This is a genomic window from Arthrobacter sp. NPDC090010, from assembly GCF_044748305.1.
In the GTDB taxonomy this organism is placed as follows: Bacteria; Actinomycetota; Actinomycetes; order Actinomycetales; family Micrococcaceae; genus Arthrobacter_E.
In genome coordinates this window covers 1-47,450 of sequence record NZ_JBIVFT010000015.1, presented here as the reverse complement: position 1 = coordinate 47,450, position 47,450 = coordinate 1, and the positions used below count along the sequence as shown (strand labels likewise).

Here is a 47,450-nt window from a genome sequence, read left to right as displayed (position 1 = left end):
TTTGTGTTTTTGGGCGGCGGGTGGGGCGCGGTTCGGGCCCGCCCCCCCCCCCCCCCCCCCCCCCCGCCCCCCGGGGCGGGGGGGGGGGGGGGGGGCCCCCCCCCCCCCCCCCCCCACCACACCAACAAGGGCGCATTTTTCGTGGAGCTTGAGTTGTCCACATAAACACACCGAACGCTCGGGACCACGCCGGATTCCACCAGACTCGTGCCATGACAGTCGCCTCCGCCCGACTGATCCGGGCACGGGACTCCGCCGTTCACGGACTCGGTCCCGATGAACTCTCCCGACGGGCCCGGTCAGGGGCACTGGTCCGGCTCCGTCGCGGAAGCTATGTGGAGACCTCCACCTGGGTCGCGCTTTCCCCACGGGCCAGACAGGAATTGATGTTCCAGGTCGCAGCCGAGGCATACGGCATGCGGCTGCCACTCTGGGGCCGCAGCAGTGCTCTCCTTCACGGGCTCCCGCTGAAGAACACTCCAGGACAGGACTGGAACGATCCCACCCATCTTCTCGGATCGGCTGCCTCGGGCGGCAGGTCCAAGAATGGGATAGTCCATCACCGGCCTGACGGACGGGTCCGGCAGATCGTGGGGATCAATGGATTGCCCTGCAGCGACGTGGTGAACACCGCCATCGATCTCGCCGTGGATCAGGAGTTCGCCTGGGCCGTGGCCGCGATGGACCGCTTGCTCAACCCGCGAGTGCTTTCCGGCATGGCGGGGACCGGTTCCTGGGACGTCAGCGAATCCGCCCAGACAGGACCTGTACCTTCCGCCCGACCTTCGCAAGGATGGGCACTGCCGGAGGAGACCAGCGAGCCGATCACGACGACGGAGGCCCCGACCCAGCCACGGGACCGGGATGCGGCGTACAGACTCATCGCGCAGATCGGCAACGCCACGCGACGACGGAAACTTCAGGCAGTCCTCGACTTCGCCGACCCCGGTGGATACCTTCCCGGTGAATCGCTCAGCAGGGTGGCGATGCACCGGTACGGCTTCCCGCAGCCAGAGCTGCAAGCAAGGTTCAGTGATCGTGCCGGATTGATCGGGTACACCGACTTCCATTGGAGATCACTGGGGGTGGTCGGAGAATTCGACGGGCGTGAAAAGTATGTGAAGCCCGAGTACCTGAAAGGAAGAAGCCCCTCCGAGGTGGTGGTTGCGGAAAAACTCAGGGAAGACCGGCTCCGGCGCCTCGGGCTGACGGTCGTCCGATGGGTCTGGGCCGATCTGGAGCACCCTGTGCGGCTGGAGGGCCTGCTGCGTCAGGCCGGTCTACCTCAGACAGCCCGAGCAGAGTGGAATCTTCCTCGCACATAGAACTGCGCCCTTGTTGGCGTGGGGGGGCCCCCCGGGGGGGGGGGGCCCCCCCCCCCCCGGGGGGGGGGGGGGGGGGGGGCCGCCCCCCCGCGGGGGGGGGGGGGTTTTGACGGCGGGCGCGGGCCCGGCGCCCCCCGCGGCGCCCAACCCCCCGCCCGGCCCTATTCCGGCCCGCGCCCCCCCCCCCCCCGGGGGCCCCCCCCCCCCCCCCCCGGGGGGGGGGCCCCCCCGGGGGGGGCCCCCCCCCCCCGGGGGGCCCCCCCACGCCAACAAGGGCGCAGAAATCGCGAGACGATCTGAATCAGGCCAGGCGCTTGGGGCCGTACTCGGCCAGGAATTCGCCCGGGCCGGGATTGTCCGCAGCGGAGGCGCCGCCCAGGTGATTCACCACGCCCCACACGGCGTTCAGGCCCGTGGTCACGGCGCCCTCGGCCCAGCCGGCGGTCCAGGACACGTCGTCGCCGGCCAGGAAGATGCCGCGGTGCGCCTCGTCCAGCGCAGACTGCTCGAAGTGCGTGTAGAGCCGTTCCTGGTACCGGTAGTGGCCCGGCAGGTTCGCCTTGAACGCACCCATGAAGTTGGGATCGGACTCCCACGACACCGTGATCGGCGAGCCCACGATGTGGCTCCGGATGTCCACCCCGGGGTAGATCTGCTCGAGGGAGTGGATCATCAGGTCCGCACGCTGCTCAGCATCCAGGCTCAGCCACTTCAGGGCGTCATCGTTCCACGTGTAGGAAAGCAGGATGACTGCGGGCTGGTCCGGGCCGTTGTCCAGCAGGTAAGTACCGCGGGTCAGGCGGTCGGTGAGGGTCATCGACATGACCTCCTCCCCGGTCTCCGGGTTGCGGTCCTTCCAGAACGGCCGGTCCACCATCACGAAGGTCTTGGAGGACTGCATGTAATGCGAGCGCTCGATCGCGGTCCACATCTCGGCCGGGAACAGCGCCTCCTCGGTGTGGATCCGGGTGGACAGCAGCCAGGACTGGCAGGTGGTCACGACGGCGGCGTACTCACGCTCACGGCCCCAGCGCTCGGTGACGGCGATGCGCGACGTCGGCTCGCCGTCGTCGTTCTTCACGCGCGCGATCTTCGCCACGGCGCCGCGCGGGGCACCCTGGTGCAGGCTCGCCAGCGAGGTCCCGGCCGCCCAGTGCTTGAGATTCTCCGGTGCGTGGTTCCACAGCGCATGCGGAATGCGGGCCGCGCCACCGACCACACCGCGGTGGTGATCGTCGGCATCGGTGTAGACCACGCGCAGGATTTCGAGGATGGAGTTCGGGAAGTCGGTGTCCCAGCCGCCCGTGCCGAAACCGACCTGGCCGAACGCCTCACGGTGCGCGTAGCCCGCCTCCTTGAAGGCGCGGCTGTTCGCAATGAATCCGTAGAAGGTCTCCTCGTCGAGTTCCTCCAGCAGCTCGTCCCAGATCTCTTTGATCTTCGCCGTGTCGCGGGCTTTGAGGGCGTTCTGCATCTCCGTGAAGCGCGCGTCCTCTTCCATGCAGGTCTTCCATGCGGCGGCCACCTCATGGAAGAACTCCGGGAGGTCTTCAGACTTCTCCGCATAGAATTTCTGGCCCTTGAGCTCGATCACCGTGCTGGAGGTGACGGGGGCCATCGGATTGGGGAAGTCCGCGGTGTCCAAGCCCAGCAGATCGATGTAGTGGTACAGCGCCTTGCTGGACACCGGGAAACGCATGCCGCCCAGATCGGCCACCACGCCCGGGGCGCTCGGGAAGCTCGCGGTGCGCAGGCGTCCGCCGATCTGATCGGCCTCGTACACGACGGGCTTCAGGCCGAGCTTCATCAGCTCGTAAGCCGTCACCAGGCCGGACAGGCCTGCACCGACGACCGCGACCTCAGTGCCGTGCAGTTCCTCGGGGACGCTGCCGAGGCCCGCTGGATTCTGCACGTAGAGGTCATAGCTGAAGGGGAAATCCGGGTTCAGCATGGTGATGGGGGCGGACGGGTTGCTCTCCGTCCCGGCGACGGGGGCGACGGTGGGTTCCATGGTTCCTTGCCTAAAGTCGTGAACTGCTAGTGCGGTGAAGAGTGGGCCAGGCTCAGTCGTCCTGGTGGCTCAGTCGTCCTGGTGGCTCAGGGCGTAGTCTTGGTCGCTGAGCCCGCCGACGCGGGAGTTCCGTCGTCCATAGCTGAAGTAGACCACCACGCCCACCGCCATCCAAGCGGCGAAGACCAGCCAGGTCACGCCGTCGAGATTGGCCATGAGGAAGAGGCAGGCCAGGGCACCGAGGACCGGGACCACGGGGTACAGCGGCACCCTGAAGCTGCGGGTCTTGCCCGGCTTGGTGACACGCAGGTAGATGACGGCGACGTTGACCAGGGCGAAGGCGAAGAGCGTACCGATGCTGGTGGCGTCCGCGAGCGCGCCGAGCGGGATGAATGCCGCGGTGAGGGCCACCACGATGCCCACGATCCAGGTGCCCTTCACGGGGGTGTGAGTGCGGGGCGAGACCTCGCCGAAGATCTTGGGAACCAGGCCGTCCCGGGCCATGGTGAGCAGGATGCGGGTCTGCCCGTAGAGCACGGTGAGGACCACGGAGCAGATGGCCAGCACGGAGCTGACGGCGAAGACCAGGGCGATCCACGGCTGGTGCGTGACTTCGTTGATGATCTGGACCAGAGGGGCGTCCACGCCGTCGAACCACTGCCAGTTGCGGGCGCCGATGGCGGCGACGGAGACCAGGACGTACACCGTCGTGACGATCAGCATGGAGAGCAGGATCGCCCGGGGCAGGTCGCGCTTGGGGTTGCGGGCTTCCTCGCCGGCGGTGGACGCGGCGTCGAAGCCGATGTAGGAGAAGAACACCTTGGAGGCCGCGGCGCTCATCCCGGCGGCGCCCATCGGCAGCAGAGGCTCGAAGTTCCCTGCGTTGAAGGCCGTGAAGGCGACGACGCAGAAGAACGCGAGGATGCCGACCTTGATGAAGACGATGACGGTGTTGACGACGGCGCTTTCCTTGGCACCGCGCACCAACAGCAGGGTCGCGAGCAGAACCACGATCAGTGCAGGCAGATTGACCATCCCGCCGCCGCCCGGAGGCTGAGAGATCGCATCGGGCAGCTGGATGCCGAATACGGCGATGCTCTCGTTGACGTACTGGCCGGCCCCCACCGCCACAGCCGCCACGGAGACCGCGTACTCCAGAACCAGGCACCAGCCGCAGATCCAGGCCATGCCCTCGCCCATGGTGGCGTAGGAGTAGGAGTAACTCGATCCGGCCACCGGCACCATGCCCGCCATCTCCGCGTAGGAGACGGCGGAGAGCAGTGCGGCGAAGCCGGCCACCACGAAGGAAAGCCAGACGGCCGGGCCCGCGATCGGCACGGCATCGCCGAGAATGACCAGGATGCCGGTGCCGAGCGTGGCGCCGACACTGATCATGGTCAGTTGCAGGACTCCGAACCCGCGCTTGAGGGAGCCGTGCCCGGCATTGTCCTGGGCATCGCGTTCCATGAGCGCAATCGACTTGCGGCGCACCAGCTGCCGGCCGAGGCTGGGCGCGGCGCCCGGCAGGGTCTTGGGGGATGTGGTCATGGGGAGGTCCTTGAGGTTCGGGGAATGCTGGCCGGCGTCGTTGCCGGCGGGAAGAGGCCTAGTCCAAGGCTAGGGCTGTGAGCCAGCTCTCACGATGGTGCAATACGGACTAAACTCTGCCCCTATGGGACAAAGTGCACATTCCATCCATGGTGCCCCTCCGGACGGTGAGGCACAACTCGGCCTCCCTCCCGGCCTGACCACGCATCGGTTTCTGGCTCAATTGCCGTCCACTGTGCAGGTGCTGCACGACGCCGGAGACACTCCACTGCGCTGGGTGGAGACGAGTGAGCTCACCGATCCCACCCCCTACCTCATGGACCATGAGCTGCTGCTGACCGCCGGCCTGCCTTTCCTCGGCGATGGCGCCGCTGGCGAGGCGGTCGACGGCTTCGTCCAGCGGCTCTCGGAGGCCCGGGTCTCAGCACTGGCTTTCGGACTTGAGCCGCACTTCCGCGAAGTGCCACCCGCGCTGCTCGACGCGTGCCGCCGGCACGGATTGACCCTCTGGCAGCTCCCGGACACGCTGCCGTTCGCCGCCGTGGGGGTGACGTTCTCCCGGCTCCTGGAATCGGTCAGCGCGAGCGTCCTGCGCCAGGTGGCCGACGCGAACCGGCAGCTCATGCGGGCGGTCCGGGGCGAGTACGGCGAGGAGGAACTGCTCCGGAACCTCGTCCAGCGCATCCCCGGTTCCGTCTACCTCTACGGGGTCCAGGGCGAATTGCGCCTTCAGTCGGGCCGTTCAGGAACAGCGCACGCGGAGGACCAGGCGGGCGCGTTGGCCCTGGAGCTGTTGTCCGGAAGCGGACCCAGAGTCGAACTGCGCGAGAGCCCGGACGGTTTCCTGCAGGCACTCCCCCTCCGCGGAGCGTCCCGCACCAAACCGGCCTCCGCGCCGACATCACAGACGCCCACGGCGCGACGCCTGCAACGCCCCGAGCCGACGCTGGGCGCATTGGTCCTGCTCACGAAGCAGCGCCTGACCGCACCGGAGAACAGCATCCTCTCGACCGCCGTCGGACTCCTGGAACTGCTCGCCCGGCAGCGCGCCGCCGGTTCGCTCTCCCCCGGTCAGCTCGCGACGCTCCTGCTGCTCGGCGGCGATTCGGGAACCGACGACGGCGTACTCTCGCGCCTGCTGGCGGACAGCACGCCGGGCAGCGGCACAGCACTGAGGGTCGTCGCCGCCCGCTCACATGCGGAGGAGCCGTCCGAGGCTCCCGCCGAGATTCTGGCCTGGCGCCGGCTCTGGGACACGAAGCTGGTGGCTCATGACGGCGGGCTGGTCCTCGCCGTGACCCGGCAGGAGCCCAGCCCGTCCCGGCTGGCGCGGGTGGAAGCGGAGGGATACGCCTGCGCGGTGTCCCGTCCGGCACCTGGACCGGCGACTGTGCACACACTGGCTTCCCAGGCCCGGCGTGAGATCCCTTCCTTGCGCCATGAAGTCCTGGCCCTTCTGCCGAGGGTGGACGAGGAGCACCGCAGCCTCCTGGCCGAGCAGGAGCCCAGGACTTTTGCGAGACTGCTGCCACGTGGGGCGGGCGCGGGTCTCGCCCGGGAGCTTCTGGGACCTCTTCTGGAGCTCGAGGCCGCGCGCAGGGACTTGCTGTTGCGCGTGTTGAGAGCCTGGCTCGCGGCTCACGGCTCCTGGGACGGGGCCTCGAATGCGCTCGGCATCCACCGGAACAGCGTGCGACGGCATATCTCCGCTGTCGGTGAGGTCCTCGGCAAGGAGCTGGCGGATCCCTCCGTGCGCACCGAGCTGTGGCTGGCCCTGCAATTCCTGGAGCCGGAGAACGTCCGGACGTCCTCCGAGCAAGGCCGCGAAGCATCTGCCGGGCCGACTCAGCCCAGCCTGCGGAAGTGAAGACTCAACTCAGCCAACGGCGGTAGAGATCCGGGCGGCGTTCCGGGAGATAGGGTACGTCCGCCCGGGCGGCGGCGAGCCTCTCAGGGTCCAGATCCACGATGAGCAGTTCGGGACCGGGGCCGGCTTCAGCGATGAGCTCACCGAACGGGTCCGCGACGACGCTGCCTCCGCTGAGTGCGAATCCGTCCTCCACCCCTGCGTGATTGACGTAGGCGAGGTAGAGATGGTTCTCCAGCGCCCTGGTGGGGATGACCCGCTGAGGCACCTGCTGATAGCCGACCCCCAGCGCCGTGGGGACCATGAGGAAGTCCACTCCGCGCAACGCCGCCGCCCGGACCGTCTCAGGGAACTCGACGTCGTAGCAGACCACCGTGCCGAGCGTCAGACCGCGGAACTCGACGACGGCGGCCGGCTCCGCCCCGGGTGTGAAGACTTCCTGCTCTTCGGCGCCGAAGAGGTGCACCTTGCGATAGTGCGAGAGTTCCTCGCCATCGGGGCCGAGCAGGGTGGCTGAGATGTGCCACTGAGCCTCCGAGTCCGTCTCTTCGACGTCGGGCAGGCTGTAGAGCAGCGCAATGCCGCATTCCCTGGCGATGTCCGCCAGGGACGCGCGGAGGCCGGGCAGCGCAGCGGGGTCGAACTGCTCGCGCAGCTTCCGGGGCGCGTAGCCGACCGGGAAGAGCTCCGGGCTCAGCAACAGCTCGGCCCCGGCCTCACGGGCGCGCCGGGCGGATTCCCGCAGGGAGACCAGGTTCGACTCGACGTCGAGTACCGCCGACTCCCCCTGCATGATGGCCAGACGCACCAGAGCCCTCTTTTCTTTGCCGGATTTTATCGACGGCCGCTTCCGGCCGTCCCGGGAGGAGCCCCGGTCCTGTGTCCAGGGTAGGCGGTCGCCACACTGAACGGGAGAGGATCTTTTGCACCATGTCCCGTAGCTTCAGGTACTTCGTGCACCGCCGGATCCAGCGGGCGGGAGCCGATGTGCAGCGCGCTTGCCAACCTCGGCCGAATCAGAGCATCCGGGAGATTGCGTTAACTTCTTGACCGCAATGAGCCTCTTGAGGAATGCTTGCATGCATGTCCAGCCGCCCGGGAAGCACCCCGTCAAGCCGCCGCAACCCCGGCTCACAGTCCGCCCTCCGGCTTCTGAACCAGGAGCGTGTTCTCACCGCCCTGGCCGCCGGCCCGGCCACGCAGGCCGAACTCGCCCGGGCCACAGGGCTGTCGACGGCAACGGTCTCCAACATCGTCAAGGAGCTGGAACGCGACGGCGCAGTCCACACCGAACCAACCACGTCATCCGGCCGACGCGCCCTCCAGGTCAGACTGACCCCGGACAACAATGTCGCGGTGGGCATCGACTTCGGACGCCGCCACGTGCGCGTGGTGCTCGCCACCCGGGACTTCAGGGTGGTCGCCGAGGACGCGGCCGCCCTGGAGCTCGGGCACCAGGCGGAGCACGGGATCCTCACGGCACGGGGCCTCATGGAGCATCTGCTGACGGAGCAGGGGCTGAGCCACGGCGATGTGATCGGCGTCGGGGTCGGCATCCCCGGACCGCTGGATCACCGGAGCCATACCGTGGCCCACGGAGCGGTCCTCCCCGAGTGGGTGGGCATCGAGACCGACACGCGGCTGCACGAGGCCCTCGGCCTCCCCGTCCATGTCGACAACGACGCCAATCTGGGAGCCCTCGCGGAAGCCACCTGGGGCCCGCACGGCGGGGCCCAGAACCTGGTGTTCGTCAAAATCGGTTCGGGTATCGGCGCCGGGCTGATCGTCAACGGGGGCCCCGTCTACGGCCACCTTGGCATCACGGGCGAGATCGGGCACTCCGCCATCGACGACCGCGGCGCCGTCTGCCGCTGCGGCAGCCGAGGCTGCTTGGAGACCGTCGCCTCGACCACCACCATGATCGAACAGCTGAGCCGCAATGAGCCCGGCACCGTGACCACGCGAAGCATCGTCACTTCGGCGCGGGACGGCCATCCGCCCACGCTGCGAGTGCTCGACGACGCCGGGCTGGCCATCGGCCATGCGCTCGGCACGGTCGCCAATCTCCTCAACCCTGAGGTGATCGTGGTGGGCGGGCCCCTGGCCGAACTCGGCGAGCTGCTGCTGGCCCCGATCCGGCGCGGGATCCTTCGTCACACCATCCCGATGGTGGGCGCTTCCACCGCTCTCACCGTCTCCTCGCTGGGCGAGCGGGCCGAGGCGCTGGGCGCGGCCGCGCTGGTGTTCCGGCGCCCGGTCACCGCCAAGTCGTAACGATTTGGCACTGCGTCTGCGTTAAAGTGTTGACGGCAAGCTCGAATCTCGAGTTTACTTGTCCGTCAGGAGGGTGATGCGAGCCACAGGCCGCACTCCTGCTCAGTGGGCTTGGCGCCCACACCGTACGACTTCGAGGCAAGCTTCAAGGCAGGACGAATGATGTCTGAGACCACCACCTCCGCGACCATCCTGGAAATGCGTTCCATCACCAAGGAGTTCCCGGGGGTGAAGGCCCTTTCCGAAGTGAACCTCACAGTGAAAGTGGGAGAGGTTCACGCCATCTGCGGCGAGAACGGAGCCGGCAAATCCACCTTGATGAAGGTGCTTTCCGGCGTCTATCCCTACGGGAGCTATGACGGGGACATCGTTTACCAGAACGAAGTCCAGCAGTTCAGAGACATCCGTGCCAGCGAAGCCGCCGGCATCGTGATCATCCACCAGGAACTGGCCCTGATCCCGGAGCTCTCCATCATGGAGAACATCTTCCTGGGAAATGAACCGACCCGTTTCGGCATGATCGACTGGAGCGAGGCGCGACGCCGGGCCATCGATCTCCTCGCCAGGGTGGGCCTCTCGGACGACCCGGATACTCCCGTCAAGGAGATCGGCGTGGGCAAACAACAGCTCGTGGAGATCGCCAAGGCACTGAACAAGTCGGTGAAACTGCTCATCCTCGATGAGCCGACCGCCGCGCTCAACGAGAGCGACTCCCAGCATCTCCTGGATCTGCTGCTGGGCCTCAAGGGCAAGGGCATCACCTCGATCATGATTTCCCACAAGCTCAACGAGATCGAGCAGATCGCGGACTCCATCACGATCATCCGGGACGGGAAGTCCATCGAGACCCTCGACGTCAAGGGCGACGGCGTGGACGAGGACCGCATCATCCGGGGCATGGTGGGCCGCAGCCTGGAGTCCCGCTTCCCGGATCACACGCCTCAGATCGGGGAGACCTTCTTCGAGGTCAAGGACTGGACCGTGGGCCACCCGCAGATCCCGGACCGCCTGGTCTGCAAGGGTTCCAATTTCTTCGTCCGGCGCGGTGAGATCGTCGGCTTCGCCGGACTCATGGGCGCCGGACGCACCGAGCTCGCCCGGTCTCTCTTCGGTCGCTCGTATGGCCGGTTCATCTCGGGGCAGATCATCAAGGATGGCAAGGAGATCACGCTCAAGACCGTCCGTCAGGCCATCGACCATGGTCTGGGCTACGTCACCGAAGACCGCAAGGACCTCGGGCTGAACCTTCTCGACGACATCAAGACCACCACCGTGGCCGCGAATCTCAAGGGCGTCAGCAAGTACTCGGTGGTGAACGAGGACAAGGAGTTCCAGGTCGCCGAAGAGTACCGGAAGTCATTGCGCACCAAGACTCCCAGCGTGGAGGAAGGAGTGGCCAAGCTCTCCGGTGGCAACCAGCAGAAGGTCGTCCTGGCGAAATGGATGTTCACCGATCCTGATCTGCTCATCCTCGACGAACCCACGCGCGGTATCGATGTCGGTGCCAAGTACGAGATCTACGGCATCATCCAGCGCCTGGCCAGCCAAGGCAAGGGCGTCATCGTCATCTCGTCCGAGTTGCCGGAACTCCTCGGCCTGTCCGATCGCATCTACACGATTTTCGAAGGTTCCATCACGGGCGTCCTCGACAAGGCGGATGCGAGCCAGGAGAACCTCATGAAATTGATGACGGCCAAACGCAAGGCCGCCTGAACCACCTTCCCTCTGCTGTGGGGCCGCCGGCCCCTCTCCACGCACCCAAGGAACCTGCAATGAATGCACTGAAAAAGATCTTCGGCGGCGACACACGCCAGTTCGGCATGATCTTCGCCCTCGTCTTCCTGATCGTCCTCTTCCAGATCCTGACGGGCGGCATCACCCTCACGCCTGAGAACGTCATCAACCTGTTCAACGGCAACTCGTACATCCTGATCCTGGCGATCGGCATGGTGCTGGTGATCATCGCCGGACACATCGACCTCTCGGTCGGCTCCGTGGCCGCCTTCGTCGGGATCGCGGTGGCGCTCGCCATGCGTGACTGGGGCTTTCCCTCGTGGCTCGGGGTCGTCTACGGCCTGGCACTGGGCGCGCTGGTGGGTGCGTGGCAGGGATTCTGGGTGGCCAAAGTCGGCATTCCAGCCTTCATCGTGACCCTGGCGGGCATGTTGCTCTTCCGCGGCCTTAACCAATTGCTGGGTAAGTCCAACACCGTCCCGGTGCCGGATGACTTCCAGACCATCGGTGCAGGCTACCTCCCAGAGATCGGACCGGACACCGGCTACAACAACCTCACGCTGCTACTCGGGTTGTTGGCCATCGCCGCCATCATTTGGGGGGAGATCCGCCGTCGTAAGGCATCCGCCGCCCTGGGTGCCGAGGTGGAAGAGACCTGGGTCATCACGGTCCGCCTGATCCTGATCTGCGGCGCTTTGCTCTACGCCACCTACCTCTTCGCCACTGGCCGTCCTGGAACCTCCTTCCCAATCTCCGGCATCATCCTGGCGGCGCTCGTCCTCATCTACGGCTTCGTCTCTTCTCGCACCGTCATCGGCCGTCATGTCTATGCCGTGGGCGGCAACAAGCACGCCGCAGAGCTCTCCGGTGTTCAGGCCAAGAAGGTCGACTTCCTGGTCATGATGAACATGTCCATCCTGGCCGGACTGGCAGGCATGATCTTCGTGGCCCGCTCCACGGCGTCCGGCCCGTTCGATGGAGTCGGCTGGGAACTGGACGCGATCGCCGCCGTCTTCATCGGTGGTGCCGCGGTCTCCGGCGGTGTGGGCACCGTGATGGGTTCCATCGTCGGTGGTCTGGTCATGGCCGTGCTGAACAACGGCCTGCAGCTGCTGGGCATCGGGGCCGACTGGACCCAGATCATCAAGGGCGGTGTGCTTCTGCTCGCCGTCGCTTTCGATGTGTACAACAAGTCCCAGGGCAAGCGGTCCATCACCGGCTTGCTTCTCAAAAACTTCGGAACCAAAGCCGAAACCAAGGCCGCCTGAGGCCTAGAACCCCGGACCGGGGGCACCCTGCGAGTGTCCCCGGCTCATCAATAGAAAGAGATTCACTCATGCGCATGTTCGGAAAAGCGGGCAAAGCTGCCGCAGTCGCCGCCATCGCCGCCCTGGCACTCACGGGCTGCGGCCGCAGCGAGTCCGGCTCCACCGCCAGCGGGGACGCTTCCGGTTCGGCAGGTTTCGCCAAGGACGCACTGATCGGTGTGGCCCTCCCCCAGAAGACCAGTGAGAACTGGGTGCTGGCCGAGAAGCTGTTCAATGACGACCTCACAGGTGCCGGTTTCAAGGCCGACGTTCAGTTCGCCAACGGTGGTGTCTCGGAGCAGCAGAGCCAGATCACCAGCATGATCACCAAGGGTGCCAAGGTCATCATCGTCGGCGCGATCGACGGCTCCCAGCTGGGCACTCAGCTCAAGCAGGCGCACGACGCCGGTGCGATCGTCATCGCGTACGACCGTCTGCTGAAGAACACCAGCGCCGTCGACTACTACGTCGCTTACGACAACTACAAGGTCGGCGAACTGCAGGGCCAGGCCCTGCTGGACGGCATGAAAGCGAAGAAGCCCTCCGGTCCGTACAACGTCGAGCTGTTCGCGGGTTCCCCGGATGACGCCAACGCCAAGGTGTTCTTCGACGGCGCCATGAGCGTACTGCAGCCGAAGATCGATGATGGCACGCTCAAGGTGGTCTCTGGTCAGAAGACCTTCGAACAGGCCGTGACCCAGGGCTGGAAGGCCGAGAACGCCCAGAAGCGCATGGACACCATCCTGGCCGGCAGCTACAGCTCCGCCACGCTGGACGGCGTCCTCTCGCCCAACGACACCCTGGCCCGCGCCATCCTGACCTCGGTCAAGGCCGCTGGCAAGCCGACTCCCGTCGTGACCGGCCAGGACTCCGAGGTGGAGTCCGTGAAGTCGATCATGGCCGGGCAGCAGTACTCGACCATCAACAAGGACACCCGCAAGCTCGTGGAGCATGCCATTGAGATGGTGAAGGGTCTCCAGACCGGCAAGACTCCGGAGATCAACGACGACAAGTCGTACAACAACGGCGTGAAGGTCGTCCCGGCCTTCCTGCTGCCGCCGGTCATCGTGACCAAGGCGAATGTGGGCACCGCCTACGAGGGCGACCCGGTCCTGGGTCCAATCACCTCGGGCAAGTGATCCAAGCCCGTCTCCGGACGGGATTGAGAACGGCGGTGGCCGGTGGACGGAAGTCCACCGGCCACCGCCGTTTCGCGTAGTCCTCAGACGATACTAGGCAGTTCTGCCACCGAGTTCAGAATCGCGTCATGCGGGTGTCCGGAAAGCTCCGGTAAGACCCAACCCGCGAAAATCGATACCTAAAACTTCATGTTTACATCTCAAGCCCACAGGGTGGATGAACTATGCCAAGCACTTTGTCTTCAGAATGGCATTAGAAGCTTGTCGGGTAAGCCAGACTGCAGCTCCTCCTGAAGTGAAAACCAGCACCACCGACGCGGTTAGTGTGATAGCGCAAATCGGTCTGTTCCACCGAGGATCGGCGACAGCGCCACTGGGAGTGAGACCTATGGACTGAACCCGGTTCCCGTTAATATATTTCTGAAGATAGGAGCCTTTGCAGTTAGAAAGTGGCTCGCCCTTCTTGAGGAAGTAGCTGGAACCATTGGACAAAACGCAGTTGTAGTAGTACTGACCTGTCGGCTCGGCCTTCGCCTGCCCAATCGCCAGCCCAAGACCCAGGAGTGTGACTACGAGCGTCGCAATGACCATGCGAAACGGGCTTCTTGAAAATTTAACGTGATCTGAGATCGATAACATCGAAAACCTTTCTGGATGCGACATCTTGAAAGTTCAATAAATCGAAGAGCAAGATAAAAATTTATATAACATCTATTTGCATGAATGCACTTTGCATGCTACTGCCAGTTCGGAGTCAGCGCAAGCATAATGTTCAACATTTGCCAAAATTTCTGAACCCTCACTCAACCCATCGGAATCCTCGTAACATCGCCATCGAAGCGGACTAGCACCAAGAAGACGCGAAAAGGCCAGATACCGTGCGCAGCACACCAATGCAACAGCCCGTCTCCGGACGGGATTGAGAACGGCGGTGGGGGGGGGGGGGGGGGGCCCCCCCCCCCCCCCCCCACCGCCGTTTCGCGTAGTCCTCAGACGATACTGGGCAGTTCTGCCACCGAGTTCAGAATCGCGTCATGCGGGTGTCCGGAAAGCTCCTCGCGGCCCAGCTTGCCGGTCAGGACGCCCACTCCGCGGACCCCCGCCCGATGTGCTGCCAGCAGATCGTTGACGGTGTCACCGGCGGCGATGACATTCCGCACGTCCTGCACCCCGGTCCGCTCCATCGCACGGTGGATCATGAAGGGTGCCGGGCGCCCCGCACTGACCTCGTCGCTCGTGACGACCGCGTCGAGCACCAGCGCAGCGTCCGACGCGCCGTCGTCGTCCGCCAGCTTCCAGTTCAGCGCCTCCAGCAGCGGTCCCGCGACGTCGGCCGAGAAACCGGTGGTCAGCGCAAGCTTGACTCCTCGCGCCCGGAGACCGTTCAGCGTGTCCTCGATGCCCGGGAGCGCCACAGGCGGGTTGGCAGCGTAGAGCCCGGCGAGGATGGCGCGGAATCGTGCGAAGGCACCCCGGACGGTCTCCTCGTCGGCGGGGTGATCGCCGATGCGCAGCAGGGCGGTGATGGCCTCCACCTTGTCAGCCCCCATCCAGGCCTGAACGTCGGCCTCGCTGGTCGCGATCCCCACCTCCTCCACGCTCTGGGCCAGGGCGCGGTAGACGTCCCCGTGTTCGTCGATGGTGGTTCCGGCCATGTCGCAGGCGACGAGCTGGGTCATGTCAATGTCCTTCGGTGTGGATGCGGATCAGCGCGGCACGCTGCTCCACCGTGTTGTCGATGATGAAGTTCGTGATCCCCGGGAGATAACAGTCCTCCGCGTACTCGACATGCGTCCCGTCGTCGGTCGTGGTGAGTCGCCGCTCGCGCAGCAGCGGGGAGCCCGGGGAGGTCCCCAGTGCCTCAGCCTGCGCCGCCGTTGCGGCCACGGCATCGATGGTGTGCCGGGCACTGTGGATCCGGATCCCCTGCTGCTTCAGGTAAGCGAAGATGGAACCGCTGTCCGTGTCGAAGTCGAAGAGGAGCCGCCCCACGTCATAGGTGAAGGTGCTGGACTCCAGCATGGCCGCCTCCTCGTCGAGGTAACGGACGCGCAGCACGTCCACCACCTTGTCCCCGACCCGAAGGTCGAGCGCTTCAGCGGCGTCCGGAGTCGCCTGCCGGATGGCCAGTTCCACCGTGCGCTGGCCTGGGGTCTTGCCCATCTTGTAGGCCCACTCCGTGAACGAGTTGAAGGTCGAGAACGACTGCGAGGGCACTCCCCCGCGGACCACGGGAGACTTGCCACGTCCGCCGCTGATGACCCCCTCGCTGCGGAGGAACGCGAGCGCCTGGCGGATGGGGCCGCGACTCGTGCCGAATTCCCGGCAGAGCTCCGCTTCGCTGGGAAGCTGGCTTCCCGCAGGCCAGACACCGTCGTTGATACGACGCATGAACTCGTCGCTCAGGCGGACGTGCAATGGTTCTGTCGGCTGGATACTCACCACTTGATCATACAAGTGGAGACACTTGTCCTGTCATGATTTTCAGGGGCTTGGAATGAACACCTGGTTAATCAATTCGGCCTCAGGTAAACACTCCGTGAACTTGTCTATACAGGTGCCGTTTCGGCTTGAAGCGCGGTCACACGGTCCGGCAGTCTGAATGACGTGAACAACGAAACCACCACCGATCTTCTGGTCGTCGGCGCAGGCATCGTGGGCCTGGCCCACGCAGCCCTGGCGGCGGAACGCGGCTTGTCAGTACAGGTCGTGGAGCGAGACCACCGCGCCGTCGGCGCCTCCATCCGGAACTTCGGGCACTGTTGCGTGACCGCCCAGAGCGGCGAACTGTATGAGCTGGCACAAGTGTCCCGCAGGCACTGGCTCTCCATCGCCGAGCGGGCCGGCTTCTGGGCCGCCCCGACGGGCGCCGTCGTCGTCGCTCACAGCGAACCGGAACTCGCCGTACTCAAAGAGCTCTCCGCATCCCGCGAAGAAGGTCAGGTGACCCTCCTCGATGCTCAGGAGACGCGCGCCAAGCTCGGGCCTGCCGGAACGCACTCCTCCTGGCCCGGTCTGCTGGGCGGAGCGTTCCTCCGGGATGATCTGCGCGTGGACCCCCGGACGACCGTCGCCAAGCTCGCCGCCTGGCTGGACACCCTGCCGCAGGCCGCAGTGCACTGGAACACCTCGGCACTGGCCTTCACCACCGACGGGGACAGAGTCCACGTCGCCACCTCGCGCGGCGGGTTCTCCGCCTCGCGCGTGCTGGTCTGCGTCGGCCACGACCTCGACTATCTCTTCCCCGAAGAGGCCGCCGCGCACCGGATCCAGCGGTGCTCACTCAACATGGCGCTCGGCCGGATGCCGGAAGGGTTCCATCTGACGCCCGCCGTCCTGACAGCCACATCCATGCTGCGCTACCCGGCGTTCGTCGAAACCGACGCCGCAGGAGAGCTCCGGGACGAGGTCACCACCATGAACCCGGAGCTGCTGGAGGTGGGCGCCAACGTCATGTTCACCCAGCGCCCCGACGGCACCGTCCTGCTGGGCGATTCCCACCACTACCACCAGTCCGCCCCGCCGTTCCTCGACGAGTCCGTCAGCGAGACGCTGCTGGAACACCTCACCCAGACACTCGGCACTCCGCCGCGGATCGTCGAGCGCTGGCAGGGCGTCTACGCCTCATCCGAAGTGGGTCCGCTCTTCATCCAGGAAGTGCTCCCCCGGGTCACCGCCGTATCGGTCACCTCCGGTGTCGGCATGACCCTCTCCTTCGGCATCGCAGACCGAACCATCACCTCTCTGTTCCCCTCCGTTTCGCCCTCCTGACGAAAGAACCATCATGAACAAGACCACCCGTGCCCGTCTCCTCGCCACGGCGGCTGCGTCACTCACCGCGGTCCTCGCTCTGAGCGCCTGCGGCGGCAGTTCTCAGGCCAGCGGGAACTCCGCTTCGGCCTCCTCCGCCTCGGTCTGCCCCAATGGGGAGATCAAGTTCGGCGTCGAGCCCTACGAAGCCCCCGACAAGCTGCTTCCGGCCTACCAGGTCCTCGCCGACGCGCTGTCCAAGAAGCTGAACTGCCCGGTCAAGGTCCAGGTGGTGGACGACTACGCGGCAGAGGTTCTCGCCATGAAGAACGGCAAGCTGGACCTGGGCGAGTTCGGTCCGCTCGGTTTCGTCTTCGCCAGCCAGCAGGCCGGCGCCGAACCGATCGCGTCTTTCGCCACCGCGGACAAGAAGCTCTCCAGCTACAAGGCCGGCCTCTGGGTCCCGAAGGACAGTGCCATCACGTCCATCAACGATCTGAAAGGCAAGTCGATCGCCCTCGGCTCCAACGGTTCCACCTCCGGTGACGCACTCCCGCGTTTCGCACTCAAGCAGGCGGGGATCGCCGAGAGCGACGTCAAGCTCGACTACGCCGGTGGTCACCCGGAAGCACTGCTCGCCTTGAAGAACGGCAAGGTCGACGTCGCCGAGATCAATACCCAGACGCTCGCCACGGCAACCTCCGAGGGAACCTTCAAGGCGTCCGACTTCCGTCAGATCTGGGCCTCGGACCCGATCCCGAACGATCCGATCACCATCCGCAAGGACGCCGATCCGGCGCTGAAAAAGGCCGTCACCGACGCTCTCCTCCAGCTAGACGCCGCCGACGTCGCCAAGGTCGGGTCTTTCCTCGACGTGACCCCTCCCGGCCCGATGATCGCCGTCACCAAGGACGACTACAAGCCGCTCTTCGACCTGGCCGCCGCTCTCAACCTCACCGAAAAGAACCTCTGATGAACAGCCCGCTCCTTGATGTCACCTCCCTGACCAAGTCCTTCGGCGGACGCAAGGTCCTGGAAGGAGTCGACTTCTCCGTCGCTTCCGGCGAGCTGGTCGCGTTCCTCGGGGCCAACGGCTCGGGCAAGTCCACCACTCTGCGCTGCGTCATGGGCATGACGGAGGCGGACGGCGGAAGCATCAAGCTGGGCGGGCAGGACCTCGGCCAGTTGCAGGGCAAGCCCCTGCAACTGGCCCGCAGGAAGGCCGCCATGATCTTCCAGAAGATCCACCTGGTGCCTCGCCGGACAGCTCTCGAAAACGTCTGCACCGGAGCGTTGGCGCGGATGAGCACGGGGCGGAGCCTGAGCCCGCTCTTCTTCCCCGACGACGTCCTCGAAGAAGCGATGGACTGCCTTGACCGCGTCGGCCTGGCCGATCGCGCCCACGACCGGGCCGGGCGGCTCTCCGGCGGGCAGCAGCAGCGCGTGGCCGTGGCCCGCGCCCTCTGCCAGCGGGCCGACGTCGTTCTTGCCGACGAGCCGGTCTCCGCGCTCGATCCGCACGCCGCTGAGCAGGTCATGCAATTGCTCTCAGGCCTCGCCCACGAGCACGGTCTGGCCGTCGCTGCGGTGCTCCACCAGCCCGACCTGGCGCTGCGGCACGCCGATCGCGCCATCGGTCTGCTGAACGGCCGCATGGTCTTCGATTCCCCCGTCACACGAATCGGCGCCGCCGACCTGGACGAGCTCTACGCACCCGATCGGAGGCTCGCAGCATGAGCACCCGTATCGACGCGCCCCCGGTGAAACGGTCCCGTCCGGCGCTCCGCAGCCCTCGGCGCTGGTTCGGCTGGGCAGTCCTCGCCGCAGTCATCATCGTCCTGCACGTCTTCGCCATCGAGGGCACCGAGTTCCAGCCCCAACTGCTCGTGGAGGGCTGGAAGGGGATGGCGGACTTCCTGGCGCAGGCGTTCCCACCGGACCTGAATTGGGAGAAGACCGTCAAGCCCGGTCTGGACGCCACGCTCGTGACGCTCTGGATCGGCCTGCTGGGAACCACCTTCTCCATCCCGACGGCCCTGCTGCTGGCCGTTTTCGGCGCGCGCAACACGAGTCCTGCCGGCTGGACCTATCAACTGGCCAGGGTGATCCTCTCCTTCTTCCGCGCCGTGCCGGACATCGTCTTCGCGCTCATCTTCGTCACCGCCGTCGGCCTCGGCCCCTTCCCTGGCGTGCTCGCCCTGATCTGCCACAACACGGGCGTCATGGGCAAGCTCTGGGCGGAGGCGATGGAGGAGATCGACGCCGGGCCTCAGGAGGCACTGCGCTCCGCCGGTGCCAACCGGCTTCAGCAGGTCGCCAACGCCACACTGCCCATGGTGGTGCCGCAATTCGTAGGCCTCCTTCTGTACCGCTTCGACGTCAACGTGCGTTCCTCCCTCGTCCTGGGTCTCGTGGGCGCGGGCGGCATCGGCCTTCTGATCAACCAGTCCATCAAGACCTTCCGCTTCGACTCGATGCTCACGCACATCATCATCGTCCTGGTGCTGATCGTCGTGGTGGATCAGCTTTCCGCCTTCGTCCGCAAACGACTGGCGGCGTGAACCGGCCGGACGGCCACTCCTTGTGAAGCCATGGACCCGTTCCACGCCACTGAGCCTGGTGCAATGATGGGTCCATGGCTTCACTCATCCCCCGCCCTTGGCTCCTGTCCCAAGAACAACAGAACCCCGCCATCGCCACCGGACGGCCCTTGCGCTGGGGTGTGGTGTCCACGGGAGGCATCGCCCGTTCCGTCACGGCGGACCTCGCCCTTCTGCAGGATGCCGAACTGTACGCCGTGAGTTCACGCTCGCAGCAGACAGCCGATTCGTTCGCGGAGGGCCACGGCTTCTCGCGCGGCTACGGGGACGACGACGGCGTACCCGGCTACCAGCGCATGGTGGAGGATCCCGCCGTCGACGTCGTCTACGTCGCCACTCCGCATGCTCAGCACTTCGAGATCGCGAAGGCCGCCGTGAAGGCCGGCAAGGCGGTGCTGGTCGAGAAGGCCATCACCATCAATGCCCGCGAGGCGGAGGAACTGACCGCGTTGGCCCGGGACAAGGGCGTGTTCCTCATGGAAGCCATGTGGAGCCGCTTCCTGCCGTCCATCCAGCGGGCGTTCGAGATCGCCGCGAGCGGGGAGCTCGGTGCTGTTCATTGGATCTCTGCCGACCTCGGGTTCCCATGCCCGCCCAATCCCGAAGCCCGCATCTGGGCCAGGCGCGACGGCGGCGGCGCGCTCCTGGATCTGACGGTCTATCCGCTGCTCTGGCCCCTGGGCATTCTCGGCTTCCCCGATGCGGTGGACGCCCGGGGGACGCTGACGGAACAGCGTGTCGACTCACAGAACCTGCTGAGCCTGGGTTACTCCGGCGGAGCACAGGCCTCGCTCACATCGTCCTTGCTGGCACACGGCCCACGCAGCGCCACCGTCGCCGGGGAGCTCGGGACACTGCAGACCTTCGGCTCCGTCAACAACCCCCGGGAACTGCACATCCGGATCGGGCAGAGCGAACCCCGGGTGGAGATCTTCGATCCTGTGGGTACGGGCTACAGCTACGAATTGCGCGAAGTCACGCGGTGTGTGCAGCAGGGCCTCCTGGAGAGTCCGACCATGCCCTGGGCGGATTCCGTCAACATCATGCGTCTCTTCGACGGGGTCCGTGCGCAGCTGGGCGTCAGCTACCCGAACGACGAGCGCTGACCTCCTTCGCCCCCGATACGCCAGTAGGCGCCCTTATCCGAGGCGGATAAGGGCGCCTACTGGCGTTTCGCGTGGGGTTGAGAGCTACGCGGAGGCTGCGATCCTGCTCCCGCGACGGCCGAAGACCAGCGCGTCGAGAGAGAAGCGTCCGGCCCCGGCGATGGCCAGCGCCAGGGCGCCGACGCCGAGAACCAGCACGAGCTCCATGCCGCCCTGGTCGACGAAAAGACCCGCCTGGGCGTGCACCAGGACGATGGCTCCGAGCATGTCGAGCGCCAGCAAGGCGCCGACGACCCTGGTCACAAGGCCCAGCACGAGCGCGGCGCCGCCGATCAGCTCGAGGAAGGCGATCGCCGGCCCGGCGATCTCTGCGGCCGGGACACCCATCTGTCCGAAGGAGCCCTGCACTCCCGGAAGGGTGAATTCAAAGACCTTCTGCCAGCCGTGGGCGAAGAAAACCACCCCCAGCGCAATCCTCAGAACGGCCAGCGCGGTGTCGGTGGTACGGGAAGTCGAAGTGGAAGCCATGGGGTCCTCGCAATCGGTGGTCATCGGTTTCGGTGGCCTCTGGGCGGGCAAATCAATTGAAGCTTCAACTTCATCCTGACAAGAATGTCATCACAATGTCAAAGGAAGTGACACAAACCACTCCCGCCGAGCCCGCTTGTTGAGTGCGAACTCGCGCCCTGAGCGAGCGATTTCGCACTCAACCAGCGAGTTCGGCGGATGGGTGAGGTGGGCAGGACACGTGGGCAGGACAAGTGAGCAGGACACGTGGGCCCGGCCGGCGGAGCAGACCGTTGAGGCATTCGCCCATGCACCGAACACCGGATACGACGACGACGGCGGCCGCTCGCCTTCAGCTGAAGGCAAACGGCCGCCGTCGGGCCCGGTCAGTTCCGGGACGTCGCAGAGGCGGACGGCTAGGCGCTGAACCCGTCGACCAGCGCGTTCAGAGTCGCCGAGGGGCGCATGGCCGTAGTGGCCTTGTCCTCGTCCGGGCGGTAGTAGCCGCCCAGGTCCACGGGGTGACCCTGCACGGCCAGGAGCTCGGACACGATGGCCTGCTCCTGCTCGGCGAGCTTCGCCGCAAACGGGGCGAAGGCTTCCGCCAGCTCGGCGTTGTCCTTCTGAGCCGCCAGCTCCTGAGCCCAGTACAGGGCCAGGTAGAAGTGCGAGCCACGGTTGTCGATGGTGCCGAGCTTGCGGCCCGGGGACTTGTTCTCCAGCAGGAAGGTTCCCGTCGCACGATCCAGGGCGTCGGCCAGAACCTTGGCACCGGGAGTCCCGGCCTGCTCGGCGTAGAGCTCCAGGGACGGGACCAGCGCGAAGAACTCGCCGAGGGAGTCCCAACGGAGGTAGTCCTCGGCCACGAGCTGCTGAACGTGCTTCGGGGCCGAGCCGCCGGCACCGGTTTCGAACAGGCCGCCACCGTTGATCAGCGGAACCACGGAGAGCATCTTGGCACTGGTGCCCAGTTCCAGGATCGGGAACAGGTCCGTCAGGTAGTCGCGCAGGACGTTGCCGGTCACGGAGATGGTGTCCTCGCCGCGGCGAAGACGCTCCACGGTGAAGGTGGTCGCTTCTTCCGGGGCCAGGATACGGATGTCCAGTCCCTCGGTGTCGTGCTCCTTGAGGTACTCGTCCACCTTGGCGATCAGCTGCGCGTCGTGTGCACGGCTCGCATCCAGCCAGAACACGGCAGGGGTCTGGCTGGCCCGGGCACGGGTCACTGCGAGCTTGACCCAGTCGCGGACCGGCACGTCCTTGGTCTGGCAGGCGCGCCAGATGTCGCCCGGCTCCACACTGTGCTCCATGAGCACGGTGCCATCGGCCGCAACCACCTGAACGGTGCCGGCCTTGGCGATTTCGAAGGTCTTGTTGTGGCTGCCGTACTCCTCGGCGGCCTGGGCCATGAGCCCGACGTTCGGGACGGTGCCCATGGTGGTGGGATCGTACGCACCATTGGCCCGGCAGTCCTCGATCACGGCCTGGTAGACACCGGCGTAGCTCGAATCCGGCAGTACCGCCAGGGTGTCGTGCTCCTTGCCGTCCGCGCCCCACATATGGCCGGAGGTCCGGATCATGGCCGGCATGGAGGCGTCCACGATCACGTCGGAGGGCACGTGGAGGTTGGTGATGCCCTTGTCCGAATCCACCATGGCCAGCGCAGGTCCGTCCTCAAGACCCTTGGCGATGAGGGCGCGGACGCCGTCGCGGATGTCCTCCGGAAGCTCGTCGATGCCGGCAAGGATCGCGGCGAGTCCGTTGTTCGGGCTGAGCTCGGCCGCGGCCAACTGCTCACCGTAGGTGGCGAAGAGCTCGTGGAAGTAGGCCTTGACCACGTGGCCGAAGATGATCGGGTCGGAGACCTTCATCATGGTGGCCTTGAGGTGTGCAGAGAAGAGGACGCCCTCTTCCTTGGCCCGCTGCACGGCGCCGGCCAGGAACTCGTCCAGGGCTGCGGCGCGCAGAACCGTGGAGTCCACCACTTCGCCGGCCAGGACCTTGAGATCCTTGAGGAGGACCTTGACGGAACCGTCCGCGAACACTTCCTGGATGGTCAGGACATCGTCCTTGGCCAGGGTCACGGACTTCTCGTTGGAGCGGAAGTCGTTCTGGCCCATGGTGGCCACATTGGTCTTGGAGTCGGAGGACCAGGCACCCATGGAGTGCGGGTTCTTCCGCGCGTAGGTCTTGACCGAAAGCGGCGCGCGGCGATCCGAGTTGCCCTCACGCAGGACCGGGTTCACGGCCGAGCCCTTGATCTTGTCGTAGCGCGAACGGATGTCCGTCTCCTCGTCGGAGGAGGGGTTGTCCGGGTAGTCCGGAAGGGCGTAACCCTGGCCCTGCAGTTCGGTGATGGCGGCCTTCAGCTGCGGAATCGATGCCGAGATGTTCGGCAGCTTGATGATGTTCGCTTCAGGGGTCTTGGCCAGCTGGCCGAGCTCCGCGAGGGCGTCCCCGATGCGCTGATCCTCCTCGAGGAAATCGCTGAACGCGGAGATGATCCGGCCGGAGAGGGAGATGTCCCGGGTTTCGATGTCCACACCCGCACGGGAGGCATAAGCCTTGACGATCGGAAGGAACGAATGAGTGGCCAACATGGGCGCTTCATCAGTGTGGGTGTAGATGATCTTTGCCATCAGGGCGTCTCCTACTTGCTGCTGGTATTACCTTCGAGGATGTTGTAAGGCTCTCCCAGCCTACTCGCTGGGCTGCCGGGGAGCCGGGTCGTGCGGGGTGCCTGCGGACGACGACGGCGGGCCGTCGTGTCGGGCGCCGCGGCGCGCCGTCGTCGTTCCGGAGTCCGCGGACGTCCCAGGCGGGAGGCCCCGAGACGGGCTCGGAGCCTCCCTGCTCAGGCGAAGAAACTGATCAGTGGAAGAAGTGGCGGGAACCGGTGAAGTACATCGTCACGCCGGCCGCCTTGGCGGCCTCGACGACCTCCTCATCCCGCACCGAACCGCCGGGCTGGACGACGGCGCGCACACCGGCGTCGAGCAGGATCTGCAGGCCGTCGGCGAAGGGGAAGAACGCATCGGACGCGGCCACGGCACCACGGGCACGCTCGGGAGCGCCGGCCGCCGTGACGTTGGAGGCGCCGCCCGCGGCGTCGACCTCGGATTCCACGGCGACACCCAGGGTGTTGGCGCGCTCGACCGCCAGGCGGCAGGAATCCACCCGGTTGACCTGGCCCATGCCGATGCCCACCGTGCCGCCATCCTTGGCGAGCAGGATGGCATTGGACTTCGCCGCGCGGATGGCGCGCCAGGCGAAGGCCAGTTCGGCGAGCGTCTCCTCGTCCGCGGCCTCACCGGTGGCGAGGGTCCAGTTCTCCGGGGCATCGCCGTCGGCGTCGATGCGATCCGACATCTGAACCAGCATGCCGCCGGAGACCTGACGCAGCTCGGCCGGGTAGCGGCCGTAGCCGTCAGGCAGTGCGAGCAGGCGGATGTTCTTCTTCTTGGAGAGGATCTCCACGGCTTCCGGATCGAAGTCCGGGGCGATGACCACCTCGGTGAAGATGCCGGCCAGCGTCTCGGCCATGCCCTTGGACACGGTGCGGTTGGCGGCCACGACGCCACCGTAGGCGGACACCGGATCGCAGGCATGGGCCTTGCGGTGGGCATCGGCGATGGGATCCTCAGCGCCAGGGGTGGCCACGGCCACGCCGCACGGATTGGCGTGCTTGACCACTGCGACGGCGGGCTCGGCGAAATCGAAAGCGGCTCGCAGGGCGGCGTCGGCATCGACGAAGTTGTTGTAGCTCATGGCCTTGCCGTGCAGCTGATCGGCCTGGGCGATGCCCGCCGGAGCGGCCTTGTCAACGTAGAGGGCCGCCTGCTGATGCGGGTTCTCACCGTAGCGGAGCACCTCGGAACGCTCCAGGGAGACGCCGGCGTAGGCGGGCCAGTCGATGACGCCGTCGCCGTCCTCATCGAGGAACTGGGTCGCCGTCCAGCTGGCCACCGCGTTGTCGTAGCTGGCCGTGTGCGCGAAGGCGCGGGCGGCGAGGACTCGTCGCTCCTTCAGGCTGAAACCGCCCTCGGTGGCGGCGGCGATGACGCGCGGGTAGTACAGCGGGTCCGTGACGATGGCGACGGCGGCGTGATTCTTCGCGGCGGACCGAACCATGGCGGGTCCCCCGATGTCGATCTGCTCGACGACGTCGTCCAGCGCAGCACCGGACTTCACGGTCTCCACGAACGGGTAAAGGTTGACGACCACCAGGTCGAAGGTGTCGATCTCCATCTCGGAGAGCGTGTCCATGTGGGCCGGGACGCGGCGGTCCGCCAGGATGCCGCCGTGGATGCGGGGGTGCAGGGTCTTGACACGGCCGTCCAGCATCTCCGGCGAGCCGGTGACCTGCTCGACCTCGGTGACGGGGATGCCGAGCGCGGCGATCTTCTTGGCGGTGGAACCGGTGGAGACCAGCGCGACGCCGGCGGCATGCAGGCCGCGGGCCAGCTCCTCCAGCCCGGTCTTGTCGTAGACGGAGATCAGGGCCCGGCGGATGGGAACACGGTCAAGCTGCGTGACGGTCACGGATGGGACTCCAAAATGGCACGGATTCGGCGTACGCAGCCAGCACGGGCCCACGCACGGCGACATCGATTGGCGGGATGAAGCCATTTTATCGCGTGAGACGGTTCGTCCCTACCGCATGACCTGACGGCCGCCACCAGCCCACCGATTGATCGAAAGTGGTGTTTAGAAGATTCTTTCAATCTTGTTCACACAGGATGAGTCATCCTTAACAGTCTGTTGCGCGCGCGGGAGCGGCACTAGTGTGGGTGTTCATGACAGTCTTTCCGGATCAGAGCGACCTCCAGGACCCCGCGTCCTCCCGCCTGCCGGGACATCTGCCCTCCGATTCCGCCGCGCTCTCGTCCCAGCCCGTCGCCGAATCCGGGCCCGTACTGATCGCCGACATCGGCAAGAGCCGCTGCCGGCTGGAACTCCGCAGCCATCCCTCCGAGGGCTCGGACGTCCTCGCCTCCACAGTGCTCGACGGATTCCCCGGCCTCGCCACGGCCGGCGGACTCGAAACGGCCTTCCTCATGATCACGGACGGCTCCGCGCATCTCCGCATCTCCGAGGCGGACGGGACTCCGCTCCCCCGGCCGGCGGCCATCGGCGCCGCCATCGCAGGAGTGGCCTCCGACGAGACCGGGTCCCGGGAACTCGCACATCGCCTGGCCGGACACTTCTCGGTTCCGGCCGCCGTCATCTCGGACGCCACAGCCGCCCATCTGGGGGCCTTCGGCTCCTCACCCGGCGCGGCCGTGGTCATCGGTACCGGCGCGGTGGTGTTCCGTTTCGACGGGGAAGGAACCCTTCATCGGGCCGACGGCTGGGGCCCCTTGCTGGGTGACCGAGGCAGTGGCCGCTGGATCGGTCAGCAAGGTCTCTCCGCAGTCCTCCAGGAGCTCGACGGCGGTCCCGCCACCCTCCTTTCGGATGCTGAGGGCCTGCCCGTGCCGGTTCTCGACCTCCCCGGCTGGCTGGGCGCCGCCGCAAACCCCTACCGTGCCATGGGGAGCTTCACCCCACGGGTCCTCGACGCGGCTGCTGCGGGCGACGCGGTGGCCCTGGACATCGTGGACCGCGCGTGCGGCCACGTGGCCCGTTCGGTCGGCCGGGCGCTCACCTCGGGCCCCGCCACACACCCCGGCGACCCGTCCCGGCGCGTGGCTCTCCTGGGCGGCGTCAGCGAGTCACCCGTCTTCAACGCCCACCTCAGCTCGGCGCTCCAAGCTGTCGGCGCCGTCGTCGTACCGGCACTCGGCACCGGACTCGACGGCGCCGCGCTCGCCACCCAGCCGGATCTCCTCCAGGAAAGGTACATCTACCGTGACCAGCCAGCCTGAACCCGAAGACACCCTCGCCGCACTGCGCGAGCAGCTCTCGGGCCTGTCCACCGAGGCCGCCAATCCTGAACTGTCGGCGATCGACAGCATGAGCACTGCGGAGCTGGTCCGTGCCATGAATGGTCAGGATGCACTGGTGGCTTCCGCCGTGGCCCGTGAGCTGGATTCCGTCGCCGCCGCGGTCGACGGCGTGTACGGGAAGCTGGCGGCGGGAGGCCGGCTGATCTATACGGGTGCCGGTACCGCCGGGCGGGTGGGCGTGCTGGATGCCAGCGAGTGTCCCCCGACCTACGGCACCGACCCGAGCATGGTGGTCGGCGTGATCGCGGGGGGCGCACAAGCCATCCGGAACGCCGTGGAGAATGCCGAGGACGACGCCGAAGCCGGCGCAGCCGATCTCGCCGCACTCGGGATCGGGCCGGGGGACGCCGTCGTGGGCATCTCGGCATCCGGCCGGACCCCGTACGTCGTGGGCGCCCTGGAGTCGGCACGGGCCGCCGGCGCGTTCACCGTCGCCCTGGCCTGCAATACGAACTCGGCCATCGGGGCCGCCGCCGAGGTGGCTATCGAGGTCGAGGTCGGCCCGGAGTTCGTCGCCGGCTCCACCCGGCTGAAGTCCGGGACCGCCCAGAAGCTCGTGGTCAACATGATCAGCACGCTCAGCATGGTCAAGCTCGGGAAGACCTACGGCAACATGATGGTGGACCTCCAGGCCACCAACGCCAAGTTGCGGGCCCGTTCGCAGCGCACCGTCCAGCAGGCCACGGGAGCCGAACCGCTGGAAGCAGCAAGGGCGCTGGACGCCGCCGGAGGGTCGGTGAAGCTCGCCATCCTCATGGTGCTCACGGGGGCGGACGCCGATGCCGGCCGGGCCGCCCTGGAGGCATCGCACGGTTATCTGCGCGCCGCGGTCCAAGCGTTCTAGACGTGTCCACACAGCGATGATCGAGCAACCTCTCCCACCCGGCCAGCCTCTCCCACCCGCGGCGCCGCCTGAAGCGTGGGGGCCTCCTCCCAGACGACGCCGCCGCTGGCCCTGGATCATCGCCGCCGTGCTGGTTCTGGGGCTGGGTGCCGTCGGTGTCGCCGCCACGGTGCCCGCGCCGGCACCAGCCGCCCGGCCTCCCGCACCGCGCATCCTGATGGCAGGTGTGCCGGGCTATCAGTCGATCGTGGACTCGGTGAAAGCCAAGGCGGACCTCTACCGCAGCGAATGGAAGGCCGGGCGTCTGAACCTCTTCGTGCCGGCGACGCCTGCAGGCACGAACTACATCCGGGAGTACCTCGCCGACCTGGACTCCCGTCATGTGGCGGGGCTGGCCCTGGGCGGGCTGAGCGGCCAGGACAAGGCCGTCCTGGCCAGAGGCTTGAGCGGATATCTCAGCTCGGTCGATTCCCTCGAAAAGAAGTTCCGCTCACTGGCACCGCTCGGGACCGCCGGGACGTTCAGAAACGCGGCGGGCAAGCCCGTGTCGTTCACCGGGAAGATCTCACCCAAACAGGAGAACGCACGCCTGGAAGCCCTGGCCCGCGGCTGGGTGGCCGAGCCGGATGCCGAAGGCTCGTACATCCCCTCCGCGACGGCGCTGGTCCAGACCTTCGGACTCTCCGTGGAGTGGGACTTCCAGAAACTATCGGCTCAGTGCCCGTCCAAAGGCCCGGTGCCGGCCGACGTCGTCGCGGTCTTCTGCACGGCCACTCCCCTGGTGATCTACGCGAATCGGGACACGGCTGCCGCGGGGCAGGTGTTCTACTCACCCGTGATCGTGAGCGTCCTCAAACACGAGCTGTCCCATTATCTGATCACCCAGGTATGCGGAACCCCGGATCCGACGGCTGCGGGGAAGGACTTCGAAGCCATCACCAACTCATACGCGGTGCAATTCCTCGGGGCCGGCTACGAGGATCTGCAGCAGTCAGCAGACGGCCCGCACCCCGAGTACCGGATGACTGATCGCACGGATTCGCTGGCTCGCAAGATCCACGGCGGCGGCTGCATCTGAAGTTCCGCCGCAAGGCTCACGGGAGAACTCATTCGTTCCATGCGGACCGGCTACTTGCCCGGTAGTCCAGCCGAGCTCGCTAGCTGCTTGCGACGTCGCTACCACTGCGAGCGGTTTCGCACCGAGACAGCGAGCTCGACGGGGCCAGAGTGCACACATGGCGGACTCGGCGGAACACAGGGAACCTCGCCGCGGAAGGATTCCTCAGTCCTTGTTGCGGCCCAGCATCCGGGCCAGCGCCATGGTCTCCCGTGTCGAGACATCGGGAAGATACGCCCTCGCCAAGGAGACCCCGATGCCGGGCAGCGCGAGGACGTCCGGATAGGCCATGGACAAGGTGACGTACTCCGGGTGGAACTTCGCCTTGAAGCGGAACAGCGAGCTGAAGCCGTACGCCGGTTCCAGCGTCCGCGAGAGCCATGCCAGGAACGCGTCGACGCCGGCCTTGCCCGCCGCAGCCTCCGTGCCCGGAGGCAGCGGTTTGGTCGCCAACGGAGCACCAGACAGGCTCATGAAACGGTAGCCGTGCTCCTGCATGTACAGCGCCGAGGACGCGATCAGGAACTCCATGACGCCGTTGAAGGACTCCGGCGAACGACGCATGAAGTCTAGCGTCCAGCCGACCGTCTCATCGTTTTCCTGGATCGGCATCCAGGAGGTGACCGCTTCGATCCGGCCGTCCTGATCCAATGCCAGCATCAGCCGGACCTCGGGATCCTTCAGCTCATCCAGTCCGCCGAGCGTGAATCCCATCTCCGGCAGTTTGTTCTCTGCGACCCAGGCCTCGGAGATCGCGACGATCTCCGTGCTGGCGGCGAAGGAAAGCTCTGCCCAGGAAGTCCATACCGTGGTGTGGCCTTCGCGCACGGCCTTGTTCAACGCCGTGCGGACGCTCTGCCAGTGTTTGCCCTTCATGGAGAACTCCGGGGTGTGGACCACCGTCTCCTCTCCAACGGACATGGTCCGCCAGCCGAGTTCTTCGAACACCGCCAAGAGCTCCGGGTGGAAGGAATAGAACACCGGGGTCCAGTTGTGCTCGTCGCAGAAGTCGAGGAACTCCCCCACCGTGGCTTTGGCTTCACCACGGGCGCAGACCGGGTCACCAAGGACGATCGCATTGTCGTTGACCACCCGGTACGCCAGTGCCGCATCACCGTCGCGACGGAACCACGGGGTGTTGCCCTCCCAGGTGGTCATGTGCCCCAAGGAGCCCCCACCGTGGCGCTGCAGCAGCGTCCGGAAGCGTTCGACGTCGCGCGCCGTGTCCATCCGCGGTGAACGGGTCAGCAGCCAGATCATGGTGCCCAGCACGACGGCCCAGAACAAGGCGCCGGACCATTGATACGCCCAGCTGATCGGCGAGTGGCGAGGCAGTACGATGTGCGTCGGCCCACCGACGAAGTGTGGCGGCAGGAACCGTCGCGGGGTGTCGAGCAGCAGCCGCAAGGGATCGGTCTTGGGCAGGATCGAGGACATGTCCGCGAGTGCGGTCAGATAGTAGGCCGCCGCCGTGACGACGAAGGCGATGAGCACGATCAGCCAGAAGCGACGGTATGCGCGCTTCGGCGCCCGAATCCCGAAGTGCTTCCGGGTGATGAACAGCATCACCAAGGACGCGAGGGGCACGAGCGCAGCAGTGACGACCCAGACCGTCAGTTCCGCCCCGTTGAAGGGGCGGTGCAGATGAGAGCCGCCCTGAGCGATCACACGGACCACGCCGAAGGAGCTCGGCGCGTAGAGCAGGATCGCGGCATTGACCGAGACGGCCAGCCACCATCCGAAGCGGCGTCCGCGGTACAGCCCCCAGGCGGCCACGCCCAGAAGGATCAACGGCAGGAACGACATGGCCATCATGCCGGGCCCCTGAGATCCGATCCGCGCCAGCTGTCTGACGCACAGCCGGGTCATGGGGAAATCACCCTTGCACGCGGACAGCACCGCATGCGGATCGATCGAGTCGTTCATGAACAGATAGGAGCCGAAGGCGAACGGCGTGAGATCCGTGCTGCCCAGGAAGGCCACCAGCGGGCCGAAAGCCGTCACCAGGACGACGGCGGCCACCAGGGTCCGGGTCTCGCGATGGGAGCTGTGCGGCACCCGTAGTGAGTGGAGGCGGGAACTGAGCAGCATGCCCAGCGGCAGCCCCACCAGCACCGCGATCAAGCGGTAGAGATCCTCGGGGTCACCGGAGTAGAGCACGAAGATCAAGACGTAGGTGAGGAGGATGACTCGGATCCGTCGGCGCCACAGCAGGCCCATGCTCGACGTGGCGGCGGCGAGCGCTCCCATGAGGCCCGTCATCGGGTCCACCGTCAGGGCGGTCGACGCACCGGTGGACCACCATTCCCAGGTCAGCGTCCCGATCCATTGCAGGAGGACCCCGAGAATGCCGCCGATCACGCCCGTGGCGACGAACGCGATGGCCGCCTTCCGCGTGCCGAAAGTCCGTTCCGCGAGGCCCAGGAGGACCAGCGCTCCGCCGATGGACACGAAGGTGGAAAGCGTGTCCTGTGGCAGGACGAGAGCGGTGAACGGTGTCCACCAATGTCCGGCCAGGAAGGTGCTGTCCACCCCGAGCCCCCACTCTCGGCTCAGCTGGACGCTGTCCCGTCCCACGAGACTTCCCGAGAAGACGGAGGCCGAGAGGAATACCGCGGCCATGAGGAAGGAGAACGGGATACGGCGGAAGAATCCGTCCAGCACGTCCTTGGTGTTGCGCAGCCTGCCCGGCGTCCTGGGCGGGACTCCGAGGTCAGGCACCGCGGGTGTATCCGACGGCTGCTCCTGCGGTTTCCCGGCAGAACCGTTGTCCTCTGTCATCTTCTCCACCCGTCCGGTATCAGCCCTTCCTCATCACATCGTCCACATCTTCAGCCTACGAAGGCGAAAGGCCCCAACGCGGGTACATCACCGCGAATGCCTTGAAAAGCCCGCCCGCCAGCGCATTCCCCACGTGTCCAGCACCAGGGACGCTGTAGAACTCCGTCTGGATGCCTTCCTGGTGCGCCGTGGCGATCGACCGTTTGGCCGCGTTGGTGTAGAACAGGTCCTTGCTGCCCGCCGTGTACAGCGCGAACATGTCGTGGTACTTGCCGTGAGCGACCATGATGTTCCGTGGCTTCACGGCGTCGTACGCCGCCTGGTCACCGTTGAAGAAGTTCGCAAGGGTCTGGGCGGCTTTGTCCGATCCCTGGAACTCCTCACCGGAAATGGAGACGTAGCTGCCGAAGTCCTGCGGGTACTTGTTGGCGAAGTAGCTCGCGCAAGTCCCTCCGTTGGAGTAGCCCATGAATGTCCAGTACTTGCGGTCCTGCAGGATGGGGAGATTCGCCCGGGCCCACGGCAACACATCTTTCATCACATACGTCTCCACGTTGCCCAAGGGACTGTTCAGGCACATCGGGTCCTGAGTGGGATCGCCGAGCTGGTCGACGACCAGGATGATCGGGGCAAGGCCGTGATGTTTGACAGCCATGCTGTCCGCGACGTTGCCGATGATCTGTGCCGTCGGGCTGCCCGGCTGGCCGTTCATCATGATCACGAAGGGCAGGCGCGGCGGGTTGTGCACCAGGGCGGCAGGCGGCAGGTAGAGCCCGGACCACCGCGCTGGGAACCCCGAATGTGTGTTCGGAATCTGGGTGGGGGTCTTCCCCTTCGCACCGTACTTGGCCAGATACTTCGGGGGCGTCCAGCTCTTGTACAGGGGTTCGTTCGCAGGCTCCGTCCGCCAGTCCTTGCGAGGGGCGAAATGCACGGTGTTGTCCGTGTTGATGTTCAGCAGCGAGGCCAACGTCGGGTTCAAACCGTAGGCCGCGTTGATCTGGAAGGCCGCCGTCACCAGGAAAACGAGCACCGAAAGCACGGAGACGATAGGACGCCACCAGCGACCGCCCCGGAGGTTCACCACGGCCAGCAGGATCGCGCCGAGGGCGGCCGGGAACCAGAACCATACATCCGGGAGCAGAGGTTCACCGAAAGTGTTGTCCACGTAGACGATGTACCAGAGAATGCCCAGGCCGATCACGATCCCCGCAAAGAGGGCGATCGCCGCCGTGAGGAACCAACGGGCCTTGCGCTTCTTGAAAATCAGGTACACCAGGACGAGCGCACTCACAATGCTCCACATCATCAGGAACTTCGGTTCGATGATGGTCGTGTCCAGAATGGGTTTCCAGAAAGTCACGGCGAACTCCCTTCACGTGCCAGGAAGCACCCAGCAAAGGCCGCCTCCTGGCGGAGGACCCTGTGGGCCCGGTGAGTGTTCGCTTTTTTATAGCAGTCAGTTCTGAACGATTTCTGACAGTGTCCTGACAAGTAGCCGACGCTCGACCTGCTTGATGCGCTCGTGCAGTTCCGCCTCGGCCTCCCCGTCGCGAACCTCGACGGCCTCCTGCGCGATGATCGGCCCGGTGTCCACACCGGCGTCCGCCCAGTGGACGGTGCAACCCGTGACCTTCACCCCGTAGGCGAGGGCATCCCGGACCCCGTGCGCGCCCGGGAAGGCGGGCAGGAGTGCCGGGTGGGTGTTCAGGTAGCGACCATGGAAGGTTTCGATGAACGACGCGGAGACGATGCGCATGAACCCGGAGGACACCACGACGTCTGGTTCGTAGCTCGCGACCGTCCGGGTGAGTTCGGCATCCCAGACGGACCGGTCGGAGTACTCCCGGAACGGAACCACGAAGGTGCTGATGCCCGCCGCTTCCGCACGTTCCAGCCCGTAGGCGTCGACACGGTCCGCGCCCACTGCGGCGATCTCTAGGGGGAGGTCCCCCGCCTGGACCGCGTCGATGACGGCCTGAAGATTGGAGCCGCTTCCGGACACCAAAACCACGATTCTCATGGTGTCAACGATAGGCCAGTGGCGGCCCTCTTCCGTTCGGCCGTCAGTCGACCGGACGGCTGGCCGAGAACGAGGAACGAGACGGACCGGAGGCATCCTGCGGGGTCTCCAGTTCCCTCAGCTGCCGGCGTTCAAGCCAGGGGGCCATGGTGTGGCCGATGATGACGCCGACGGCGAGCTCGGCGCCGAGGAAGAGCGCGAAGGTCAGAGGCTGTGGGCCGATCTGGCTGAGCCGCCCGAGGCCCAGCGATCCGCTGCACAGCCAGGACAGCACCATGGCGAAAAGCCCCGCCACCGCGCCCACGGCAAGCCCCAGGACGAGTGTGGAGGCACCGGCTGTGAACCAACGGGCCTTGATCCGGATCGAGAGCCACTCGTCGAAGTGGTTCTCTCCTTCACGCAGGAACCACCAGCCGGCCAGCCCACCTGCCAGGACGGGAATCAGCAGCGCGAGGAAGGCGAGCGGCAACTGCCCGGTGGGCAGAGCGGCGAGGACCGGGATGGCTGGCACCGGGCCCACCGCGGTACCGAGAGAACCCGCCGTCGAACCGAGCCCGAAAGTGAAGCCTGCCCCACTCAGCCAGGACAGCGAGTACACCGCCAGATGTGGCAGATAGCCCGCCTGCGCCACGGTCAGCAGCGCTGCTCCCGGGACATCGACGCCGAGACCTTCGTACACACTGACGACGCCGGCCCAATGTGTGATCAGGGCCAGCACGAACATGAGAGAGGACAGCGACAACGCGGCCATGAGCGCCAGGAAGGCCGCCCGGATCACCGTCCACAGATACGAGCCGGCCCAGCGGGAGTGCTGGCTGGTGCGGGAGATCCAGTCGACCGCTTCCACACCGATCAGCCGCGTCCAGGAGCGTGACTCCTGCCGGGCTCCCAGCGTCAGCCCCGCGAGGACCGGCACCAAGGGAATGAGGGTGGCCGAGAAGAGGTTGATCCGCACGTCGACCGTGCCGCAGACGAACGCCGTCGCAAAGGAGAATCCCCCGTACACGAGCAGCGCACCAAGCGCTGCTTGCCACAACTGGTCGGAATAGGAGGCCCTGGCCAGCCGGCGCCCGGCGCGCCACGAGAGCGCGAACGGCAGGAGTGCCAGTCCCCAGGGCAGCAAGGTGAGTGGACCGCCGAGGTCCTGTGACGTGGTGCCTGAGGCATAGAGATGAACGGTGAGGGGCACGCCGTGGATCAGCAGCCAGGCCTGGCCGGCCAGGCGCGCCATGAAGTCCGCTCCCGTCGGTCCGAAACCTCCGCTCATCCAGACCCACACGGTGGGCAGAAGCACGAGCACGGCGGAGATGACGGCCGACTGCGCCGACTCGAGGCCGCCCTGGAGCCAAAGAGGCATGGGTAGGCCGCGGTTTCCGCTCTGATCTGCACGCAATTTCATCCCTTCCATCCTGCCACGCCTTGCTGTGGCCTCGGCGGAAGCGACGTTCGCCGACCGGGCCCGGTCGTTAACCCAAGCTTTTCCCGACGGACAGCTTGCGGTAGCACCGGGGTCAGGCGGGGCCCGCACCGTGGAAGATGTGAGGATCGCAATCGTTGCAGAGTCTTTCCTGCCACTGATGAATGGTGTGACGCACTCGATCTTGAGGGTCCTCGATCATCTCCGCGAACGCGGGGACGAGGTCCTGGTGATCGCCCCTTCGCCGGGCATCGGTGCGGATGCCGTCACCGTCCCTGGAGCCACCGTCCACCACCTGCCGGCAGTCCCCCTGGCCGGCTACACCAATGTCCGGGTCGCGCTGGGAGGTGTGAACCGGGTCAAGCGCCTCCTTGCCGGCTTCGCTCCTGACGTCGTGCATCTGGCATCCCCGTTCATTCTGGGCTGGCGTGCGGTGCAGGCCGCCCATGAGCTGGGGATCCCCACCGTTGCCGTCTACCAGACCGAGGTCCCGAGCTACGCCGCACGCTACGGCGTCCCGTTCCTGGAGAACTGGGCATGGCAGCGCGTCGAGGACATCCACCTGCGGTCATCCCGGACGCTGGCACCCTCCCGTTTCGCCCGCGATCAGCTCCAAGGCCGTGGCATCCCCCGGGTCCACATGTGGCGTCGAGGGGTGGACACCGAGCGTTTCCACCCCTCGCGGCGTGACGAGTCCTGGCGACGATCCGTTGCCAATAGCGGGGAGAGGATCGTCGGCTATGTCGGCAGGCTGGCGGCGGAGAAGCAGGTCGAGGACCTGAAGGCGTTGTCGTCGATTCCTGGGATCCGGCTGGTCGTGGTGGGAGAAGGCCCCCTGCGGGAAACCCTTGAAAAGACCCTCCCGGATGCCGTCTTCACCGGATTCCTCGGCGGGCTGGACCTGGCGCGAACCGTGGCCTCCTTCGATCTGTTCGTGCACCCCGGAGAGTTCGAGACCTTCTGCCAGACCATTCAGGAGGCGATGGCCTCCGGTGTGCCGGTGGTCGCCACCGGGCGCGGCGGCCCTCTCGACCTCGTGGACAACTCCCGGACCGGCTGGCTCTACCGCCCCGGGGACCTTGATGGTTTCCGTGATCGCGTCGCCGATCTGGTGGGCGACGATCTCAAACGGCAGGCTTTCGCCGACGCCGCTCTGGAGAGTGTGCAAGGACGCACCTGGCATGCCATCGGGCAACAACTCGTGACGCACTATGCAGAGGTTCTCGGCCGCACTCCGGATGACGGAATCGCGGATTCCACGGAACAGGACCGGGGCCTAAAGGCACGTCATCATCACAGGGCCGCCCTGTCCGGCCCAGGATTCCATCGTCTCGTCCCGCGGGGCGGAAACGGAGCGCAAGCATGAGGGTTTCGGTCGTCGGATGCGGCTATCTGGGAGCGGTGCACGCGGCCACCCTGGCTTCCATGGGGCATCAGGTCGTGGGGATCGACATGGACCGGACGAAGGTCGACCAGCTTTCTCACGGCCACGCCCCGTTTTACGAGCCGGGCCTCGACGAGCTGCTCCGGCATTCGGTGGATGCAGGGACACTCCGTTTCTCCTGCGATTTCAGCGATGCGGCTCAGGCAGAGGTCCACTTCCTCTGCGTGGGCACCCCACAGTCGAAAACCGGTGAGGGGGCCGAACTGGGTCATGTGCTGGCAGCCACCCAGGAACTGCTCCGTCATGCCGCAGACGACTCATTGATCGTGGGGAAATCGACCGTCCCGGTGGGAACGGTCGCCGTTCTGGCCGAGCTCCTCTCCGTGCGGTCCTCCTTGCGACTGGCCTGGAACCCCGAGTTCCTGCGCCAGGGCACCGCAGTCAAGGACTCGCTCATTCCGGACCGGCTGGTCTACGGTACGGAAGGACAGGCCTCGCCGAGCGTGGTCGCCTCACTCGACGGCGTCTACGCTCCGCTGCTGGAAGCGGGAGTTCCTCGGATCGTCTGCAATTTCGCGACGGCGGAACTCATCAAGTCCGCCTCCAATGCGTATCTGGCCACCAAGCTCTCCTTCATCAACGCCATGGGTGCGCTGTGCGAGGCGGCCGGAGCCGACGTCGTCGCCCTCGCCGATGCGATGGGTCTGGACCCTCGGATCGGCGGGCGATACCTCCACGCCGGGCTCGGGTTCGGAGGCGGCTGCCTGCCCAAGGACATCCGCAGCCTGAGGACGCAGGCGCACGGCCTGGGAGTTACAAGCCTGCACGACTGGATGGGCGCGGTGGACGGAATCAACCGAGAACAGCGCGGCAGAGCCTTCGAGCGTGCCAGCCGGATGCTCGACGGCGCCGTCTCCGGCCGACAGATCACGGTACTGGGCGCCGCATTCAAACCGGACACCGACGATATCCGGGACTCTCCTGCCATGGATCTGGCGGTGCGGCTGAGCGAAGCCGGCGCCCATGTGACGGTGACCGATCCGAAGGCGATCAACAACGCCTGGCTCCGCTTCCCGCAATTGCGTTTCGAGTCGTCAGCCATGTCGGCCCTGGACGGTGCGGAGCTGGTCATCCTTGCCACGGAATGGGACGTCTTCCGGAACCTCGACCCACAGGCCGCGGGGAATGCGGTTCGACGCAAGCTCATGCTGGATACCCGGAACGTCCTGGACCCGGAGCAATGGAGCCTGCACGGCTGGGAAGTCGATGGCCTCGGGGTCCCTGGCCACCGTGGGGATACGGCGCTGAACCGGAGCGAGCCCAGCTCCGCGTCCTGAGGCGGTACGGGATACTGAGACGGCTCCGGATCCCAGGACGGCACGGAGCCGTCAGAAGCCCGTTACTTCAGAGAACCCTTCCTTGTCACAAGACCCGCTGAATCACTGTCTTCAAAGACCGTTAAATCACTGAAGGACCAGCCCCGTTCATGGCCGGTCCTTCAGTGAAGTTCTCTGTCCAACCCTGCCGTTCAATGGCATCGGGTCGGGTTCAGGCGAACCTCAGAGCGCGGTGATGTTGACTGCCTGCGGACCCTTGGGGCCCTGCTCGACGTCGAACGACACACGCTGGTTCTCTTCGAGGGCGCGGTAGCCCTTGCCGTTGATTGCGGAGTAGTGCGCGAAAACGTCCTGAGAGCCGTCCTCAGGAGCGATGAAGCCGAAGCCCTTTTCCGCGTTGAACCACTTGACGCTTCCAGTTGCCATGTCTGTTTCTGTCCTGTCTGAAGGTTTACGGAGCGCCGGGATGCGCCCCGCAGGTGTAGATGCTTCAACCGTGCTTCAGAAAGACCGGCGAGATCGCCGCGGTACTGCCTGAACTGCTGGGTGCCAAATACATCGACTCCAATAGTTTACAGCTAGTGACTGGGTTTGCCATAGGGTTTTGCGAAAATCTTGGGAACGGGGAAACATTGGACCTCTGAGGCGATGCCCTCTTGACTTCCGCGGATTACCGCCATATTTTCGCGCAGTCATCCGGGCGGGCGATTCGATCCGACCATCACTCGAACGACGATCCTCACACGATCCACCCGGCAGAGTGACGCCTTCGCCCGAAAAACTTGAGGCCTCAAGCAAACACGAGTCACGACTCATGACTATGTGACGAGAAGTGAAACTTTTCATCACATATCGTCAAACAGATCTGTGGGCGGGGCTGTCTCCCGGTCACCGCTGCAAAGCGGCACGGGCAGCCCTGACGATCTCCGCGTCGGTCAGCATGTAGGCGGTCGGGTCAGAACCATCGGCCGCCCCGAGCGACACCGTGCCTGACTTCGCCGTCGAAACGACCTTCTTCGCGGAGAGGTGGATGGCGTCCAGGCCTGCGTTCCGGACCTGCGCGACATCGTCCAGAGCCAATCCCCCGCCGGCCATCAATTGAATCCCGCTTCCGACGTGTTCCCTCATGCGGCGCAGCTGGCCGAGACCCGCAGCCACCGTCGAATGCTGTCCCGAGGAGAGCACCCTGGTGAAGCCGAGCTCCATGACGACGTCGAGCGCGGCGAACGGATCCGCGACCTGGTCGATGGCCCGATGGAATGTCAGCTCCACCCCGGCATCGTGGTTTCGTGCGACCTCCGCCAGACGCCGCATCGCAACCCGGTCGACGATCCCGGCCGGGGTCAAGGCACCGATCACCACACCGTCAGCCCCCTGCCCGACGAGGCTCCGGACCTCACGCTCCATCAGCCGCAACTCATCCTCGGAGTACAGGAAGTCACCCGGACGGCACCGGACCAGAGGGTGAATCCCCAGCCGGTGGCCGGCAGCCTCGAGCCCCGACTCCATCAATCCCTGAGACGGGGTCAATCCACCCAGTTCGAGGGCGGTGGTGAGCTCGACTCGGTGCGCTCCTTCTGTGGCGGCGATATCCACGCCCTCTGCCGAGGTGACAGCGATTTCCAGCAACATGCTTTCCCCTGTGGTTTTCGAGATTTCAGACAACGATGGCCCGCCCCCGGTTTCCCGATTGCGGACCATCGTATCCGGCCTCCGTGAGGCCATCCGTCCGTGACGGTCAGTGCTCACTCAGCGCCGACGACTGCGTTTTCTTCTTCGTCCTCGGCACCACCGGCGAACTGTGACATGTACAGCCGGTAGTAGGCGCCCTCGCGACCCAGCAGCTCGGTGTGGCTGCCCTGCTCCACGATCCGTCCTTCTTCCATCACCAGGATGGTGTCAGCATCGCGGATGGTCGAGAGCCGGTGCGCGATCACGAAGCTGGTCCGATCGGTACGCAGCGCCGACATCGCCTTCTGGAGCAGCAGCTCCGTGCGGGTGTCCACGGAGCTCGTGGCCTCGTCGAGGATCAACAACGACGGGTTCGAGACGAACGCCCTGGCGATCGTGATGAGCTGTTTCTCACCGGCGGAGACGTTGTTGCCTTCGTCATCGATCACCGTGTCATAGCCGTCCGGGAGCGCTTTGACGAAACGGTCCACGAAGGTCGCCTTGGCGGCCTCCATGATCTGCTCCTCCGTCGCGTCCAGGTTGCCATAGCGGATGTTGTCGTAGATGCTGCCGCCGAACAGCCAGGCATCCTGGAGCACCATACCGACGCGGGACCGGAGTTCCGCTCGGCTCAGGTGCGTGATGTCCACGCCGTCGAGAGTGATCTGACCGTCGTTGAGCTCGTAGAACCTCATGACCAGGTTGACCAGGGTGGTCTTGCCGGCACCGGTGGGACCCACGATGGCCACGGTGTGGCCGGGCTCCGCGGTGAAGGAGAGGTCCTCGATCAGCGGCTTGTCCTCGGTGTAGCTGAAGCTCACGTTCTTGAACTCCACGTGGCCGTCGGTCTTGGCCGGCAGGTGTTCCGTGGCGGTCTCCTCGTCCTGCTCGTCGGCATCGAGGAACTCGAAGACACGCTCGGCCGAGGCCACGCCGGACTGCAGCATGTTGGCCATGCCTGCGATCTGGCCCAGCGGCTGGCTGAACTCACGGGAGTACTGGATGAATGCCGTCGCATCACCCAGCGACATCTGTCCGGCCGCCACGCGCAGACCGCCGACGACGGCGATGCCCACGTAGCTGAGGTAGGAGACGAAGTTCATCACCGGGAAGATCATGCCCGAGACGAACTGGGCACCGAACGCGGCCTTGTTGAGCGCCTCGTTCTTGGCTTCGAAACGCTCCACCATGTCATCCTCGCGACCGAAGATGCGCATCAGATCGTGCCCTGAGAAGGACTCCTCGATCTGGCCGTTGAGTTCGCCGGTGTTCTTCCACTGGGCGGCGAAGAGCTTCTGGCTCCGGCTGCCGATCACGCCGGCCGCTACTGCGGAAAGCGGGAGCGCGATCAAGGCGATCAGCGCGAGCTGCCAGGAGACCACGAACATCATGACGGCGATGCCCAGAACGGTCAGGACGGACGAGACCAGCTGTGAGAAGGCCTGCTGAAGCCCCTGCTGCACGTTGTCCACGTCATTGGTCACGCGGGAGAGAATGTCGCCGCGCTGCCGGGTATCGAAATAGTTCAACGGCAGGCGGTTCAATTTCGCCTCGGTGTCGTCACGCAGGCGGCGGACCACCTTCATGACGATGCGGTTCAGGACGTATCCCTGCGCCCAGAGGAAGAGGTTCGCCGCGAAGTACATCAGAAGCACGGACGCGATGAGGAAACTCAACTGCTGGAAATCGATCCCCTGGCCCGGAGTCAGGTTCATCTTGGAGACCATGTCCGCGAGGTTGTCCTGGCCCTGGGATTTCAGCCCAGCAACGACCTGGTCCTTGCTGACGTTGGCCGGCATCCCCTTGCCGATCACCCCGGCGAAGATCACATCCATGGCCTTGCCCAGCACCTTCGGTGCAATGACGTTCAAGACCACGGAGACGACCACGAGGGCCACCACGAACCAGACGCCCGCGGCTTCCGGTTTCAGCAGTCCGAAGAGACGCTTGGCGCTCGGCCAGAAGTTCTTGGCCTTCTTGGCCGGAACGTCGCCGAACATGCCGCCGTCGGCCTCAGTGGGCTGGTACTCCTCTTCGACGTGCTCGTCGTCGGGGTGCTCCTCCGTGGCCACCGCCACGGAACTCTCCTCCGACGCCTGGTCCGCAGCGTTCTTCCGGCCGCGCTTGCCGCGCTTCTCGAATGCGCTTTCGCCGCTCATGCTGCCTCCTCGGCACTCAGCTGGGACTCGACGATCTCCTGGTACGTGGGGCTGGTCTCCAGGAGTTCCTGGTGCGTCCCGCGGTCCACGATCCGGCCATCGTCCAGGACCAGGATCTGGTCCGCTTCCGTGATGGTGGAGACGCGCTGGGCCACGATGATGACCGTGGCGTCCCGGGTGTTCTTCTTGAGAGCCGCGCGAAGACGGGCATCAGTGGCCACGTCGAGAGCGGAGAAGGAGTCGTCGAAGACATAGACCTTCGGACGGCTGACGAGCGCCCGCGCGATGCACAGACGCTGCCGCTGGCCACCGGAAACGTTGGTCCCGCCCTGCGCGACCCGGGATTCGAGGCCCTTGGACTTGGCACGAACGAAGTCGTCTCCCTGGGCTACCGAGAGGGCATCCCAGAGTTCCTGTTCCTCAGCACCGGTGCGGCCGAAGCGAAGGTTCTCCGCGATGGTCCCGGAGAAGAGATAGGGCTTCTGAGGCACCATGCTGACGCGCTTGGTGATTTCTCCGCGGGCCAGTTCCGTCACCGGCACGCCGTCAAGCAGGACGTCGCCGCCTGCGACATCGTAGAGCCGCGAAAGCAGGGAGACCAGCGTGGTCTTCCCGGAACCCGTGGAACCGATGATGGCCACGGTCTGTCCCGGCTCGGCAGTGAAGGAGACTTCGCTGAGCACGGGTTCCTCGGCCCCCGGATAGGCGAAGGTGACATCGCGGAACTCCACGCGGCCCACCATTGCCTCGGGCTGGCGCGGGTCCGCCGGCTCCTTCATGGACGGTTCGACGTCGAGGACTTCTCCGATGCGATCGGCACAGACCGAAGCGCGAGGGATCATCATGGCCATGAAGGTGCCCATCATGACGGCCGTGAGGATCTGCAGCAGATAAGAGAGGAACGCCGTCAGAGAACCGACCTGCATGTCCCCCTGGTCGACCCGGTGCCCGCCGAACCACAGCACAGCCGCGGTGGAAAGGTGGAGGATCATGCCGATGGCCGGGAACATGAGGACGAAGAGGGCGCCGATCTTCAGCGACACGTTCGTGAGGTCCTGGTTGGCGACGCCGAAGCGGTCCTTCTCATAAGGCTCACGCACGAAAGCGCGGACCACCCGGATGCCGATGATCTGCTCACGCAGCACGGCGTTGATCCGGTCGATCTTGCTCTGCATGCCACGGAACAGCGGCATCAGACGGACGACGAGATAGCCGACGACTGCGACCAGCACAGGCACCGAGACCCAGACGAGCCAGGAAAGGCTGATGTCTTCTTTCAAGGCCATGATGATGCCGCCGATGCACATGATCGGAGTCGACACCATGAAGTTCAGGCCCATCAGGATGACCATCTGGACCTGCTGGACGTCGTTGGTTCCGCGAGTGATGAGCGACGGGGCCCCGAACTTGTTGACGTCCTGGGCGGAGAAGCTGGTGACCTTGTGGAAAACGGCGCCGCGAAGATCCCGGCCGATGGCCATGGAGGCCTTCGAACCGAAGTAGACACCGAGGATGGCGCAGATGACCTGCACGAAGGCGACGGCGAGCATTACTCCGCCGGTACGCCAGATGTAGTCCGTATCCCCCTTGGAGACGCCTTCGTCGATGATCTGGGCGTTCAGGCTGGGAAGATACAGCGCCGCAATGGTGGATGCGAGTTGGAAGATGACCACGGCCAGTATGTGGCCGAGGTAAGGCTTTGAATAGCGCTTGATGAGCGTCAGGAGCATGGGATCCAGCCTAGTGAACAGGGTCTGACATTTAAGGGGAAAAACCGCGAGATCATCCTCTGGGAGGACGGTTTTCGGGGTCTGCGAGACAACAATCCGCCTTGAGGATATCCCCGTCGGCTCACCCTGGACAGTGCCCTGACACGTCCGCGGGTTCACCGGACCCTCACGTCGTCAAAAATTAGTTGCCGGGCGCAACTTTATCAGTAGTGCTTACCTGAGGAAACCTTTACCCGGGGTAAGTTCATCCGCGCGGGAACGCCGAAGGGCGCCCCGCCGTCGCGGGACGCCCTTCGGGCCTGCTCGTCCTTTTGTTCAGGCGAACGCCGGATTCAGGAATTGAATCCTGCCGGCCGACGGTTCTCCTGCCCCAGAACCTGCGCGGCATAGCCATTGGCGGAGCCGAAGCGATCTCCCGGCATTGCGGAATCCGCCATCAAGGTGACCAGTTCATAGGCGACATGACTGCCGGCAACGCCGGTGATCTCGGCATGGTCGTACGCCGGGGCCACTTCCACCACATCGGCGCCCACCAGATTCATGCCACGGAATCCACGGATGATCTCCAGCAGTTCACGGCTGGTGATGCCACCGGCTTCAGGGGTTCCGGTGCCTGGCGCGTGAGCCGGATCCAGGACATCGATGTCGATCGAGATGTACAGCGGACGGCGGCCGATTCGCTCACGGATCTTCTCCACGGTCTCCAGTACGCCCTGATAGTAGACGTCCGCCGAGGTGACGATGCCGAAACCGAAGCGGTGATCGTCGTCGAGATCCTTCTTGCCGTACAGCGGGCCGCGGGTACCCACGTGGCTGATCGCCTCGGTGTCCAGGATGCCCTCTTCGACCGCGCGGCGGAACGGGGTGCCGTGGGTGTACTCGGCGCCGAAGTAGGTGTCCCAGGTATCCAGGTGGGCGTCGAAGTGCAGCATGGCGATGGGCTCGCCGGCGCGTTCGGCGGCGGCGCGCAGCAGCGGGAGTGCGATGGTGTGGTCACCACCGAGGGTCACCAGCTTGCTGCCGTTGGCCGTGAGATCCAGAGCGTTCTGCTGGATGGTCTCGATGGCCTCATTGATGTTGAACGGGTTGACCGCCATGTCGCCCGCGTCGGCCACCTGAACATTCTCGAACGGGCTGACGTCCCAGGCAGGGTTGTAGGGGCGGAGCAGGCGGCTTGCCTCACGCACGTGATTCGCGCCGAAACGTGCACCCGGGCGATAGGAGACACCGGTATCGAAGGGAACGCCGACGACGGTCACGTCGGCCTTCTCCACCTGGTCCAGACGGGGCAGCCTCGCAAACGTGGCCGCACCGGCGTAACGCGGGATCCGGGAGGAATCGATGGGACCCAGATTGCCATTGGCTTCGATGCGGAGCTCTTCCATGCGCGCGTCCTTACACTCGTCATTGAACGGCCACTGCGGGCCAGTCTGTGATGACCATCATAGGACGTATGTTTTCCATCATGCAACAGACGTTTACTTCGTGGTCGGCGAGTCTCACTCCCCACCACCACCGGAGAGACGGTCCCCGGCCGAGCGCCGTCGTCGCATTTCGACCGGCGTAAAGGATTCATAAAGATCAGTCGCACCGGCGGAGGCGCAGTCCTAGCGTGAAGGTGTCCACAGCGGACGGTTCCACCATGACAAGGAGTCTTCGTGACCACGCTCACCCGCGTACCTGCGGATCCTTCCGAGCCCCGCAAGCGCCGCACCCTGCGGGAATGGCTCATGGCGGAAAACGCCGAGCGTGCTGGAAAACAGACCGGTCCCCACGGTCTGGCCGAACAGCACCACCGGCGGCCGTGGTGGCAAGTGATGTGCCTGACCGGCGTCGATTACTTCTCCACCCTCGGCTACCAACCGGCGATCGCCGCTCTCGCTGCCGGACTGCTCTCCCCCCTGGCCACCATCATCCTCGTGGTGGTGACCCTCTGCGGTGCACTCCCCGTGTACCGCCGCGTGGCAAGGGAAAGCCCTCGAGGCGAGGGCTCCATCGCCATGCTTGAGCGCCTCCTCCCCCGTTGGGGCGGCAAACTCGTGGTGCTCGCGCTCCTCGGGTTTGCCGCCACGGACTTCATGATCACCATGACGCTCTCCGCAGCCGACGCGTCCGCCCACCTGACGCACAACCCGTTCGCTCCCGAATTCCTGCACGGCCAGGAACTCGTCATCACTCTGGCCCTGCTGGCCGGACTCGGCGTGGTGTTCCTGCGTGGTTTCGCCGAGGCGATCAAGGTCGCCGTCGTCCTGGTGGCGATCTTCCTGGCCCTGAACCTGGTGGTCGTCCTGGTGGCGCTGATCCACGTCTTCACCTCACCGGTCCTCGTGACCGACTGGTGGAGCGCCCTGAACCAGCAGCACGGCAATCCGATCATGATGGTCGCCCTCGCCGTCCTGGTGTTCCCGAAACTCGCGCTCGGTCTCTCCGGCTTCGAGACCGGCGTCGCCGTCATGCCTCAGATCCGTGGCGCCCAGGATGACACCGAGGAGAATCCCGCCGGCCGCATCCGTGGCGCCCACAAACTGCTGACCACCAGCGCGCTGATCATGTCGGCGTTCCTGGTCACCAGCTCCCTCTCCACCGTCATCCTGATCCCGGCCCAGGAGTTCCAGTCCGGAGGCCAGGCCAACGGCCGCGCCCTGGCCTATCTGGCGCACCAGTACCTGGGTGACGGCTTCGGCACCGTATACGACGTGGCCACCATCGCGATCCTCTGGTTCGCCGGGGCATCCGCCATGGCCGGCCTGCTCAACCTCGTGCCCCGCTACCTGCCGCGCTACGGCATGGCTCCCACCTGGGCCCGCGCCATCCGCCCGCTCGTGCTGGTGTTCACCTTCATCGCCTTCGTCATCACGGTGATCTTCGACGCCGACGTCGATGCCCAGGGCGGTGCGTACGCCACCGGCGTGCTGGTGCTGATCACCTCCGCGTCCGTCGCCGTGACCCTCGCCGCGCGTACTGCCGGGCAGCGGGGCAAGATGATCGGCTTCGGCATCGTCTCCGCGGTGTTCGTGTACACGACGATCGCCAATATGGTCGAGCGCCCGGACGGCATCAAGATCGCGCTCGTCTTCATCGTCGCGATCCTGGTGGTGAGCTTCGCATCCCGCGTGCGCAGGTCCTTCGAGCTGCGGGCCACCACCATCAAACTGGACGAGACCGCCCTCCAGTTCCTGGCGTCCGAGGAGGAGGGGCCGATCCGGCTCATCGCGCACGAGCCCAAGTCCACCGAAGCCCAGCGCTACATCACCAAGTTCAAGCACGCCCAGTTGGCGAGCCACTTGCCAGGCACGGATGCGATGTTCATCGAGGTGGTGGTGGAGGACAGCTCCGATTTCGAAGAGGAATTGCTGGTCCAAGGAAAGACCCGGCACGGCTACCGGGTGCTGGAAGTGCACAGCGGCAACGTCCCGAACACCCTGGCCGCGGTCCTCCTGCACCTGCGCGACGTCACCGGCCTGATGCCGCACATCTATTTCCGGTGGACCGAGGGCAACCCGATCTCGAACCTCAGCAAGTACCTGTTCTTCGGAGAAGGTGAGATCGCTCCAGTGACACGTGAGGTGCTCCGCGAAGCCGAGCCCGACATCACCCGCCGCCCGTGGGTTCACGTGGGCTGAGCCTTCCCGGTCCACACCGTCAGGTGCCACACCGGCCTCGGTCCCGTCCGCTTTCTCACACCGCTATCTCACACAGCCCGCTCCATCTGCCGAGTCAGCTATTGGGGGGGGGGGGGGGGGGGGGGGGGGGGGGGGGGGGGGCGCCCCCCCCCCCGGGGGGGGGCCCCCCCCCCCCGCGGGGGGCGGGGGGGGGGGCGGGGGCGCCCCCCCCCCCCCCGCGCGGGGCGGGGCCGGCGGCCCCCCCCCCG

At 65.8% G+C, this 47,450-nt stretch carries 34 protein-coding genes; 17 read left to right on the top strand and 17 right to left on the bottom strand.

Going from position 1 to position 47,450, the window contains the following annotated elements:
• Window positions 1-212: 212 nt before the first annotated feature.
• Window positions 213-1,325, top strand: coding sequence for a type IV toxin-antitoxin system AbiEi family antitoxin domain-containing protein (locus ACIPXZ_RS16775; RefSeq protein WP_400596421.1), 1,113 nt, complete (start codon window positions 213-215; stop codon window positions 1,323-1,325).
• A 301-nt stretch (window positions 1,326-1,626) separates the two neighbouring features.
• On the opposite strand, the gene ACIPXZ_RS16770 is transcribed toward ACIPXZ_RS16775, so the two are convergent.
• Window positions 1,627-3,336, bottom strand: coding sequence for a flavin monoamine oxidase family protein (locus ACIPXZ_RS16770; RefSeq protein ID WP_400596419.1), 1,710 nt, complete (start codon window positions 3,334-3,336; stop codon window positions 1,627-1,629).
• 69 nt (window positions 3,337-3,405) lie between these two features.
• Complete coding sequence (locus ACIPXZ_RS16765; protein WP_400596417.1) at window positions 3,406-4,884, bottom strand: amino acid permease; 1,479 nt, start codon at window positions 4,882-4,884, stop codon at window positions 3,406-3,408.
• Between the two features lie 124 nt (window positions 4,885-5,008).
• Between ACIPXZ_RS16765 and ACIPXZ_RS16760 the strand changes: the two genes are divergently transcribed.
• Window positions 5,009-6,751 (top strand): PucR family transcriptional regulator, encoded by a 1,743-nt coding sequence (locus ACIPXZ_RS16760; protein WP_400596415.1) that lies wholly within the window; start codon window positions 5,009-5,011, stop codon window positions 6,749-6,751.
• Window positions 6,752-6,755: 4 nt separating this feature from the next.
• Here ACIPXZ_RS16760 and ACIPXZ_RS16755 read toward each other — a convergent pair whose 3' ends face one another.
• Window positions 6,756-7,559 (bottom strand): carbon-nitrogen hydrolase family protein, encoded by an 804-nt coding sequence (locus ACIPXZ_RS16755; RefSeq protein ID WP_400596413.1) that lies wholly within the window; start codon window positions 7,557-7,559, stop codon window positions 6,756-6,758.
• Between the two features lie 275 nt (window positions 7,560-7,834).
• Here ACIPXZ_RS16755 and ACIPXZ_RS16750 point away from each other — a divergent pair, with 275 nt between their 5' ends.
• From ACIPXZ_RS16750 to ACIPXZ_RS16735, 4 genes are all read left to right on the top strand, one after another.
• Entirely contained in the window at window positions 7,835-9,025 is a 1,191-nt protein-coding gene (locus ACIPXZ_RS16750; protein ID WP_400596411.1) for an ROK family transcriptional regulator, read from the top strand.
• Between the two features lie 159 nt (window positions 9,026-9,184).
• A complete protein-coding gene (gene mmsA / locus ACIPXZ_RS16745; RefSeq protein WP_400596409.1) occupies window positions 9,185-10,738 on the top strand; it encodes a multiple monosaccharide ABC transporter ATP-binding protein in 1,554 nt (517 codons plus the stop codon).
• A 59-nt stretch (window positions 10,739-10,797) separates the two neighbouring features.
• Window positions 10,798-12,027 (top strand): multiple monosaccharide ABC transporter permease, encoded by a 1,230-nt coding sequence (mmsB, locus tag ACIPXZ_RS16740; RefSeq protein WP_400596407.1) that lies wholly within the window; start codon window positions 10,798-10,800, stop codon window positions 12,025-12,027.
• A gap of 68 nt (window positions 12,028-12,095) precedes the next feature.
• Complete coding sequence (locus ACIPXZ_RS16735; RefSeq protein WP_400596405.1) at window positions 12,096-13,205, top strand: substrate-binding domain-containing protein; 1,110 nt, start codon at window positions 12,096-12,098, stop codon at window positions 13,203-13,205.
• 989 nt (window positions 13,206-14,194) lie between these two features.
• Here the strand turns inward: ACIPXZ_RS16735 and ACIPXZ_RS16730 are convergent.
• Complete coding sequence (locus tag ACIPXZ_RS16730) at window positions 14,195-14,884, bottom strand: phosphonatase-like hydrolase (RefSeq protein WP_400596403.1); 690 nt, start codon at window positions 14,882-14,884, stop codon at window positions 14,195-14,197.
• A gap of 1 nt (window position 14,885) precedes the next feature.
• Window positions 14,886-15,647: a GntR family transcriptional regulator gene (locus ACIPXZ_RS16725; protein ID WP_400596401.1), complete on the bottom strand. Its 762-nt coding sequence runs from the start codon at window positions 15,645-15,647 to the stop codon at window positions 14,886-14,888.
• 165 nt (window positions 15,648-15,812) lie between these two features.
• Between ACIPXZ_RS16725 and ACIPXZ_RS16720 the strand changes: the two genes are divergently transcribed.
• The 5 genes from ACIPXZ_RS16720 to ACIPXZ_RS16700 all read left to right on the top strand — a co-directional run bounded on the left by ACIPXZ_RS16720 (window position 15,813) and on the right by ACIPXZ_RS16700 (window position 20,661).
• Entirely contained in the window at window positions 15,813-16,976 is a 1,164-nt protein-coding gene (locus ACIPXZ_RS16720; RefSeq protein WP_400596399.1) for a TIGR03364 family FAD-dependent oxidoreductase, read from the top strand.
• Between the two features lie 13 nt (window positions 16,977-16,989).
• The gene (locus ACIPXZ_RS16715; RefSeq protein WP_400596396.1) at window positions 16,990-17,928 is read left to right on the top strand and encodes a phosphate/phosphite/phosphonate ABC transporter substrate-binding protein; all 939 of its coding nucleotides are present in this window, start codon (window positions 16,990-16,992) and stop codon (window positions 17,926-17,928) included.
• Window positions 17,928-18,692: a phosphonate ABC transporter ATP-binding protein gene (locus tag ACIPXZ_RS16710; RefSeq protein ID WP_400596394.1), complete on the top strand. Its 765-nt coding sequence runs from the start codon at window positions 17,928-17,930 to the stop codon at window positions 18,690-18,692. The genes ACIPXZ_RS16715 and ACIPXZ_RS16710 overlap by 1 nt, the downstream gene beginning before the upstream one ends.
• The gene (phnE, locus tag ACIPXZ_RS16705; protein WP_400596392.1) at window positions 18,689-19,516 is read left to right on the top strand and encodes a phosphonate ABC transporter, permease protein PhnE; all 828 of its coding nucleotides are present in this window, start codon (window positions 18,689-18,691) and stop codon (window positions 19,514-19,516) included. Before ACIPXZ_RS16710 ends, phnE begins: the two co-directional genes overlap by 4 nt.
• Window positions 19,517-19,590: 74 nt before the next feature.
• Window positions 19,591-20,661: a Gfo/Idh/MocA family protein gene (locus tag ACIPXZ_RS16700; protein WP_400596390.1), complete on the top strand. Its 1,071-nt coding sequence runs from the start codon at window positions 19,591-19,593 to the stop codon at window positions 20,659-20,661.
• 84 nt (window positions 20,662-20,745) lie between these two features.
• On the opposite strand, the gene ACIPXZ_RS16695 is transcribed toward ACIPXZ_RS16700, so the two are convergent.
• The 3 genes from ACIPXZ_RS16695 to purH all read right to left on the bottom strand — a co-directional run bounded on the left by ACIPXZ_RS16695 (window position 20,746) and on the right by purH (window position 25,710).
• A complete protein-coding gene (locus ACIPXZ_RS16695; protein ID WP_400596388.1) occupies window positions 20,746-21,189 on the bottom strand; it encodes a DoxX family protein in 444 nt (147 codons plus the stop codon).
• A 395-nt stretch (window positions 21,190-21,584) separates the two neighbouring features.
• Window positions 21,585-23,807 (bottom strand): NADP-dependent isocitrate dehydrogenase, encoded by a 2,223-nt coding sequence (locus tag ACIPXZ_RS16690; protein WP_400596386.1) that lies wholly within the window; start codon window positions 23,805-23,807, stop codon window positions 21,585-21,587.
• Between the two features lie 232 nt (window positions 23,808-24,039).
• Complete coding sequence (gene purH, locus ACIPXZ_RS16685; RefSeq protein ID WP_400596384.1) at window positions 24,040-25,710, bottom strand: bifunctional phosphoribosylaminoimidazolecarboxamide formyltransferase/IMP cyclohydrolase; 1,671 nt, start codon at window positions 25,708-25,710, stop codon at window positions 24,040-24,042.
• Between the two features lie 254 nt (window positions 25,711-25,964).
• On the opposite strand from purH, the gene ACIPXZ_RS16680 reads away from it, so the two are divergent.
• The 3 genes from ACIPXZ_RS16680 to ACIPXZ_RS16670 all read left to right on the top strand — a co-directional run bounded on the left by ACIPXZ_RS16680 (window position 25,965) and on the right by ACIPXZ_RS16670 (window position 29,038).
• Window positions 25,965-27,035 (top strand): N-acetylglucosamine kinase, encoded by a 1,071-nt coding sequence (locus ACIPXZ_RS16680; RefSeq protein WP_400596382.1) that lies wholly within the window; start codon window positions 25,965-25,967, stop codon window positions 27,033-27,035.
• Window positions 27,019-27,960: an N-acetylmuramic acid 6-phosphate etherase gene (murQ, locus tag ACIPXZ_RS16675; RefSeq protein WP_400596380.1), complete on the top strand. Its 942-nt coding sequence runs from the start codon at window positions 27,019-27,021 to the stop codon at window positions 27,958-27,960. The genes ACIPXZ_RS16680 and murQ overlap by 17 nt, the downstream gene beginning before the upstream one ends.
• Before the next feature lie 127 nt (window positions 27,961-28,087).
• Entirely contained in the window at window positions 28,088-29,038 is a 951-nt protein-coding gene (locus ACIPXZ_RS16670) for a hypothetical protein (RefSeq protein WP_400596378.1), read from the top strand.
• Between the two features lie 204 nt (window positions 29,039-29,242).
• Here the strand turns inward: ACIPXZ_RS16670 and ACIPXZ_RS16665 are convergent, their stop codons facing one another.
• The 4 genes from ACIPXZ_RS16665 to ACIPXZ_RS16650 form a co-directional block, all read right to left on the bottom strand.
• Entirely contained in the window at window positions 29,243-31,858 is a 2,616-nt protein-coding gene (locus tag ACIPXZ_RS16665) for a phosphatidylglycerol lysyltransferase domain-containing protein (protein WP_400596425.1), read from the bottom strand.
• 55 nt (window positions 31,859-31,913) lie between these two features.
• On the bottom strand, window positions 31,914-33,221 hold the full coding sequence (locus ACIPXZ_RS16660) for an alpha/beta hydrolase (protein WP_400596376.1): 1,308 nt from the start codon (window positions 33,219-33,221) through the stop codon (window positions 31,914-31,916).
• Window positions 33,222-33,317: 96 nt separating this feature from the next.
• Window positions 33,318-33,881, bottom strand: coding sequence for a phosphoribosylglycinamide formyltransferase (gene purN, locus ACIPXZ_RS16655; RefSeq protein WP_400596374.1), 564 nt, complete (start codon window positions 33,879-33,881; stop codon window positions 33,318-33,320).
• Between the two features lie 43 nt (window positions 33,882-33,924).
• The gene (locus ACIPXZ_RS16650; RefSeq protein WP_400596372.1) at window positions 33,925-35,280 is read right to left on the bottom strand and encodes a DUF6350 family protein; all 1,356 of its coding nucleotides are present in this window, start codon (window positions 35,278-35,280) and stop codon (window positions 33,925-33,927) included.
• 139 nt (window positions 35,281-35,419) lie between these two features.
• Between ACIPXZ_RS16650 and ACIPXZ_RS16645 the strand changes: the two genes are divergently transcribed.
• Window positions 35,420-36,664 carry a glycosyltransferase family 4 protein gene (locus ACIPXZ_RS16645; protein ID WP_400596370.1) on the top strand — a complete coding sequence of 415 codons (1,245 nt, stop codon included), beginning with the start codon at window positions 35,420-35,422 and terminating at the stop codon, window positions 36,662-36,664.
• On the top strand, window positions 36,661-38,019 hold the full coding sequence (locus ACIPXZ_RS16640; protein ID WP_400596368.1) for a UDP-glucose dehydrogenase family protein: 1,359 nt from the start codon (window positions 36,661-36,663) through the stop codon (window positions 38,017-38,019). The genes ACIPXZ_RS16645 and ACIPXZ_RS16640 overlap by 4 nt, the downstream gene beginning before the upstream one ends.
• Window positions 38,020-38,241: 222 nt before the next feature.
• Here ACIPXZ_RS16640 and ACIPXZ_RS16635 read toward each other — a convergent pair whose 3' ends face one another.
• From ACIPXZ_RS16635 to speB, 5 genes are all read right to left on the bottom strand, one after another.
• Window positions 38,242-38,445 (bottom strand): cold-shock protein, encoded by a 204-nt coding sequence (locus ACIPXZ_RS16635; RefSeq protein ID WP_400596366.1) that lies wholly within the window; start codon window positions 38,443-38,445, stop codon window positions 38,242-38,244.
• A gap of 462 nt (window positions 38,446-38,907) precedes the next feature.
• Window positions 38,908-39,651 carry a copper homeostasis protein CutC gene (locus ACIPXZ_RS16630; RefSeq protein WP_400596363.1) on the bottom strand — a complete coding sequence of 248 codons (744 nt, stop codon included), beginning with the start codon at window positions 39,649-39,651 and terminating at the stop codon, window positions 38,908-38,910.
• A gap of 113 nt (window positions 39,652-39,764) precedes the next feature.
• Entirely contained in the window at window positions 39,765-41,690 is a 1,926-nt protein-coding gene (locus tag ACIPXZ_RS16625; RefSeq protein ID WP_400596423.1) for an ABC transporter ATP-binding protein, read from the bottom strand.
• Between the two features lie 155 nt (window positions 41,691-41,845).
• Complete coding sequence (locus ACIPXZ_RS16620; RefSeq protein WP_400596361.1) at window positions 41,846-43,579, bottom strand: ABC transporter ATP-binding protein; 1,734 nt, start codon at window positions 43,577-43,579, stop codon at window positions 41,846-41,848.
• 332 nt (window positions 43,580-43,911) lie between these two features.
• Entirely contained in the window at window positions 43,912-44,964 is a 1,053-nt protein-coding gene (gene speB, locus ACIPXZ_RS16615) for an agmatinase (RefSeq protein WP_400596359.1), read from the bottom strand.
• A gap of 273 nt (window positions 44,965-45,237) precedes the next feature.
• Between speB and ACIPXZ_RS16610 the strand changes: the two genes are divergently transcribed.
• Window positions 45,238-47,202 carry an amino acid transporter gene (locus ACIPXZ_RS16610; RefSeq protein ID WP_400596357.1) on the top strand — a complete coding sequence of 655 codons (1,965 nt, stop codon included), beginning with the start codon at window positions 45,238-45,240 and terminating at the stop codon, window positions 47,200-47,202.
• Window positions 47,203-47,450 lie beyond the last annotated feature (248 nt).

Bases quoted from the DNA above. Each gene is read 5' to 3' on its own strand.
- ACIPXZ_RS16775 (WP_400596421.1), top strand. From the start codon at position 213: ATGACAGTCGCCTCCGCCCGACTGATCCGGGCACGGGACTCCGCCGTT.
- ACIPXZ_RS16770 (WP_400596419.1), bottom strand. From the start codon at position 3,336: ATGGAACCCACCGTCGCCCCCGTCGCCGGGACGGAGAGCAACCCGTCC.
- ACIPXZ_RS16765 (WP_400596417.1), bottom strand. From the start codon at position 4,884: ATGACCACATCCCCCAAGACCCTGCCGGGCGCCGCGCCCAGCCTCGGC.
- ACIPXZ_RS16760 (WP_400596415.1), top strand. From the start codon at position 5,009: ATGGGACAAAGTGCACATTCCATCCATGGTGCCCCTCCGGACGGTGAG.
- ACIPXZ_RS16750 (WP_400596411.1), top strand. From the start codon at position 7,835: ATGTCCAGCCGCCCGGGAAGCACCCCGTCAAGCCGCCGCAACCCCGGC.
- mmsA (WP_400596409.1), top strand. From the start codon at position 9,185: ATGATGTCTGAGACCACCACCTCCGCGACCATCCTGGAAATGCGTTCC.
- mmsB (WP_400596407.1), top strand. From the start codon at position 10,798: ATGAATGCACTGAAAAAGATCTTCGGCGGCGACACACGCCAGTTCGGC.
- ACIPXZ_RS16735 (WP_400596405.1), top strand. From the start codon at position 12,096: ATGCGCATGTTCGGAAAAGCGGGCAAAGCTGCCGCAGTCGCCGCCATC.
- ACIPXZ_RS16730 (WP_400596403.1), bottom strand. From the start codon at position 14,884: ATGACCCAGCTCGTCGCCTGCGACATGGCCGGAACCACCATCGACGAA.
- ACIPXZ_RS16715 (WP_400596396.1), top strand. From the start codon at position 16,990: ATGAACAAGACCACCCGTGCCCGTCTCCTCGCCACGGCGGCTGCGTCA.
- ACIPXZ_RS16710 (WP_400596394.1), top strand. From the start codon at position 17,928: ATGAACAGCCCGCTCCTTGATGTCACCTCCCTGACCAAGTCCTTCGGC.
- phnE (WP_400596392.1), top strand. From the start codon at position 18,689: ATGAGCACCCGTATCGACGCGCCCCCGGTGAAACGGTCCCGTCCGGCG.
- ACIPXZ_RS16700 (WP_400596390.1), top strand. From the start codon at position 19,591: ATGGCTTCACTCATCCCCCGCCCTTGGCTCCTGTCCCAAGAACAACAG.
- ACIPXZ_RS16695 (WP_400596388.1), bottom strand. From the start codon at position 21,189: ATGGCTTCCACTTCGACTTCCCGTACCACCGACACCGCGCTGGCCGTT.
- ACIPXZ_RS16690 (WP_400596386.1), bottom strand. From the start codon at position 23,807: ATGGCAAAGATCATCTACACCCACACTGATGAAGCGCCCATGTTGGCC.
- ACIPXZ_RS16680 (WP_400596382.1), top strand. From the start codon at position 25,965: ATGACAGTCTTTCCGGATCAGAGCGACCTCCAGGACCCCGCGTCCTCC.
- ACIPXZ_RS16665 (WP_400596425.1), bottom strand. From the start codon at position 31,858: ATGACAGAGGACAACGGTTCTGCCGGGAAACCGCAGGAGCAGCCGTCG.
- purN (WP_400596374.1), bottom strand. From the start codon at position 33,881: ATGAGAATCGTGGTTTTGGTGTCCGGAAGCGGCTCCAATCTTCAGGCC.
- ACIPXZ_RS16650 (WP_400596372.1), bottom strand. From the start codon at position 35,280: ATGAAATTGCGTGCAGATCAGAGCGGAAACCGCGGCCTACCCATGCCT.
- ACIPXZ_RS16640 (WP_400596368.1), top strand. From the start codon at position 36,661: ATGAGGGTTTCGGTCGTCGGATGCGGCTATCTGGGAGCGGTGCACGCG.
- ACIPXZ_RS16635 (WP_400596366.1), bottom strand. From the start codon at position 38,445: ATGGCAACTGGAAGCGTCAAGTGGTTCAACGCGGAAAAGGGCTTCGGC.
- ACIPXZ_RS16630 (WP_400596363.1), bottom strand. From the start codon at position 39,651: ATGTTGCTGGAAATCGCTGTCACCTCGGCAGAGGGCGTGGATATCGCC.
- ACIPXZ_RS16625 (WP_400596423.1), bottom strand. From the start codon at position 41,690: ATGTTCGGCGACGTTCCGGCCAAGAAGGCCAAGAACTTCTGGCCGAGC.
- ACIPXZ_RS16620 (WP_400596361.1), bottom strand. From the start codon at position 43,579: ATGCTCCTGACGCTCATCAAGCGCTATTCAAAGCCTTACCTCGGCCAC.
- speB (WP_400596359.1), bottom strand. From the start codon at position 44,964: ATGGAAGAGCTCCGCATCGAAGCCAATGGCAATCTGGGTCCCATCGAT.